47 protein-coding genes and 3 tRNA genes (2 of these 50 running past the window's edge) are annotated in these 57,387 nt (G+C 69.9%); 21 read left to right on the top strand and 29 right to left on the bottom strand.

The window, feature by feature from the left end:
* Positions 1–863, top strand: the final stretch of a protein-coding gene (locus ABD204_RS03175) for a DEAD/DEAH box helicase (protein WP_344098317.1). 1,087 nt of this gene lie to the left of the window's left edge; the window shows 863 of its 1,950 coding nt (coding positions 1,088–1,950); the start codon falls outside the window, past its left edge; it ends in the stop codon at positions 861–863.
* A 90-nt stretch (positions 864–953) separates the two neighbouring features.
* Here ABD204_RS03175 and ABD204_RS03170 read toward each other — a convergent pair whose 3' ends face one another.
* Positions 954–2,042 (bottom strand): Rv2578c family radical SAM protein, encoded by a 1,089-nt coding sequence (locus tag ABD204_RS03170; protein ID WP_194423235.1) that lies wholly within the window; start codon positions 2,040–2,042, stop codon positions 954–956.
* A 119-nt stretch (positions 2,043–2,161) separates the two neighbouring features.
* Here ABD204_RS03170 and ABD204_RS03165 point away from each other — a divergent pair, with 119 nt between their 5' ends.
* The 3 genes from ABD204_RS03165 (at position 2,162) to ABD204_RS03155 (ending at position 5,392) form a co-directional block, all read left to right on the top strand.
* The gene (locus tag ABD204_RS03165) at positions 2,162–3,337 is read left to right on the top strand and encodes a M15 family metallopeptidase (protein ID WP_322597492.1); all 1,176 of its coding nucleotides are present in this window, start codon (positions 2,162–2,164) and stop codon (positions 3,335–3,337) included.
* Positions 3,338–3,478: 141 nt separating this feature from the next.
* Positions 3,479–4,642 carry an acyl-CoA dehydrogenase family protein gene (locus ABD204_RS03160; RefSeq protein ID WP_194423234.1) on the top strand — a complete coding sequence of 388 codons (1,164 nt, stop codon included), beginning with the start codon at positions 3,479–3,481 and terminating at the stop codon, positions 4,640–4,642.
* 99 nt (positions 4,643–4,741) lie between these two features.
* A complete protein-coding gene (locus ABD204_RS03155; protein WP_194423233.1) occupies positions 4,742–5,392 on the top strand; it encodes a TetR/AcrR family transcriptional regulator in 651 nt (216 codons plus the stop codon).
* On the opposite strand, the gene ABD204_RS03150 is transcribed toward ABD204_RS03155, so the two are convergent.
* The 8 genes from ABD204_RS03150 to ABD204_RS03115 all read right to left on the bottom strand — a co-directional run bounded on the left by ABD204_RS03150 (position 5,376) and on the right by ABD204_RS03115 (position 13,830).
* Positions 5,376–6,500, bottom strand: a complete 1,125-nt coding sequence (locus tag ABD204_RS03150; protein WP_194423232.1) for a Gfo/Idh/MocA family protein — start codon at positions 6,498–6,500, stop codon at positions 5,376–5,378. The two genes, ABD204_RS03155 and ABD204_RS03150, sit on opposite strands and share 17 nt — an antisense overlap.
* Positions 6,497–7,321, bottom strand: coding sequence for a sugar phosphate isomerase/epimerase family protein (locus tag ABD204_RS03145; protein WP_194423231.1), 825 nt, complete (start codon positions 7,319–7,321; stop codon positions 6,497–6,499). Before ABD204_RS03145 ends, ABD204_RS03150 begins: the two co-directional genes overlap by 4 nt.
* Positions 7,322–7,556: 235 nt before the next feature.
* A complete protein-coding gene (locus ABD204_RS03140) occupies positions 7,557–8,129 on the bottom strand; it encodes an ECF transporter S component (protein WP_194423230.1) in 573 nt (190 codons plus the stop codon).
* The gene (locus ABD204_RS03135) at positions 8,126–9,010 is read right to left on the bottom strand and encodes a siderophore-interacting protein (protein WP_194423229.1); all 885 of its coding nucleotides are present in this window, start codon (positions 9,008–9,010) and stop codon (positions 8,126–8,128) included. Before ABD204_RS03135 ends, ABD204_RS03140 begins: the two co-directional genes overlap by 4 nt.
* 41 nt (positions 9,011–9,051) lie before the next feature.
* Entirely contained in the window at positions 9,052–9,900 is an 849-nt protein-coding gene (locus ABD204_RS03130) for an energy-coupling factor transporter transmembrane component T (protein ID WP_409263970.1), read from the bottom strand.
* Positions 9,897–11,657 carry an ABC transporter ATP-binding protein gene (locus tag ABD204_RS03125; protein ID WP_194423228.1) on the bottom strand — a complete coding sequence of 587 codons (1,761 nt, stop codon included), beginning with the start codon at positions 11,655–11,657 and terminating at the stop codon, positions 9,897–9,899. Before ABD204_RS03125 ends, ABD204_RS03130 begins: the two co-directional genes overlap by 4 nt.
* A 159-nt stretch (positions 11,658–11,816) precedes the next feature.
* Positions 11,817–13,109 (bottom strand): cation:proton antiporter, encoded by a 1,293-nt coding sequence (locus ABD204_RS03120; protein WP_194423227.1) that lies wholly within the window; start codon positions 13,107–13,109, stop codon positions 11,817–11,819.
* A gap of 166 nt (positions 13,110–13,275) precedes the next feature.
* The gene (locus tag ABD204_RS03115; RefSeq protein WP_194423226.1) at positions 13,276–13,830 is read right to left on the bottom strand and encodes an ECF transporter S component; all 555 of its coding nucleotides are present in this window, start codon (positions 13,828–13,830) and stop codon (positions 13,276–13,278) included.
* A 143-nt stretch (positions 13,831–13,973) separates the two neighbouring features.
* Here ABD204_RS03115 and ABD204_RS03110 point away from each other — a divergent pair, with 143 nt between their 5' ends.
* Positions 13,974–17,555, top strand: a complete 3,582-nt coding sequence (locus ABD204_RS03110) for a S8 family serine peptidase (RefSeq protein ID WP_194423225.1) — start codon at positions 13,974–13,976, stop codon at positions 17,553–17,555.
* Positions 17,556–17,639: 84 nt separating this feature from the next.
* Here the strand turns inward: ABD204_RS03110 and ABD204_RS03105 are convergent, their stop codons facing one another.
* The gene (locus tag ABD204_RS03105) at positions 17,640–17,960 is read right to left on the bottom strand and encodes a GNAT family N-acetyltransferase (RefSeq protein WP_194423224.1); all 321 of its coding nucleotides are present in this window, start codon (positions 17,958–17,960) and stop codon (positions 17,640–17,642) included.
* A gap of 111 nt (positions 17,961–18,071) precedes the next feature.
* Here ABD204_RS03105 and ABD204_RS03100 point away from each other — a divergent pair, with 111 nt between their 5' ends.
* Together ABD204_RS03100 and recQ are read left to right on the top strand one after the other, a co-directional pair.
* Positions 18,072–20,585, top strand: a complete 2,514-nt coding sequence (locus ABD204_RS03100; RefSeq protein WP_194423223.1) for a DEAD/DEAH box helicase — start codon at positions 18,072–18,074, stop codon at positions 20,583–20,585.
* A gap of 122 nt (positions 20,586–20,707) precedes the next feature.
* Positions 20,708–22,678, top strand: a complete 1,971-nt coding sequence (gene recQ, locus ABD204_RS03095) for a DNA helicase RecQ (protein ID WP_194423222.1) — start codon at positions 20,708–20,710, stop codon at positions 22,676–22,678.
* Here the strand turns inward: recQ and ABD204_RS03090 are convergent.
* Complete coding sequence (locus tag ABD204_RS03090; protein ID WP_322597491.1) at positions 22,636–23,952, bottom strand: TetR/AcrR family transcriptional regulator; 1,317 nt, start codon at positions 23,950–23,952, stop codon at positions 22,636–22,638. The two genes, recQ and ABD204_RS03090, sit on opposite strands and share 43 nt — an antisense overlap.
* Positions 23,953–24,084: 132 nt before the next feature.
* On the opposite strand from ABD204_RS03090, the gene ABD204_RS03085 reads away from it, so the two are divergent.
* The 5 genes from ABD204_RS03085 to ABD204_RS03065 all read left to right on the top strand — a co-directional run bounded on the left by ABD204_RS03085 (position 24,085) and on the right by ABD204_RS03065 (position 32,588).
* The gene (locus ABD204_RS03085) at positions 24,085–25,389 is read left to right on the top strand and encodes an MFS transporter (protein ID WP_194423220.1); all 1,305 of its coding nucleotides are present in this window, start codon (positions 24,085–24,087) and stop codon (positions 25,387–25,389) included.
* Positions 25,389–27,176 carry a glycoside hydrolase family 3 protein gene (locus tag ABD204_RS03080; protein WP_194423219.1) on the top strand — a complete coding sequence of 596 codons (1,788 nt, stop codon included), beginning with the start codon at positions 25,389–25,391 and terminating at the stop codon, positions 27,174–27,176. The genes ABD204_RS03085 and ABD204_RS03080 overlap by 1 nt, the downstream gene beginning before the upstream one ends.
* A gap of 180 nt (positions 27,177–27,356) precedes the next feature.
* A complete protein-coding gene (locus tag ABD204_RS03075; RefSeq protein ID WP_194423218.1) occupies positions 27,357–29,471 on the top strand; it encodes an acyl-CoA dehydrogenase family protein in 2,115 nt (704 codons plus the stop codon).
* 123 nt (positions 29,472–29,594) lie between these two features.
* Positions 29,595–30,167 carry a DNA-3-methyladenine glycosylase I gene (locus tag ABD204_RS03070; protein WP_194423217.1) on the top strand — a complete coding sequence of 191 codons (573 nt, stop codon included), beginning with the start codon at positions 29,595–29,597 and terminating at the stop codon, positions 30,165–30,167.
* A gap of 60 nt (positions 30,168–30,227) precedes the next feature.
* Positions 30,228–32,588, top strand: a complete 2,361-nt coding sequence (locus tag ABD204_RS03065) for an ATP-binding cassette domain-containing protein (RefSeq protein ID WP_194423216.1) — start codon at positions 30,228–30,230, stop codon at positions 32,586–32,588.
* A gap of 17 nt (positions 32,589–32,605) precedes the next feature.
* Here ABD204_RS03065 and ABD204_RS03060 read toward each other — a convergent pair whose 3' ends face one another.
* Complete coding sequence (locus ABD204_RS03060) at positions 32,606–33,100, bottom strand: recombinase family protein (protein ID WP_241747765.1); 495 nt, start codon at positions 33,098–33,100, stop codon at positions 32,606–32,608.
* A gap of 76 nt (positions 33,101–33,176) precedes the next feature.
* Positions 33,177–34,931, bottom strand: coding sequence for a cation:proton antiporter (locus ABD204_RS03055; protein ID WP_322597490.1), 1,755 nt, complete (start codon positions 34,929–34,931; stop codon positions 33,177–33,179).
* Positions 34,932–35,161: 230 nt separating this feature from the next.
* Between ABD204_RS03055 and pip the strand changes: the two genes are divergently transcribed.
* On the top strand, positions 35,162–36,091 hold the full coding sequence (gene pip, locus ABD204_RS03050) for a prolyl aminopeptidase (RefSeq protein ID WP_241747864.1): 930 nt from the start codon (positions 35,162–35,164) through the stop codon (positions 36,089–36,091).
* A gap of 6 nt (positions 36,092–36,097) precedes the next feature.
* Here the strand turns inward: pip and ABD204_RS03045 are convergent, their stop codons facing one another.
* Genes ABD204_RS03045 through ABD204_RS03035 form a run of 3 tightly spaced genes read right to left on the bottom strand, consistent with a single transcriptional unit; the run spans position 36,098 to position 40,072 of the window.
* Positions 36,098–37,837, bottom strand: a complete 1,740-nt coding sequence (locus ABD204_RS03045) for an aldehyde dehydrogenase family protein (protein ID WP_322597489.1) — start codon at positions 37,835–37,837, stop codon at positions 36,098–36,100.
* 17 nt (positions 37,838–37,854) lie between these two features.
* Positions 37,855–39,099, bottom strand: a complete 1,245-nt coding sequence (locus tag ABD204_RS03040; protein ID WP_194424205.1) for a kynureninase — start codon at positions 39,097–39,099, stop codon at positions 37,855–37,857.
* A complete protein-coding gene (locus ABD204_RS03035; protein ID WP_241747764.1) occupies positions 39,089–40,072 on the bottom strand; it encodes an amidohydrolase family protein in 984 nt (327 codons plus the stop codon). The genes ABD204_RS03040 and ABD204_RS03035 overlap by 11 nt, the downstream gene beginning before the upstream one ends.
* A 98-nt stretch (positions 40,073–40,170) precedes the next feature.
* Here ABD204_RS03035 and ABD204_RS03030 point away from each other — a divergent pair, with 98 nt between their 5' ends.
* The gene (locus ABD204_RS03030) at positions 40,171–40,404 is read left to right on the top strand and encodes a riboflavin kinase (RefSeq protein ID WP_194423214.1); all 234 of its coding nucleotides are present in this window, start codon (positions 40,171–40,173) and stop codon (positions 40,402–40,404) included.
* A gap of 98 nt (positions 40,405–40,502) precedes the next feature.
* On the opposite strand, the gene ABD204_RS03025 is transcribed toward ABD204_RS03030, so the two are convergent.
* Positions 40,503–40,769, bottom strand: a complete 267-nt coding sequence (locus ABD204_RS03025) for a glutaredoxin domain-containing protein (RefSeq protein WP_194423213.1) — start codon at positions 40,767–40,769, stop codon at positions 40,503–40,505.
* A 59-nt stretch (positions 40,770–40,828) separates the two neighbouring features.
* Between ABD204_RS03025 and ABD204_RS03020 the strand changes: the two genes are divergently transcribed.
* Positions 40,829–41,971, top strand: coding sequence for a glycosyltransferase (locus ABD204_RS03020; RefSeq protein ID WP_194424204.1), 1,143 nt, complete (start codon positions 40,829–40,831; stop codon positions 41,969–41,971).
* Between the two features lie 7 nt (positions 41,972–41,978).
* Here the strand turns inward: ABD204_RS03020 and ABD204_RS03015 are convergent, their stop codons facing one another.
* The 3 genes from ABD204_RS03015 to mgtE form a co-directional block, all read right to left on the bottom strand.
* Complete coding sequence (locus ABD204_RS03015; RefSeq protein ID WP_194423212.1) at positions 41,979–43,727, bottom strand: lipocalin family protein; 1,749 nt, start codon at positions 43,725–43,727, stop codon at positions 41,979–41,981.
* A gap of 118 nt (positions 43,728–43,845) precedes the next feature.
* Complete coding sequence (locus ABD204_RS03010) at positions 43,846–45,420, bottom strand: molybdopterin-dependent oxidoreductase (RefSeq protein WP_194423211.1); 1,575 nt, start codon at positions 45,418–45,420, stop codon at positions 43,846–43,848.
* A gap of 76 nt (positions 45,421–45,496) precedes the next feature.
* Positions 45,497–46,843: a magnesium transporter gene (gene mgtE, locus ABD204_RS03005; RefSeq protein WP_194423210.1), complete on the bottom strand. Its 1,347-nt coding sequence runs from the start codon at positions 46,841–46,843 to the stop codon at positions 45,497–45,499.
* A 115-nt stretch (positions 46,844–46,958) separates the two neighbouring features.
* Between mgtE and ABD204_RS03000 the strand changes: the two genes are divergently transcribed.
* On the top strand, positions 46,959–47,465 hold the full coding sequence (locus ABD204_RS03000; protein ID WP_194423209.1) for a glycine cleavage system transcriptional repressor: 507 nt from the start codon (positions 46,959–46,961) through the stop codon (positions 47,463–47,465).
* A 14-nt stretch (positions 47,466–47,479) separates the two neighbouring features.
* Here ABD204_RS03000 and ABD204_RS02995 read toward each other — a convergent pair whose 3' ends face one another.
* The 3 genes from ABD204_RS02995 to ABD204_RS02985 form a co-directional block, all read right to left on the bottom strand.
* Positions 47,480–48,799: an ABC transporter permease gene (locus tag ABD204_RS02995; protein WP_194423208.1), complete on the bottom strand. Its 1,320-nt coding sequence runs from the start codon at positions 48,797–48,799 to the stop codon at positions 47,480–47,482.
* Positions 48,796–49,500 (bottom strand): ABC transporter ATP-binding protein, encoded by a 705-nt coding sequence (locus tag ABD204_RS02990; RefSeq protein ID WP_194423207.1) that lies wholly within the window; start codon positions 49,498–49,500, stop codon positions 48,796–48,798. The genes ABD204_RS02995 and ABD204_RS02990 overlap by 4 nt, the downstream gene beginning before the upstream one ends.
* 121 nt (positions 49,501–49,621) lie before the next feature.
* Positions 49,622–49,804: a hypothetical protein gene (locus ABD204_RS02985; RefSeq protein ID WP_194423206.1), complete on the bottom strand. Its 183-nt coding sequence runs from the start codon at positions 49,802–49,804 to the stop codon at positions 49,622–49,624.
* A 103-nt stretch (positions 49,805–49,907) separates the two neighbouring features.
* Here ABD204_RS02985 and ABD204_RS02980 point away from each other — a divergent pair, with 103 nt between their 5' ends.
* Positions 49,908–51,611 (top strand): AMP-binding protein, encoded by a 1,704-nt coding sequence (locus ABD204_RS02980; RefSeq protein WP_194423205.1) that lies wholly within the window; start codon positions 49,908–49,910, stop codon positions 51,609–51,611.
* A 109-nt stretch (positions 51,612–51,720) separates the two neighbouring features.
* On the opposite strand, the gene ABD204_RS02975 is transcribed toward ABD204_RS02980, so the two are convergent.
* Complete coding sequence (locus tag ABD204_RS02975; protein WP_194423204.1) at positions 51,721–52,122, bottom strand: nuclear transport factor 2 family protein; 402 nt, start codon at positions 52,120–52,122, stop codon at positions 51,721–51,723.
* A gap of 22 nt (positions 52,123–52,144) precedes the next feature.
* On the opposite strand from ABD204_RS02975, the gene ABD204_RS02970 reads away from it, so the two are divergent.
* The gene (locus tag ABD204_RS02970) at positions 52,145–52,627 is read left to right on the top strand and encodes a MarR family winged helix-turn-helix transcriptional regulator (protein ID WP_194423203.1); all 483 of its coding nucleotides are present in this window, start codon (positions 52,145–52,147) and stop codon (positions 52,625–52,627) included.
* 82 nt (positions 52,628–52,709) lie between these two features.
* Here ABD204_RS02970 and ABD204_RS02965 read toward each other — a convergent pair whose 3' ends face one another.
* Positions 52,710–53,153 carry a MarR family winged helix-turn-helix transcriptional regulator gene (locus ABD204_RS02965; RefSeq protein WP_194423202.1) on the bottom strand — a complete coding sequence of 148 codons (444 nt, stop codon included), beginning with the start codon at positions 53,151–53,153 and terminating at the stop codon, positions 52,710–52,712.
* Between the two features lie 53 nt (positions 53,154–53,206).
* Here ABD204_RS02965 and ABD204_RS02960 point away from each other — a divergent pair, with 53 nt between their 5' ends.
* Positions 53,207–54,394, top strand: a complete 1,188-nt coding sequence (locus tag ABD204_RS02960) for a multidrug effflux MFS transporter (protein WP_194423201.1) — start codon at positions 53,207–53,209, stop codon at positions 54,392–54,394.
* A gap of 150 nt (positions 54,395–54,544) precedes the next feature.
* On the top strand, positions 54,545–55,057 hold the full coding sequence (locus ABD204_RS02955; protein WP_194423200.1) for a hypothetical protein: 513 nt from the start codon (positions 54,545–54,547) through the stop codon (positions 55,055–55,057).
* Between the two features lie 106 nt (positions 55,058–55,163).
* Here ABD204_RS02955 and ABD204_RS02950 read toward each other — a convergent pair.
* The 3 genes from ABD204_RS02950 to ABD204_RS02940 form a co-directional block, all read right to left on the bottom strand.
* A tRNA-Phe gene (locus ABD204_RS02950) sits at positions 55,164–55,236 on the bottom strand.
* Between the two features lie 63 nt (positions 55,237–55,299).
* A tRNA-Asp gene (locus ABD204_RS02945) sits at positions 55,300–55,373 on the bottom strand.
* Between the two features lie 25 nt (positions 55,374–55,398).
* Positions 55,399–55,471 (bottom strand) — tRNA-Glu (locus ABD204_RS02940).
* 230 nt (positions 55,472–55,701) lie between these two features.
* On the opposite strand from ABD204_RS02940, the gene ABD204_RS02935 reads away from it, so the two are divergent.
* On the top strand, positions 55,702–57,111 hold the full coding sequence (locus tag ABD204_RS02935; protein ID WP_194423199.1) for a peptidoglycan DD-metalloendopeptidase family protein: 1,410 nt from the start codon (positions 55,702–55,704) through the stop codon (positions 57,109–57,111).
* 39 nt (positions 57,112–57,150) lie between these two features.
* Here the strand turns inward: ABD204_RS02935 and ABD204_RS02930 are convergent, their stop codons facing one another.
* Positions 57,151–57,387 carry the final stretch of a DUF2254 domain-containing protein gene (locus tag ABD204_RS02930; RefSeq protein WP_194423198.1) on the bottom strand. It continues 1,107 nt past the right edge of the window, so only the last 237 of its 1,344 coding nucleotides appear in the window; its start codon lies off the right edge, out of view; the stop codon is at positions 57,151–57,153.

Below are 57,387 nucleotides of genomic sequence, written 5' to 3'. Positions count from 1 at the left end.
TCACCACGCAGATCTACGGCGGCGTCCCGCAGGCGCGCCAGGTCGGGGCGCTGAAGAAGGGCGTCGACATCGTCATCGGCACACCCGGTCGCATCGAGGATCTGGAACGCCAGGGAAAGCTGGACCTCTCGCAGGTGCAGATCGCGGTGCTCGACGAAGCCGACCACATGTGCGAACTCGGCTTCCTCGAGCCGGTGCAGCGCATTCTGCGCCTGACCGCCGACGGGAGTCAGAAGCTGCTCTTCTCGGCGACCCTCGACCGCGAGGTCGCGGCACTGGTCGACGAGTTCCTCGTCGAACCGGCCGTCTACGAGGTCGCCGGTGAAGACCAGGACTCGAGCACCATCGACCACCGCGTGCTGGTCGTCGACCACCGCGACAAGCCCGAGATCCTGCGTTCGCTCGTCGACCGCGAAGGCAAGACGCTCGTGTTCGCGCGCACCCGCGCCTACACCGAGATGCTCGCCGAGCAGTTCGGGGAGGCCGGGATCGCGGCGCTCGCGCTCCACGGTGATCTGAACCAGTCCAAGCGCACCCGGAATCTCGAGAAACTCACGTCGGGTCGGGTGAATGTGCTCGTCGCGACCGATGTCGCCGCGCGCGGCATCCACGTCGACGACATCGACCTGGTCATCCAGGCCGATGCGCCCGACGAGTACAAGACGTACCTGCACCGGTCGGGGCGCACCGGACGCGCCGGACGCGCCGGCACCGTCGTCACGCTGGTGGCCCGCCAGCGTCGCCGCCGGATGTCGGAGCTGCTCGATCGCGCCGAGATCGACGCGCCCTTCGACGACGTGCGACCCGGCGACGATCTGCTCGAGGAGATCTCCGGCCGCCAGCTGGCCGACGTCGCGTCCTGACGCGCCGCCCGACACCGGTAGAGGCCGCCCCGCCATGTCGCGGGGCGGCTTTCGTCGCACGGGCGGCGGCCGTCGGGCGCCCCGGAGTCGTCAGAAGAGCATCGCGGCCGCATCGGTCGCCCGACCTCGTGCGGCCATGCGTCCGCGGGAGGTGGTGACGATCGGGGGCGGTGACGCGGCCAGGCCCGGCACCGGAATCCGTCGATCGGATCGGTCGTCTTCCAGCGTGCCGCCGAGCCTGTGCGCCCGCAGTAACGGTTGGACCCGCTTCGCGAGCCACGCGCGATACCCCTTCGGGGCGTACGCTGAGACGCCCGGATAGAGCCCGAGGTACGACGAGACCAATTCCGGGTGCTCCCGCTCGAGCCACGCCATGAACCAGGCCTTCGCGCCGGGCCGCAGATGCAGTGCGCCGTACACCACGCGGGTCGCCCCGGCCTGCTTGATCCGCCACAGTGCGTCGTCGATGGCGTCGACGGAATCGGTGAGATGGGGTAGGAGCGGCATCAGGAAGACGGTGACGTCGAACCCGGCCTCCGTCGCGGCGCGCACGGTGTCCAATCGTGCCGAGGTGCTGGGGGTGCCCGGTTCGACGGCCTTCTGCAACCGGTCGTCGAACAGCGCGATGGACATCGCGAGGGTCACCTTCACCTCGCGTGAGGCCTCGGTGAGCATCGGCAGATCGCGCCGGAGCATGGTGCCCTTCGTGAGGATCGAGAAGGGCGTGCCGGCGTCGGTGAGCGCCGACACGATGCCGGGCATCAGCCGGTACCGTCCCTCCGCCCGCTGATACGGGTCGGTGTTGGTGCCGAGCATCACCGGATCCTGGCGCCACGTGCCGCGCGCGAGCTCTCGCCGGAGGACCTCGGCGACGTTGATCTTCACGATGACCTGGGTGTCGAAATCCCGGCCCGCATCGAGGTCGAGGTACTCGTGCGTCCCGCGGGCGAAGCAGTACGAGCACGCATGGCTGCAGCCCCGATAGGGGTTGACGGTCCAATCGAAGGGCATCGACGAGCCGCCGGGGACATGGTTGAGCGCAGACTTCGCCATGACCTCGTGGAAGGTCACCCCCGCGAAATCCGGCGTCGTGACCGACTGCACCAGCCCGTCGAGATGCTCGAGACCCGGGAGGGCCGCCGCGTCAACGACTCCGAGTTCCTGTCCCTGCCATCGCATGGATCCATACGAACAAAAATTCGACGGAGAGTCAAGGCTGAGCCAGGCGAGTGTCGAAGACGTGGTGTCCGCGAGGGCCGTGTGTCGAGATCGCCCGACCGATCGAGCACAATGAGGGGGTGGCGGACCCCGACCCGCCCGAATCTCCGGGCGTTCCCCTCACTCGTCGCGCACTGCGCGAGAGGGAGGCGCAGTCGCGCGCCTCGACGGAGGCGCGATCGCCCGATGTGCAGGCTCCGTTGCGACGACCTCGCGCACCCGCCGCCGCCCCGGGGGAGCATGCCCCCGCGCTCGGTGTCGTCACGGCGCCGAGCCCCGCGCATGCCCGCCGTCGACGCGCCGGACGGATCGGCGCCGCTTTCGCCGCCGTCGCTGTCGCCGTGCTCGTGGTCGGCACGGCGGCCGCGGTGATCGCCGCCGTCACCGCGCCTCCCCTGTCCGAGGCGGCATCCCTCGAGGCGGAGGGGGAGACCCTCGACGTCTCGGTGGAGGGCTCGTTCGACGAGCCCCTGCCGCCGGTCACCGACGCACTGCCCTCCCCGGTGGTCGCGCCGGAAGTCTCCGGCGATGACATCTGCGGGTCGGAGGAGTTGCTCGCCGCATTGGACGCGCGGGACACCGCCGCAGCCATCGCCGCCGCCGGAGGGGCTGAGCGGTTCCGTTCGGCGGTCGCGGCCGGGACGGCGCCCTGCGTGAGCCTGGACGACCCGAGCTTCGAGTGGGTCGTGGTCAACAAAGCGCGTCCGCTCGATCCGATCGACTATCGGCCGGAGGCACTCGTCGCGCCCGACGGGGTGCGCAACATCCCCGGCACGGCGATGCGTCCGGCCGTCTCTACGGCGCTGTCGGCGATGGTCACCGACGCGGCGGCTGCAGGCGTGGGCGAGATCGCGCTGCTGAGCGGCTTCCGCTCGTACGGCACCCAGGTCGACACGTACGCGTCGCATGTCGCCTCCCGCGGGGAGGACGGCGCCGACACGATCAGCGCCCGTCCCGGGCACAGCGAGCACCAGGCGGGCCTGGCCGCCGACGTGGTCGCCTGCGACGCCGGCGGATGCGGCGGGCTCGACGACCTCGCCGGAACGCCGCAGGGTGACTGGGTCGCCGCACACGCCTGGGAGTACGGGTTCGTCGTGCGCTACGAAGACGGGTTCACCGACGTGACCGGGTACTCACCCGAGCCGTGGCACCTCCGCTACGTCGGGGCCGACCTCGCCCGGCACTACACCGAGGGCGGATGGCACACTCTGGAGAGCTTCTTCGGCCTGCCGGCCGCCCCTGACTACGACGGTTGAGGGCATCCGACAAACAGTGGCATCGCGTGCCACCGATCGTAGGATCCGATCTCACACGCGCTCCTCTCGTCGGGGCCTCGAGAACTAGGATGACGCCGGGGGCGACCCCGCAGATTCACCACTCGAGGAGGAGAGACCCGCATGCAGCGCGACATCTACGACGAGGACCACGAGGCCTTCCGCGACGTCGTCAAGGAGTTCATCAAGCGGCACGTCACGAACGACGCGCGGGAGAAGTGGGACGCCGAGGGCGAAGTCGACCGAGCGACCATGCTCGCCGCGGGAGAAGCGGGTCTGATCGGCCTGTCGGTGCCGGAGGAGTTCGGCGGAGCGGGCATGCTGCAGGACTATCGGTTCCGGGCGGTCGTCAACGAAGAGGTCATCGCCGCCGGGTCCGGGTCGCTCGCAGGGGCCTTCGGTATCCAGGACGACCTCGCCGTGCCGTACCTCGTGCACATGGGCACGCAGGAGCAGAAGGAGAAGTACCTGCCGCGGATGGCCACAGGTGAGATCATCGGTGCCCTCGCCATGACCGAACCCGGCGCCGGCAGCGACCTGCGCGGTATCTCGACGACGGCGAAGAAGGTCGACGGTGGCTACATCGTCAACGGCGCGAAGACGTTCATCTCGTCGGGTGCGACCGCAGACCTGGTGGTCACCTTCGTCAAGACCGGTGAGGGGAACCGGCCCGACGCGTTCAGCCTGCTGTTGATCGAGACCGCCTCCGAGGGGTTCGATCATGGGAAGAAGCTGCACAAGATGGGCTTCCAGGGGCACGACACCGCGGAGCTGTCGTTCACCGACGTCTTCGTACCCGAGGAGAACCTCATCAGCGGACGCGAAGGTCAGGGCTTCGTGCAGTTGATGATGAACCTTCCCCTCGAACGACTCTCCATCGGGGTCGCCGCCGCCGCGGCCGCCGGTGCCGCGTTGGACTGGACCGTCGCGTACACGAAGGAGCGCGAGGCGTTCGGCCAGCGCGTCATCGACTTCCAGAACACCCGCTTCCAGCTCGCCGACGTCGCCGCGACCGTCGATGCACTGTGGGCGTACATCGACCGTGCCCTGCTGGCGTACAGCAAGGGCGAGTTGTCGGCCGAAGAGGCGGCGAAGGTGAAGTTCTGGGCGACCGAGCGCGAGTGGGACGTGCTCGACACGTGCGTCCAACTGCACGGCGGATACGGCTACATCACCGAGTACCCGATCGCCCGCGCCTTCCTCGACGCGCGCGTGCACCGCATCTACGGTGGCACGAACGAGATCATGCGGGAGATCGTCGGCCGCCAGCTCGCCGGCAAGAAGTAAGCCGTGCTCCGTAGCCGCCTTCTGCGGGTCCACCCGGCCGGGTACCCGCAGAAGGCGACTGCGGAACGGTGGGTGAGGTCCGCTCGGTAGGCTCGCAGGATGAGCGGACCCGGCACCGGTGAGGATCCCGCGGGTCGGCGCGGGAGCTACGCCAAAGGCATCGCGCGGCGGCAGGAGATCCTCGATCGCGCGATCGAGGTGTTCGCGGAGCGCGGTTCGAAGCGGACGAGCCTGCGGGCCATCGCGAGCGAGGTCGGCGTCACCCATGCCGCCTTGACGCACTACTTCGGCTCACTCGACGAGCTGCTGGTCGCCGTCTACCTCGAGTCCGAGCGCCGCGGGGACGAGCAGGAGGATGGCCTCGACGAGGCGACGCCCGCCGAGGCGATGCGCCGTGCGGCCCAGCAGAACCGCACGATCCCCGGACTCGTCCAGCTCTACTCGTCTCTGGTCGCGACCGCGCTGGAGGGCGCACATCCGGCGCCCCAGGAGTTCGTCACGGCGCGCTTCGTGCGCCTCCGGCACGAGCTGGCGCAGCGGGTCGTCCGGTTGCAGGAGACCGGCGAGATCCGGCGCGACGTCGACCCCGCCCTCGTGGCGGCCCTGGTCATCGCGGCGTCGGACGGCCTGCAGACGCAGTGGCTGCTCGACCCGTCCGTCGACCACGAGGGCGCGCTCGCGATGCTCGACACGCTCCTTTCCGGATCGGACGAGCATCCGAAGGGGAGCGGGCTCAGAGCGTCGCGGTGAAGGGATCGAAATCGATCGGGAGCATCGGAACCGGCGCCACGGAACTCGCCACGGTGACCGTCGCCCCCGACTCGGCAGACTCCTGAGCCGACAGCAGCACATCCAGCACGTGGAGGCCGAGCTCACCCGAAGCGACGTGCGGCGTGCCGGCGGAGATCGCCCGAGCCATCTCGAGCGCGCCGAGACCGCGCCCGACCGTCAGATCCGGATGCGGGATCTCGACCCACTCCTGTTCGCCCCTCCCGCCGTCGCGTAGCACGCCGAGCGGCGCCACCGAGGCGATCCGCCCGTCGAACCGGTTCGGGTCGGGGAGCACGATCGACCCCTCGGTGCCGTGGATCTCGACGACGCCGTGACGCTCGAGCGCCGAGTCGAAGCTGAGCAGGCTCTGCGCCTGCTGACCCGACTCGAACGCCGTCACGATCTGGATCGTCGAGGGCACCTCGACCGGGAAGCGCTCGCCGGCACGCGGGCCCGTGTGGATCCGACGTTCCTCGCGCGCCCGGGTGCCCACGGCGGAGACCCGGTCGACGGGACCGAACAGGCTCACGAGTGCGGAGAAGTAGTACGGCCCCATGTCCAGCAGGGGGCCCGCACCTTCGGCGAACAGGAAGGCGGGGTTCGGGTGCCACAGGTCCGGACCCTGCGTCTGGAAGGTCGTCTGCGCGAACAGGGGTCGCCCGATGCGGCCCTCCTCGATCGCGCGCCGCGCGGTCTGGAAGCCGGGGCCGAGCAGGGTGTCGGGCGCGGACCCGACGCGCACACCGGCCGCGTCCGCCTCCGTCAACAGCAGCGCGGCACCGTCCCGATCCAGGCCCAGTGGCTTCTCGGACCACACGTGCTTTCCGGCGGCCACCGCAGCGCGGGAGACCTCGACGTGTGCGGCCGGGATGGTGAGGTTGACGACCAGATCGACGCCGGGGTGGGCCAGCACATCGTCGGCGGTCCCCGACTCGGCGACGCCGTGCTTCTGCGCCTGTGCCTTCGCGCGTTCGGGGTCCAGGTCGCCGAGGATGACGACGTGGGTGTCGGGGAAGGCCGCGAAGTTCTCGAGGTAGGTGTCACTGATGACGCCGACGCCGATGATGCCGATGCCGACCGCGCTCATCGGACGAACCCACCCTCGGTGAGGAACGACAGGCTGGCCGCGATGTCGTCGAAGACGTCTCCGGGGGCGCTGTCGTACTCGATGATCGCGTACTCGAGACCGCGTGCGGCGTGCAGAGCGTCCGCGAGGGGGACCTCCGCGGTGCCGGCGTGACGCTGGTCGAGGCTCGCCGAGGTGAACTCCGGTGCACCCGGGGCCCAGGGGTTCGACGCGGGAACGATGCCGTCCTTCACATGCACCGCGACGAGTCGGTCGCCGAGGCGGTCGACGAGCGCGACCACATCCTGTCCGCCGGTGAGCGCCCAGAACAGGTCGAGCTCGAGGACGACGCGGGAGTCGGTCTGTGCGACGAAGTGCTCGTAGGCGCTCTGCCCGTCGATGTCGACCACGAACTCCTGCGCGTGATTGTGGTAGCCGACGGTGAGGCCGAAGCCGGCGGCCGTTTCGGCAAGCGCGTTGAGTCGGTCGGCGATGTCGGCGACGCCGTCCCGGGTACGCCAGCGTTCCGGGGCGACGAACGGGTCGATGACGGTGGTCATGCCGATCGTCGCGGCCGCGTCGAACACGACTTCCGGCGCGGGGGTGGGGATCGAGCCGTCCGGCGTCCACAGCTCATCCGACAGCAGAGGGGCGTGCCCGGTCGGGGCTGCCAGGCCGGAGGCATCCAGAGCCGCCCGGATCTCTGCGGGACGCCGCACGAAGTCGAATGCCTCGACGTTGTGCAGCCCCAGGGCGGCCAGGCGATCGAGGGAGCCTCCCATGTCGGCGGAGAACCGTTCGGCGAGCGTGTAGAGCTGGACCGAGGCGAGCGGCAGGGCCACAGTGACCTTCCTTTCCGTCACCGCGGGTGAGTCGACGGCGGCGACGGGGACAGGCTACCAGTCAAAACCTCCATGTGGAGGTTTAGTTGCATGCAGTCGTCCGCCCCGTAGCACGTCGACGACACAGGAGACCTGACGACGAAGCGGCCGCAAGAGCGCTCCCGCCACAGATCCGAGCGCGGATCTCCTGTGTTCTTCACGCGGCCGTCAGGCGGTCGCGGCGCAAGGCGAGGCCTCAGTGCTGGCCGGCGGGTCCGGCACCGCGGCCCATACCGCGCGAGGCCAAGCCGCGCCGGCGTGCGAGCTTGGCGACACCGGCCTTGCGGAGCCGGTCGCCGATCAGCACGCCGAGGCCCGCTCCGACCAGGCACGAGGCCATTGTGAGGGCGAAGAAGGTGACCTGCAGCCCGACCGGGACAGACCCCAGATCAAAGGATGCCCACGACAGGATCGGATACACGAGCCCGACCGCCGCCGCTCCGGCGAAGTACTGCCACGTCGTGTAGAAGCGGTACAGCACGACGAGGAACGGCAGCTCGATGAAGAACGCCCACCACAGACTCGCTCCGAGGAACGGGAAGGCGACCAGTCCCGAGAGCAGGCCGATGAGGAGGGCGGTTCCGGGCCGCTCGAGAAGGCGCATGCCGACGGCGGCCGGAAGCAGCCACAGGCCCGCGCCGGCGACGGAGAGGAACGGCGCCACCGCGAAGACGGCGCCCGCGATCCATCCGGCGCCCCACAGCAGGGCTCCGCCGGCGACACCGATCGCGGCGCAGGTGAGCAGATAGACGGTGGAGACGCGGCTCATGCGTGACCTTCCGGGCGGGGCGCGGTCTGCGCCTGAGGGGTGGGGGAGGAGGCGCCCGCGCGCCAGTACCCGCAGAAGCTCACGAGCTCCTTGTCGAGTCCGCGCTCGTTGACGAGGTGGCGTCGCGCCTGGGCCGGGAGGGCCTGTTCGCCGACGACATAGGCGTGGAAAGGGGCGGGCGGTTCGGTGTCGCGCAGGTGTCGGACGGCGGACAGGGCCAGGGTCCCCGGCGTCTCGTCGCGGTCGCGCACGATCCATCGCACGTCGATGCCGGGTGGGTGGGGGAACGGGAGCGCGTCGTGGTCGGATCCTACTTCGACCAGGGCGATGCCGACGGCGTCGTCGGGCAGCGACGCGCAGATGCCGGCGACGGCGGGCAGTCCGGTCTCGTCGGCGACCAGGAGCACCGTGTCGGTCCCGCGTTCGGGGTTGAAGGCGAGTCCCTCGTCGATGATCACGACACTTTCGCCGACGTCGCACGACGCGGCCCAGCGCGAAGCGGGGCCTGCGGTGCCGTGGGCGTCGGAACCGTGCAGTACGAAGTCCACGTCGATCTCCGCACCGGCCTCCGGCGTCGCGGGCCGGTAGGCACGGACGGTGTAGTTGCGCATCACCGGGCGTACACCGTCAGGAATGCGCAGGTATCGCAGATAGCCCAAGAGCTTGTTCGCCTTCGCCGGGATCCGCTCCAGGCCGTCGTCACCACCGAGCGGAAGGAAGATGCGGAACCATTGGTCGTATCCCATCGGAGTGAACCGGTCGATCTCGCCCCCACCGAGGGTCACGCGCATCCATCCCGGGGACAGGCGTTCACGGCGCAGCACGGTCAGCCGGATGAGCTCCTGCACGGCGGGTTTGACGAGTCGGCCGGCGCGGGCCATCGGTTCTCCGTTCGGTCGGGATACAGGGGTGATCCGGATGCTCAGGCGAGCACCCAGGGGAAGGTCGCGGCGAACACCACGGTCGAGACGGCGAGGAACACGACGATGAACACGACATCGCGTGTCCGGAAGGGCACGAGGTGGCGCTCGGTACGGTCCGGGTGGGCGCCGAAGGCGCGGGCGTCCATCGCGAGGGCGACCCGTTCGGCGTGCCGGATGGCACCGGCCAGGAGCGGCACGATGTACCCGACCCAGCGGCGCACCGCCGCGACCGGCCCGCGGCCGCCGTGGCTGCCGCGGACGCGGTGCGCCTGCCGGATCACGTCCAGTTCGTATCCGAAGCGGGGGACGAAGCGGAATGCGGCCAGGGCGGTGTAGCCGATGCGGTACGGCACGCGCAGCTGCTGCACGCTCGCGCGCACGAGATCCGGGCCGGTCGTCGACAGCCCCACGATGAGTGCGAGCGAGACGATCGCCGCGACACGGGCGCCGGTGGCGAGGCCGACGAGCATCGCGCCCCCGTACATCGTCCACCCACCGATCTGCCACAGGACGATGCTCTGGTTCACCCCGGACGAGTCGGTCCAGATCGCGAAGCCGAGTCCCATCACGACGGCGGCGACGGGCACCAGCAGGAGCAGTGCCGCGAGACGTCGCGTGAAGCTCACGCCCACCAGCAGCACGAGGTAGGTGAGGGCGACGAACACCAGGGGCGTGGTGATGTCGCGGACGAACACGAGCAGTGCCATGGCGGGGAGCGGGGCGAGGAGCTTGGCGAGGGGGTTGATGCCGTAGAGGAATCGGATCGGCGACGCCGGCCGCAACGCGGCATACGGGTCGACCGGCACAGGGGTGGTCTGTGCCTGGGGGATGGTGAGAGGCTCGGTCACGTCGCACCCCCGGGCAGGTCGGCGAGGCGGGCGACACCGTCGAGTTCGGGATGGCTGGACAGGCCGCGGAGCGCCCGCCGCAGGGGCGGCATCCTCAGGCCCGCGCGTTCGATCAGGGCGTCGTCGGAGAAGACCTCCGAAGTCGGCCCGTCGGCGGCGATGCGCCCGGCGTCGACCACGATCGTGCGGTCGGCGTGTTCGGCGACCAGTTGCATGTCGTGGGTGACGACGAGGATGGTGGTGCCGTCGTCGCGCAGGTCGGCGAGCAGCCGCAGCAGCTCGTCGGCACGGGCGCGATCCTGACCGAAGGTGGGTTCGTCGAGCGCGAGCACCGGGGCGCCGGCGACCAGGGCGGTGCCCACCGACAGGCGTCGCTTCTGCCCGCCCGACAGGAGGAAGGGGTGAGCATCGGCTTTGTCGGCGAGGCCGAACCGCTCGAGCAGCTCGTCCACGCGCCGACGCACCTGCGATTCGTCGAGGTTCGCGCGTCGCAGTCCGTGGGCGAGCTCGTCGAAGACGGTGTGCGAGATGAATTGGTGCTCGGGGTTCTGGAAGACGAACCCGATGCGGGAGGACAGCCGGCGCGGGTCGACGCGGGAGATGTCCTCGCCGCCGACGTGGACGGTGCCGCGCGGCGGGCGGATGACGCCGGCGATCGCCTGCACGAGGGTGGTCTTCCCGGCGCCGTTGGCCCCCACGACCGCGACGAATTCGCCGCGGAGGACGTCGAGGTCCACGTCGTGGAGCACGTCGGTGCGGCCGCGGCGCAGATCCAGCCCGCGCACGGTCACGACCGGGTCTTGCCCGCGTCGGTCGTCGACGGCGCGGGCGACGGGGCCGGGGATCGCGCGGGCGGGCGCGGTCTCGAGGGCATCCTGCAACTCGGCGGGGGTCAGTGGCAGCGGATCGAGCCGGTAGCCGGCGGCGCGCAGACGGAGAGCGGCGAGGGCGGAGTGGGGGAGCCACACGCCCAGTCGATGGAGTTCATCCGCGCGATGTCGGAGGATGTCGTCGACGGGGCCGTCTGCGATGAGGCGGCCCGCGGCGTCCAGCACGAGGACCCGATCGACGAAGCCGATGGCGGCGTCGAGGTTGTGCTCGACGAGCACGACGGCCCGGTCGCCGGCGGCGACGAGGTCGCCCAGGGCGGCGTAGACCTCGTCGATGCCGCGGGGGTCGAGGTTCGCGGTGGGCTCGTCGAGAACGAGGAGGGGGGACCCCATCGCGAGTGCGCAGGCGATCGCCAGACGCTGTCGGCCTCCACCGGACAGTCGATCGGGGTTCTCGGTCCGGCGCTCCCACAGGCCGACGCGGCGCAACGCCGTCTCGGCGCGGGCGAGCACGTCGGCGACGGGCAGTTTGAGGTTCTCCGGACCGAACGCGACCTCGTCGAGCAGGGTTCCGGTGACCAATTGCGCGTCCGGGTCTTGGAAGACCATCCCCACGTGCGTGCTGAGCGAGGCCACCGTCGCCTCGGTGGTGTCGACCCCGTCGATGCTCACCGTGCCGGCGATGGAGGCGGGGAAGGCGTGTGGGATGAGTCCGTTCAGCGCGAGCGCGAGCGTGGACTTCCCGGATCCGCTGGGGCCCAGCACCAGGACGACCTCGCCGGGTGAGACGTCGAACGTGACGGAGGCGGGGGTCGCCGCGTGTGCCTCATCGTGTGTGATGGCCACCTGCCGCAACCGGGCGAGGGGGGCGCCGGGGGCGGGTCCGGCCGCGGCGGCGGCGGACCGTTCGCTGTCGGCACGGACCACAGGTCATCCCCTTCGGGATTCGGGACGTCTTCTGTCGCCTGCGCGACGAAGTGAGGCATTCCTAACTTAGCTCACCCTCACCCCGCCTGCGGCCGTCCGGGACGCCCCCGTCCGCCCGTCGACGTCGGGTCCTTGTCGGCGCTCGGGTGAGGGGGACGGTCAGGGGGTGTGGTCGTGAGGGAGCGGCCAGGACGGGTGGGCGTGCCGGCGGCGGGGGAGGACGGTCGGGACCGCTTCGGCTGCGAGCGGGTCGCGGGATGCGCGTTGCTGCGCCCACCGGTGGTACCGGTCGATGAGGGGCACCGAGGACAGGGCATGGAGCGCGATGCTGAGGGCGATCGTGGTGACGACGGTCGGGATGACGACGTCGTCGTCGGGGATGCCCTCACCGATGGCGATGAGCAGGAACGCGAGGGAAGCCAGGCCGCGCGGTCCGAACCAGCCGATGAAGGTCATCGTCGGAAGCCCCACGTGTCGACCCGCCAGGGCGAGTGCGACCGGCAGCATCCGCACCACCGTCAGGCTCAGCAGCGCGTACAGCACCACCTGCCAAGTGAGCATCGGCAGGGCGAAGGTCACCGCGACCGCGCCGAAGACCACCCAGGTGGCGGCGGCGAGCAGATCCCCCGCGCTCTCGGTGAAGACGCCGATGTCGGTGCGCGCCCGTCCCACGGTACGGCCGAACGCGAGCCCGCCGACGAAGGCCGCGATGAACCCGCTCCCTCCCAGCGCCTCGGCGATCGCGAGGGCGAGGAGGGCAGCCAGGAGCGGGAGCGCCTGCCGCCAGCGGCCGTCGATCCATCCCCTCGCCGAGGCGAAGTGGAACAGTGCGCCGCCACCGACCCCGGCGACGAGTCCGGCCACGACACCCCATCCGATCTGCTCCGCGATGTTCACGGCGACCGCCGATGGGATGCTCGATTCGAGTTCGGCGTTCGCGACCGACAGGGCGACGAGGAACAGCGGCACGGCGATGCCGTCGTTCAGCCCGCTCTCCACGTCGAGTGCCTGCCGCACGCGTTGAGGTACCGATGTGTCGTCGACCACGCGCTGTCCGAGCGCGGCGTCCGTCGGAGCGAGCATCACCGCGATCAGGACGACCGAGATCACGGCGATACCGGGGAACAGCAGCAGCCCCGCCCCGACGCCGGCGAGCACGGTCAGCGGTAGTCCGATCAGCAGCAGTCGCCCGGGCCACTCGAGCTGCCGCCGCAACGCGTGCAGGTCGATGCGCATCGCGTCGCTGAACAGCAGCAGCACGAGGGCGACCTCGGCGACCCGCTCCGCGACGGCGGGATCGATGTCGACGTCGAACACGTCCGGCAGGGCCAGCCCGGCCACGACGCCGACCGTGGCCAGGAACAGCGCGGCCGTGACACCGCGCTTCTGAAGGGGACCCGACACGGCGCTCCAGACGGCGACGGCGAGGAGGACGGCGAGCACGGCGATCACCCCTGGGACGCTAGCGGACACGACGCCGGTCGCTCCGCCGCGCTCGCCGATGTCGGAGGATCACGCCGATGTCGGAGGATATCGGCCGAATCCTCCGACACCGATCCGATTCTCCGACATCCGTGGGGTGGGGATGCGGTGAGGTGGGGATGCCGTGGGGCCGGGGTCAGCGGCGGCGGGCGGTGCGACCGACACCGGTGCGACGGAGGGCCTCGCCGATCGCGACCGCGGCGGCGGTCCAGGCGACCGGGCCCACGATGAACATGGCGATGTAGACCACTTGCGCCCATGGCTCGAATCGTCCGAGATCGGCGACCAGGGCGATGGGTACGGCGAGGACCACGCCGACGATGACCGCCGACACGAAGTAGCGCCACGTCTCCCAGCGGCGGTAGCGGCCGGTCGCCGCGATGAGCTCCTGGAGGCCGCCGATGAGGATGGCCGTTCCGATGTACCGGCCGATCCACGGCGGCACGAAGGCGCTGGCGACCAACGCGGCCAGCAGGTGCGAGATGAGGGCGACCCACGGCATCCGCAGCAGTACCTGGGCGATCACGCCGGGGAGAACATGTACACCGAGTACGAGGCCGTAGAGCACCGGGACGGCGGCCGAGACCACGCCGCTGACGGCGCCGGCTCCGGCGGAGACGACCCCCGTCGCGACCCCGATCGCCGCGCAGGTGAGCAGAACGCTCGTCGAGAGGCGGGATCCGGTGGACACCTGCCCAGCGTATCGCTCTGCTCTCATGGATTTCTCACGTGGAGTCCGTTCCCTGGGAGGGGACTGTGAGTTACGTTTGGGCCCACTGCACGGCGACGGGGCCGCGCAGCCTTCCCATCCCTTCCCCGTTGGGAGCTCACCGTATGAGTCGAAACACCGTGAGAGCGGCCGCGGTCGTCACAATCGCCGCGTTGCTCACCGGAACCACCACCGCCACCGCTTTCGGTGCGACCGGGTCGGAGGAGGTGAACCCGCCCACCCCGATCGAATCGCCGAACGGCACCTACATCGTGCTGCTCGAGGAAGACCCCGTCGCCACCTATGACGGAGGCGAAGCGGGCCTGCGCGCCACGAAGCCCGCAGACGGCGAGAAGCTCGACACCCGGTCCTCGGAGGTGGAGGAATACGCCGGATACCTCGAGGAGAGGCAGCAGGCCGTCGCCGCCGAGACCGGCGTGAGCCCGGAGGCGACCTACCAGATCACCCTCAACGGCTTCAGCGCCAGGATGTCGCCCCAGGAAGCGGCGAAGGTCGCCGGAGCGAAGGGCGTGGTCGGGGTGTATCCGGATGAGATCCGTCATCCCGTCGCCGTGCCCTCCACCGAGTTCCTCGGCCTCGAGGGGTCCGGTGGCGTGTGGGAGTCTCTCGGCGGTGAGGATGCGGCGGGCGAGGGCGTGGTCGTCGGTGTCGTCGACACCGGCATCGCGCCGGAGCACCCGTCGTTCGCGGGCGAGCCGCTCGGGACCACCGCAGGCGACGCGCCGTACCTCGAGGGCGACGACGTCGTGTTCGCGAAGGCGGACGGCGACCAGTTCCGCGCGACGCGGGTCACCGGTCAGGACTGGGATCTCGACGACTACTCCACGAAGCTCATCGGTGCGAAGTACTTCTCCACCGGTGCGGCCAACGCCGGCTTCGACTTCAGCCACGACTATCTGTCGCCACGCGACGGCGACGGTCACGGATCCCACACGGCCGGCACCGCCGCGGGCGATACCGGTGTGGACGCCGCGATCGCAGGCATCGCTTTCGGTGCGGTCTCCGGTGTCGCCCCCGCCGCGAAGGTCGCGTCGTACAAGGCCTGCTACGTCGGCCCCGACCCGCTGGTGACCAGCGACGACATCTGCGCGCTCAGCGACCTCCTCGACGCGATCGACACCGCCGTGAACGACGGCGTCGACGTCATCAACTACTCGATCGGCGGCGGCGCAGCCACCACGACGTGGTCGCCCGACGACCAGGTCTTCTTCAACGCCGCGGTCGCGGGGGTGTTCGTGTCGGCCAGCGCCGGCAACTCCGGGCCCGACGCGTCGACGGCCGACCACGCCGCGCCCTGGTACACCACGGTGGCCGCATCCACCATCCCGACGTGGGAGGGGACGGTGTCGTTGCCGAACGGGTTCCTCGAAGCCGGTGCGTCCGTCACGGTTCCCTTCGGGGAGTCGCTGACCGCGCCCGTCGTCTACGCCGGGGACATCCCGGCCGACGGTGTCTCGGCTGCCGACGCGGCGCTGTGCTACCTCGACGCGATCGACCCGGCCGCCGCCGCTGGCAAGATCGTGGTGTGCGATCGCGGGGTCATCGCTCGTGTCGAAAAGTCCCAAGCCGTCTCTGAGGCCGGTGGTGCCGGATCGATCCTCGTGAACGTCACGCCGGGCTCGCTCGACAACGACTTCCACACCGTGCCGACCGTCCACCTCCCGGACACCACGCGCGAGGCGCTCCTTGACTACGTACGGAACACGTCCGGGGCCGAGGCCACGCTGATCGGTGAGAACACCACCGGCGAGCAGACCCCGGTGCCGCAGATCGCGGGTTTCTCCAGTCGCGGGCCGATGCTCGCCGACGGCGCCGACGTCATCAAGCCCGACATCGCCGCACCCGGTGTGGCGATCCTCGCCGCGACCGAGAACGGCGCGGGCGAGGATCCGACCTTCGGCATCCTCTCGGGCACATCGATGGCCGCGCCCCACGTTGCGGGCCTGGCCGCGCTGTACCTGACCGCCAACCCCGGCGCCACGCCCGACGAGGTCAAGTCGGCGATGATGACCACGGCATCCGACACGGTGAACGCCGACGGTTCGGCCAACACCGATCCGTTCGCGCAGGGCGCCGGGCAGGTGGAGCCGACGGACTTCCTCGACCCGGGTGTGCTTTACCTGAACGGTCCGGTCGACTGGGCCGGGTTCGTCGAGGGCACCGGGAACTGGGACTTCGACGGGATCGATCCGATCGATCCGAGCGACCTGAACCTCGCGTCGCTCGCGATCGGCACCCTGTCGAAGGAGCAGACGGTGACGCGTACGCTCACCGCGACCCGCCCCGGCACCTACACCGTCGAGGCGGCCATCCCGGGCGTCGATGTGGCGGTGTCGCCGGCGACACTCACCTTCGGGGCGGCCGGCGAGCAGCGGTCCTTCGAGGTGACGATCCGCAACGTCGACGCCCCGGTCGAGCAGTGGGCGACCGGGTCGTTGACGTGGACCGGGGAGGAGGGGACCACGGCGCGCTCGCCGCTGGCCGTGCGGCCGGTGACCGCCGATGCCCCCGCGGAGGTCTCGGGCACCGGGATCACCGGTTCGACCGAGGTCACCCTCGACTCGGGGGTCAGCGGCGAACTGTCGCTCGAGCTGTCCGGCCTGGCACCGGTCGAACTGCTCACCGACCCGGAGAACCCGGTCGAGGCACACACGGGAGACGAGAACTCCGGTGACGCCGACGGCAACGTGTTCTGGTTCGCCGACGTGGCCGAAGGGACCTCCCTGGCCCGGTGGACACTGGATTCCTCGGATGATGCGGGAAGCGACCTCGACCTGATCGTGTACCGCGTGGTGAGCCGCGAAGACACCCGTTATTACGAGCAGTTCGTGTCGGCGACCGCATCGGCCGACGAGCAGATCAGCCTGATCGCGCCGACGCCGGGGACGTACCTGATCGTCGCGAACATGTACGCGATCACGCAGCCGTTCACGTGGGATCTCACCCAGGCGCTGGTCACACCGGAGGGCGAAGGGTCGTTCACCGCGACGCCGAACCCGCTGTCGGTCGCGCGGGGTGAACAGGCGTCTTACTCGCTGTCGTGGAGCGGTCTGCTCGCCGAGACCTCCTACCTGGGGGTCGTGCGCTACGGCGACTCCGAGGTGCGCACGATCGTGTCGGTGGATGCCGGTGCGGCCGCGCCCGAGGCCGTCGTGTTGCCGGAGATCACCGGAACCACGAAGGTCGGGCGCACGCTCGAGGTGACACCGGGCGAGTGGGAGCCGGCCGAGGTCGACCTCGCGTACCAGTGGCAGCGTGACGGCGCACCGATCGATGGCGCGACCTCGACCACCTATACGGTGACGCGTGACGATGTGGGCACGACGTTGTCGGTGCGGGTGACGGCGACGGCCGCAGGCAACGCCAACGCCGGGTCGGCCCTCAGTAACGAGGTGTTCGTCAAGGTCGGATCCGACACGGACGTCTCGATGAACCGCTACGTCGGCACCTCGAAGACGGCCTTCGTGGCGACCGTCGAGGTCGAAGCCGACGACGGGACGATACCGGAGGGAACCGTCGAGCTGTGGGTCGGATCCACCAAGCTCACGGGCACCCTCGCCGACGGCGCGGTCAGTTTCGAGCTCCCGGCGCAGAAGAAGGGCGCCCGGATCGTGGTCGCCACATTCACCGGGAGTGACACGGTGGCACGGTCTGTCGGGGTCAGCGGCTTCCTCGTTTTCCGCTGACCATCACGACGGGGCGCCCGGGTTTCGTCCCGGGCGCCCCGTCGTCCCCGGCGCACTCCTCCCGCCGTTGCCGGCCGGCAGTGGTCAGTCGCTCGGCGTGCCCTGTGGCCAGTCGACCGAGAGCCCCGGGACCGTGTTCCCGGTGAGGAACTTCGCCACGAACGGACAGCGCGGCACGACCGTCTCGGCGCGCGCGGCGATGTCGGACAGGGCCTCGGCGACGAGGATCGACGCGAGCCCACGGCCCGTGAAGGCGGGGTCGATCTCGGTGTGCACCATCTGCAGGCGGCCTCGGTCGTCGGTCTCCCACCGGGCGAACCCGGCGAGCACGTCTCCCAGGTGGATCTCGTAACGGGACTCGTCGTCATTGCGGGAGATGCGCGTGGTCTCGGAGCTGTCGGTCACGGGGATTCCTTCCGTCGCTGCCTCCAACGTAGGGCCGCGACCGATGATTCCGCGAGGGGTCGCCTTGCGCCCGATCGTGCCGAGCGTGGGCCGAGATGACAGAGTGGAGGAATGTCGTCTCTGCTCGAGCTGGTCCCCGTCGGAGCCGACGAAGACACCGTCTACGACGGGTTCGTCACGTGGGTCGCTGGTCGCGGCATCGAGCTGTACCCCGCCCAGGAGGAAGCGGTCATCGAGCTGGCGGCGGGGTCGCACGTGATCCTGTCGACGCCGACGGGCACCGGCAAGTCGCTCGTCGCGGTGGCCGCGCACGCCGCCGCGCTCGCACGGGGCGGCGTCACCTTCTACACCGCGCCGATCAAAGCGTTGGTGAGCGAGAAGTTCTTCGCGCTCGTCGAGGTCTTCGGTGCGGAGAACGTCGGCATGGTCACCGGAGACTCGTCGGTGAACCCCGATGCGCCGATCATCTGCTGCACCGCCGAGATCCTCGCGAACCTCGCGCTGCGCGAGGGGGCGGACGCTGACATCGACCAGGTCGTGATGGACGAGTTCCATTACTACGGCGACCCCGACCGGGGATGGGCGTGGCAGATCCCGTTGTTGCTGCTGCCGAGGGCCCAGTTCCTCCTCATGTCGGCCACTCTGGGGGATGTCGCCGAGATCGCCGAGGACCTCGAGCGTCGCACCGGGCGCACGGTCGCGCGGGTGACGGGGGCGGTGCGTCCCGTACCGCTGCACTTCTCGTACGAGCGCGTACCGGCTCACGAACTCGTCACGAAGCTCCTCGACGACCGTGAAGCCCCCATCTACATCGTGCACTTCTCGCAGGCCGCGGCGGTCGAACGCGCCCAGGCGCTGTCCAGCGTGAAGGTGGTCACACGCGAGCAACGGGACGCGATCGCCGAGGCCATCGGCGGGTTCCGCTTCAGCACGGGGTTCGGCAAGACCCTGTCACGCCTGGTCCGTGCGGGCATCGGCGTGCACCACGCCGGGATGCTGCCGCGCTACCGGCGGCTGGTGGAGACCCTGGCCCAGCGCGGTCTGCTGCGCGTCATCTGTGGCACCGACACGCTGGGGGTGGGCATCAACGTTCCGATCCGCACCGTCGTGATCACCGCGCTGGCGAAGTTCGACGGCACGAAGATGCGGCAGCTGAGCGCCCGCGAGTTCCATCAGGTCGCCGGTCGTGCGGGGCGTGCCGGCTACGACCCGTACGGGAACGTCGTGGTGATGGCACCCGAGTGGGAGATCGAGAACGAGGCGGCCCTGCGAAAGGCCGGGGATGATCCCGCCAAACGCAAGAAGATCGTTCGCAAGAAGGCGCCGACCGGTGTCGTGAACTGGGGGATGGGGTCGTTCGAGCGTCTGGTCGAGGCGGAGCCCGAACCCCTCACGCCGCACCTGCAGCTGACCGCGGCGATGCTGATCAACGTCATCGGCCGCGGCGGCGACGTGTTCGGCAACGTCCGGTCGCTCGTGTTCGACAACCATGAGACGCCTGCGCGCCGCTACGCTCTGGCGCGACGCGCCATCGCCATCTTCCGCACCCTCGTGGCGGCCGGGATCGTCGAGGTGGATCGTGCGGGTGAGGCTGCGCCGCGCATCCGCCTCACCGTCGACCTGCAGCCGAACTTCGCCCTCAACCAGCCGCTGTCCCCCTTCGCGCTCGCCGCGATCGACCTCCTCGACCCCGACGACGGGCCCGGGGCGGCGGGGACCGGCCACTACGCCCTGGACGTCGTGAGTGTGATCGAGGCCACCCTCGACGACCCGCGGGCGATCCTGTCGCAGCAGGAGTACAAGGCCCGCGGTGAGGCGGTGGGTGCGATGAAGGCGGAGGGGATCGACTACGAGGAGCGCATGGAGCTTCTCGAGGAGGTCACCTACCCGAAGCCGCTGGCCGAGCTGCTGGGCGAGGCCTTCGAGACGTTCGCATCCAGCCAGCCGTGGGTGCGCGATTTCGAGTTGGCGCCGAAGTCGGTCGTGCGCGACATGTTCGAACGCGCGCTGTCGTTCGGCGAGTTCGTCTCGCTGTATCAACTCGGCCGAAGTGAGGGCCTGGTGCTGCGCTACCTCAGCGACGCCTATCGGGCGATCACGCAGACCGTGCCGGCCGACGCCCGCACCGAGGCCCTGCTCGATGTCGTCGAATGGCTGGGTGAGCTTGTTCGACAGGTCGACTCGAGCCTCGTCGACGAGTGGGAGGCGCTGGTCAACCCCACGACCGACCCGGACGTACCGGTGGTACCGCCGGCACCGCCGTCGGTGCTCGACAACCGCCGCGCCTTCGTCGTGCTGGTGCGCAACGAGCTGTTCCGTCGTGTGCAGCTCGCCGCGTTGCAGCGTGACGACGAGCTCGTCGGACTCGACCCAGACGTGGGCTGGCCGGACGTGCTCGACCGGTACTTCGAGGAGCACGACGAGCTGCTCACCGGTGGTTCCGCACGATCGCCGCACCTGGTCGCGATCGACGAGCGACCGTCCGAGGGTGTGTGGCGGGTGGAGCAGACGCTCGACGACCCGGCGGGCCATCACGACTGGCGCATCCGCGCGCACGTCGATCTCGCCGCGTCCGAGGAGGCCGGATCGGCCGTCGTGATCGTCGACGAGGTGGTGCGCCTGTAGCCGGCATATCGGTGTCGCGATAGATCGCACCGCGGCGGTCGGCGGAAGACCCGCCGCACTCTGGAACGGCTGACCTGTCCACAGGCGCGGTGCGCGTCGGGGGCCGCGACTACCCTGGTCGGGTGAGTGATCCGCAGGCCGACCCGTACGCCGAGTGGGATCCTGACGCCTTCGCGCCCCCCGACGACGAGTTCGCCCCGCCGCCGGAGGACGAGTGGATGCCACCGCCCGAGCCTGCGGCGACCGTCGCGACGTCCGCCCACCGCGACTTCACCGGCGCCGACCCGGCCGCCGTGCTCCACGAGGTCTATGGCTACGACGCGTTCCGCGGCGAGCAGGCCGACATCGTGCAGCACGTGATCGCCGGCGGCGACGCCGTCGTGCTGATGCCCACCGGCGGCGGCAAGAGCGTCTGCTACCAGCTGCCCGCGCTCGTGCGCCCCGGGACGGGCCTGGTGGTCTCGCCGCTGATCGCGCTCATGCACGACCAGGTCGACGCTCTGGTGGCCAACGGCGTTGCGGCCGCCTACCTGAACTCCACGCAGTCGCCGACCGAGCGTGCCGCGGTCGAGCAGGCGTATCTACGCGGGGAGCTCGACCTGCTGTACATCGCGCCCGAGCGCTTGTCGATGGCACAGACCACGACATTCCTGCAGCGGGGGCGTCTCAGCGTGATCGCCGTCGACGAAGCGCACTGCGTGAGTCAGTGGGGGCACGACTTCCGCCCCGACTACCTGGCGCTCGGCGACCTCGACGAGCGTTTCCCGGGCGTGCCCCGCATCGCCCTGACAGCGACCGCGACCCCCGCGACCCACCGCGAACTGACCGAGCGGCTCCGTCTGCCGCGGGCGCGCCACTTCGTGTCGAGCTTCGATCGGCCGAACATCCAGTACCGGATCGAGCCCAAGGTCGATCCGCGCCGTCAGCTGGTCTCCTTCATCCGTGCCCAGCCGGAGGGTGCCGCGGGGATCGTGTACGCGCTGAGCCGCAAGTCGGTCGAGCAGACGGCCGCATACCTCGCCGGTCAGGGGGTCGATGCCCTGCCGTACCATGCCGGGCTCGACGCGTCGGTGCGGGCGGCGAACCAGTCGCGGTTCCTTCGCGAGGACGGCGTCGTGATGGTCGCCACCATCGCCTTCGGGATGGGTATCGACAAGCCGGATGTGCGCTTCGTCGCCCATATCGACCTGCCGAAGTCGGTCGAGGGCTACTACCAGGAGACCGGCCGAGCCGGTCGCGACGGCGACCCCGCAGTGGCGTGGATGGCCTACGGCCTCGGCGACGTCGTGCAACAGCGACGCATGATCGACCAGTCCCCCGGGGACCGCACCTACAAGATGCGTCTCGGGCAGCACCTGGACGCGATGCTCGCGTTGTGCGAGACCGTCGGATGTCGACGCCAGAATCTGCTCGGCTACTTCGGGCAGGAGTCCGGGCCGTGTGGCAACTGCGACACATGTCTCACGCCACCGGACACGTGGGACGGACTCGTGGCGTCGCAGAAGTTCCTGTCGACCGTCGTCCGGCTGCAGCGGGAACGGGGGCAGTCGTTCGGGGCGGGCCATCTCATCGACATCCTGCGGGGGGCATCGACAGACCGCATCCGGCAGCAGGGCCATGACCGGCTCGCCACGTACGGGATCGGTGACGACCTCAGCGACCAGGACTGGAGAAGCGTCGTCCGTCAGCTCCTGGCTCGGGGAATCCTGGTGGCCCGCGGCGAGTACGGCACGTTGGCGCTGGGGGATCCGGCGGCCGGGGTGTTGCGCGGCGAGACTCCGGTGCCGCTGCGGCGCGACGTCCTCGGGCGAGGCGGTTCTGGCGGGGGATCGCGTCAGCGCAAGTCCGCCGCGGCGGAGTCTCTCGCCGCGGGCGACCGCGACCTGTTCGAGGCCCTCCGTGCGTGGCGCGCCGGTGTCGCCCGCGAGATCGGCAAGCCCGCGTACGTCGTGTTCACCGACGCGACGCTGCGCGCGCTCGCCGAGCATCGGCCGGGCAGCATGGCGGCCCTCGACGGCATCACCGGGATCGGGGCGACCAAGCGCGAGGCCTATGGAGAAGCCGTGCTGGAGGTCGTGGCCGCCTCGGGTTGAGCGAGGGGCGGCGTAGGGAGGACGTCGTCCAGGTGTGCCCGCAGGTGGGCCGCCACGTCGATGCCCTCACGGTCGTAGAGCCACTGGTACTGCAGGCCGTCCCAGAGCGCGACCCACCACATGGCCTCGAAGGCCGGGTCGCGATCGTACGAGAGGTCCCCATCGCGGCGGGCCGCATCGAACAGGGCGGTGAAATGAGCCACCGTCGCGCGGAAGCGGTGGGTGAAGGACGCGTGCGCCGGGTGGTCCGCCGGTGCCGCTTCGCAGGACAGCACGGCGTAGACCTGGATGAGGCCGGGCTCGTCGACCGCATCGCGCGCGGCGCCCTCCGGCATCGCGCGGAGAGCGTCGGCGGCGCGGGGGATCGCCGCTTGCTCCACCTTCCGTTCGATGCGACGGTCGCGTTCGGCGACGACGGCGCTCAGGAGTGCTTCTTTCGTCGGATAGTGATGCATCAGGGTCGACTTCGACACGCCGACCGCGTCGGCGACCTGGCGCAGGCTCGTGTCGCCGTAGCCGGAGCGGGCGAACAGTGCCAGCGCGTCCGTCAGGATGGCCGTGCGCCGCGACCGCCCCACGCGATAGCCGCTCGTGTCGTCGGCGGGGACGAGCGGGGGCGCCGGGGCGATCGGGCTCGGGTCCAAGGCGCGCGACGGGGTGGCGTGGTCGCGGTGGCCGACGGGGCGGCCGAGGCGTTCCTCGTGTCGTCGGAGGGCGTCGACGATGTCGACCTGTTGCGGCAGATACTGCGCGAGGAGCTGGAGGCCGTCCCACGCCGCGGCGATCCGCACGGCCTCCCCCGCGGGGTCACGGCTCGGGTCGACGCGTCCGTGCGTGCGTGCGTCCGCGAGAGTGCGGGCAGCGGCCTCCCGCACCTGGACGTATCGTGCGCGCATGTAGGTGTGCGCGGGGTGGTCGGGCACGGACGCCTCGCCGGTGAGGGCTGCGAACAGGGGGAGGTAGCCGGGCACGGTGGCGTTGTGCTCGGCGAGGCCGCTGAAAGGGAGGGATCCCGACGGTGGGAACGGGATGACGTCGAGCCCGGATGTCTCGACGGCATCGACCACCGCCACCAGGATGGCGTCCTTCGTCGCGAAGTGGCGCAACAGCCCGGGGTGGGACAGTCCCGCGTGGGCGGCGATGTCGCGTAGGGAGACCGCCCGGTATCCGCGGCCCACGAAGAGGTCGTGGGCCGATCGGACGATGCTCGCGCGCGTGCGCGCCGTCTTCTCGGCTCGCGAGAGCGAGTCGGTGGGGGACGTGCTGGTCGCCACGCGCGGACCTCCTCGGTTCATTCTAGGCGCTACCAATAGGACCGCATTTGGTTACCACGTGGTCGGGTTTGGGGATATGCTCGTGACGCGGTTCGTCGTGGACCGCGTTCACACCGCCGTGAAAGGACACCGATGACAGATCTCACCCCCTCGGCCTCGGCCGCAGCCGCCGGGACGACCGGCATCAAGGCTCCCGGCTCGACCCCCGCCCGCACCCCCCGCGGCTACACCCCGGGCCTGGCCGCCGTGAACTTCGGGGTGTACCTCGCACTGCTCACCCCCGTGATGGTGTCGATGGCCTTCAAGATCCAGCACATCTCGGCGAGCACCGAGGAGGCGACCGCCCAGCTCGGGATGGTCCTCGGTGTCGGGGCGCTCTTCGCCCTCGTGGCCAACCCGCTCGCCGGCCGGCTCAGCGATCGCACGACCTCTCGGTTCGGGATGCGTCGTCCGTGGATCCTCGGGGGATCGCTCGTGGGGCTCGGAGGCTTCGCGCTGATCGGTTCGGCCACCTCCATCTGGGTCGTCCTGGTCGCCTGGTGTCTTGTGCAGGCATCGATGAACGCGGTACTCGCGGCGGCGAACGCCACGCTCCCCGATCAGGTTCCCATCGGGAGCCGCGGGAAGGTTTCGGGTGTGGTCGGGATCACCACGCCCCTGGGTATCCTCGGTGGGAACTTCCTCATCAACTTCATCTCCGACGACTTCGCGCGCTTCGTCGTCCCGGGGATCATCGCCACCGCCCTGTCGGTGATCTTCGTGCTGGTGCTGAAGGACCGCCGCCTCGAGCACAAGCCGACGCAACGTTTCACCGTGGGCCAGTTCTTCGGCTCGTTCGTCTTCAACCCCGTCAAGCACCCTGATTTCGGATGGACGTGGCTGACGAAGTTCCTCGTGATGTTCGGCTACGCCGGCATCGCGACCTTCCTGCCCTTCTACTTGACCGAGAAGTTCGGTCTCGACGAGCAGTCGGCCATCACCACGATCCTGATCGCCAACCTCGCGTCGATGGCCGCGATGATGGTCTCCGCGCCGCTCGGTGGCATCCTCTCGGACCGGTTCGGCAAGCGACGCCCGTTCGTGACCATCGCCGGACTCATCATGGTCGTCGGGCTCGTCTTGCTGGCCTTCGCGCCCGACATCACGACGCTGATCGTCGCGCAGGCCATCATCGGCCTCGGCGCCGGGTCGTTCATGTCGGTCGACCTCGCTTTGGCCACCCAGGTGCTCCCGAACCCCGAGGACACCGCGAAGGACCTCGGCGTGCTCAATATCGCCAACGCACTGCCGCAGTCGATCGCCCCCACCATCGCCCCGGCGATCATCGCGTTCGGAGCGACCACCGTCCTCGGCGGCTATACCACGTTCTACCTCTTCGGCGCCGTCATCGCCCTCGCCGGCGCCGTGCTCGTCTACCGCATCAAAGGAGTGAAGTGATGACCGAGACCACCACCCGCCACGGGGCGGACGCCGCCACGGGTCGACCCTGGCTCGATGCCTCCCTGCCGGTGGAGGAGCGGGTCGAGTTGCTCCTGTCGGCGATGACCGTCGAGGAGAAGGCGGGGCTGTTCTTCCACACGATGATGGCGATCGGCGATCTGGAGGAGGCGAACCCCGCCTTCTCGCTGCCTTCCGCACGCGAGCTGGTGGACGGCCGCCACATGACCCACTTCAACCTGCTCGGCGCCGCACCCACCGGGCGTGACATCGCGCGGTGGCACAACGCGCTTCAGGAGATGGCCGCGTCGACCCGCCTCGGTATCCCCGTGACCTTGTCGACCGACCCGCGCCACTCGTTCAGCGACAACCCCGGTGCGGCGATCATGGCGGGCCCGTTCTCGCAGTGGCCCGAGACGATGGGGCTGGCGGCGATCGGCGACGAGGCGCTCGTCGAGCGCTTCGCCGACATCGCCCGCCAGGAGTACACCGCCGTCGGGCTCCGTGTCGCGTTGCACCCACAGGTGGACCTCGCGACCGAGCCACGGTGGGCGCGACAGACCGCGACCTTCGGGGAGGACGCCGACCTGGCCGGGCGGATGGGCGCCGCCTACATCCGTGGTTTCCAGGGTGAAGCCTTCGGTGTCGGTTCGGTTTCCACCATGACCAAGCACTTCCCCGGGGGTGGACCGCAGAAGGACGGGGAGGACCCCCACTTCTCCTATGGCCGCGAACAGGTCTACCCCGGAGGGATGTTCGAGCATCACCTGAAGCCGTTCGAGGCCGCCTTCGAGGCGGGCACCCGCCAGATCATGCCGTATTACGGCATGCCGTTGGGCACCGAGTACGAAGAGGTCGGCTTCGGCTTCAACAAGTCGGTCATCACGGGGCTATTGCGCGAGCGCTACGGCTTCGACGGACTCGTCTGCACCGACTGGGGTCTCATCTCCGACGCCGAGCTGTTCGGCACCCCGTTCCCGGCACGTGCCTGGGGCGTCGAGCACCTCACGCCGTCGGAGCGGATCGTGAAGATCCTCGACGCCGGCGCCGACCAGTTCGGCGGCGAGACGTGCGTCGACCTGCTGGTCGACCTGGTCGCCGCCGGCGACGTCGCCGAGGAGCGGCTCGACGTGTCCGCGCGGCGCATCCTGCGGGAGAAGTTCGCGCTCGGCCTGTTCGAGAACCCTTTCGTCGACGAGGACGCCGCCGACGAGATCGTCGGGCGTGCCGACTTCCGCGCGGCCGGTGAGGCGGCGCAGCGTGCGGCCATCGCGGTGCTCGAGAACGACGGCATCCTGCCGGTCCCGGGCGGGCGCCGCCTGTACGTCGAGGGGATCGACGCGGGGATCGCCGCGCGGTACGGCACCGTGGTGGACACGCCGTCCGAGGCAGACCTCGCGGTCCTCCGACTGCACGCGCCCTTCGAGCAGCGGGAGACGATGTTCGAGAACTTCTTCCACGCCGGATCGCTCGCCTTCGCCGAGGACGTGGTCGCCCACGTGCGTGAGGTCGCCCGGGCCGTGCCCACCGTGGTCGATGTGCTGCTGGACCGTCCCGCGATCCTCACCCCCCTGGCCGGGGAGGTCGCCGCGATCACCGCCAACTGGGGCGCCAACGGTGCGGCGCTCCTGGATGTCCTCACCGGGGCGGCGGAGGCGCGGGGGCGCCTGCCCTTCGACCTGCCGCGCTCGATGTCCGCCGTCGAGCAGTCGCGGCCCGACGTGCCCTTCGACACCGCGGATCCGCTCTTCCGGTTCGGCCACGGGCTGTCGCTCCCCGAGGCCTGAGCGGACGGGGGTGCGCGCCCCGCGCGGCGATGTGGGGCGCGCACAATCACGACGCGCGACCCGACGCCCTGTCTTTGTCCAAATGGTGCAAGGGGTTTGTCCTGACGTTGTGGAACACCTACTGTCAGTGTTGTCCGCATGCGGTGCGGACCCATCCCTCCGACGCCGAAAGGTGATGACATGGCAGACGTTGCCGTCCGTTCGTCCACGCCCTCCGCTGACAAGCGCACACCCGAGGGTGGCGCCCCCACCGCGCCTCGCACGGCCGCCGAAGCACACGAGGCGCGCATCGATCAGGATGCCGTGACCGCCGCGCTCCTGGGGACCTGGCGCGAGACGCGGCTCGAAGCCCGCGAGCTGATCAAGGACCCGATCTTCTGGCAGAAGCCGGGCCAGCCGATGGCCGAGCACCGCGCCCGTGTGCTGGAGCAGCTTCGCCTCCTCGTCGACAACAACGGGTCGCGTCGAGCGTTCCCCACCGAGTACGGCGGCCTCGAGGACAACGGCGCCAACCTCGCCGGGTTCGAAGAGCTCGTCCTCGCCGACCCGAGCCTGCAGATCAAGTCGGGTGTGCAGTGGGGGCTCTTCGGCTCCGCCGTGTACCAGCTGGGCACCAAGAAGCACCACGACAAGTGGTTGCGCGACATCATCAGCCTCGACCTGCCCGGCGCGTTCGCCATGACCGAGACGGGGCACGGATCCGATGTCGCCGCGATCGGGACGACCGCGACGTATGACCCCGAGACCGAGGAGTTCGTCATCCACACCCCGTTCCGCGGGGCCTGGAAGGACTACCTCGGCAACGCGGCTCTGCACGGCAAGGCGGCCACCGTGTTCGCCCAGCTCATCACCGGCGGGGTCAACTACGGGGTGCACTGCTTCTTCGTGCCCCTGCGGGACGACACGGGCGAGTTCCTCCCCGGTATCGGCGGCGAGGACGACGGCGTCAAGGGCGGGCTGAACGGGATCGACAACGGTCGGCTGCACTTCGACCACGTGCGCGTTCCCCGTGAGAACCTCCTCAACCGCTACGGAGATGTGGCCGCGGACGGCACGTACACCTCCGACATCGACAGCCCCGGACGCCGGTTCTTCACGATGCTCGGAGCCCTCGTGCAGGGGCGCGTATCGCTCGACGGCGCCGCCACCACCGCGACGGCTCTGGCTCTGGACATCGCGATCACGTACGCCAACCAGCGTCGACAGTTCGACTCGGGCGCCGGGACCGACGAGGTGGTGCTGTTGGACTACGCCAAGCACCAGCGTCGACTGTTGCCGCGCCTGGCGCAGGTATACGCGCAGTTCTTCTCGCACGACGAACTCCTGAGGAAGTTCGACGGCGTCTTCTCGGGACGGACCGACACCCCCGACGAGCGGGAGGACCTCGAAACCCTCGCCGCGGCGCTCAAGCCCCTCTCGACATGGAACGCGCTGGAGACCATCCAGGAGTGCCGGGAGGCGTGCGGCGGCCAGGGATTCCTCGCCGAGAACCGCATGGTGAACCTGCACCAGGATCTCGACGTCTACGTCACCTTCGAAGGCGACAACAACGTGCTGCTGCAGCTGGTCGGCAAGCGTCTGCTCGGGGACTTCGCCAAGCAGTTCAAGGGGGCGGATGCCGCAGACCTCGCCCGCTTCGCGATCGGCCAGACCGCCGGCAAGGTGTTCCACGGGGCGGGACTGCGTCAGCTCGGACAGGCCGTCACCGACCTCGGCTCGACGGCCCGCTCGGTCGAGCTGGGCCTGCGGGGTGACCACCAGCACGAGCTGCTGGCGGACCGCGTCCAGCAGATGGTCTCCGACATCGCCGGACGTCTCCGCCCCGCATCCAAGCTTCCCGCCGACGAAGCGGCCGCGCTGTTCAACGAGAACCAGGCGCAGCTGATCGAGGCCGCGCGCGCCCACGGGGAGCTTCTGCAGTGGGAGGCCTTCACCGACGCGGTCAACAAGACCACCGACGAGGGCACCAAGCAGGTGCTCACCTGGCTGCGCGATCTGTTCGGTCTTTCGCTGCTCGAGCGTCATCTCGCGTGGTACCTCATCAACGGGCGCCTGTCGACGCAGCGTGCGGGTGCGGTCTCCCGCTACATCGACCGGTTGAGCGCACGGTTGCGCCCGCACGCCCAGGACCTCGTCGAGGCGTTCGGGTTCGCGCCCGAGCACGTGCGCGCACCGATCGCCTCGGGTGCCGAGCAGGAGCGCCAGGACGAAGCGGCCGCCTTCTTCGCCGCGCAGCGCGCGTCCGGCCAAGCCCCGGTCTCGGAGAAGTCCCTGCAGAAGAAGAGCAAGAAGTAACATCCTCCGCCGAGACCACCTCGTCGCGCCGCTCCCACCCGTTCCCGACGCCGCGAGGGCACGGTCTCGGCGGAGAGGGGTGGTTTCGGCGGGGATGTCGTGACTCGGGGGGATACTGGGGGCGTGGGGGAGAGTCTGCGTACCGGCGAAGATGGCCTCGCGCGGTGCGGATGGGTCGGAGACGACGCCGAATACCGGCGGTATCACGACCAGGAGTGGGGACGACCGCTCCACGGGGACCGGGCGCTGTTCGAGAAGATGAGCCTCGAGGGTTTCCAAGCCGGATTGTCGTGGATCACGATCCTGCGCAAGCGTCCCCGCTTCCGCGAGGTCTTCGCCGGCTTCGACGCGTCGGTCGTCGCCTCTTTCGGGGAGGACGACGTCGAGCGACTGATGGGCGACCCCGGCATCATCCGCAACCGAGCCAAGATCCTCGCCACGATCTCCAACGCCGCGATCGTCCGGGACATGTCGGAGGGCGAACTGGACGCGCTGATGTGGTCATTCGCACCCGTTGCGGCACCGCGCCCGCGTTCGTTCGCGGACGTGCCGGCGACCACCCCCGCCTCCGACGCGCTGAGCCGCGAACTCCGCAGACGGGGGTTCCGATTCGTGGGTCCGACGACCATGTACGCACTCATGCAGTCGGGGGGCATGGTCGACGACCACATCGAAGGATGCTTCCTCGCCGCGTGAGCCACACCGGACGATGTCGCCGTCATGCCCCACACTGAGGAGTGACCGGGAGGAGCCCGCATGTCCGAGGCCGAGGCCACCGTCCACATCGCCGACTCGCACGACGTCATCCGCGTCGTCGGGGCGCGGGAGAACAACCTGAAGGACGTCTCCGTCGAGATCCCCAAGCGGCGCCTGAGCGTGTTCACGGGGGTCAGCGGCTCGGGCAAATCCTCGCTGGTGTTCGCCACGATCGCCAACGAGTCGCAGCGGCTCATCAACGAGACCTATCCGACGTTCGTGCAGCAGTTCATGGGGCAGCTCAGCCGACCCGACGTGGACGCCTTGGAGAACGTCAGCCCCGCGATCATCGTCGACCAGGAACGCATGGGGGCCAACTCCCGCTCGACGGTCGGGACGGCCACCGACGTCCACGCCATGCTGCGCATGCTCTTCAGCCGGATCGGCGTCCCGCACGTCGGGTCGCCGCAGGCCTTCTCGTTCAACGTCCCCTCCGTCTCCGGGGCGGGCGCGGTGACCATCCAGGTCGGAAAGGACAAGGGGAAGAGTGAGCGCCGGTCCTTCGAGATCACGGGGGGCATGTGCCCCGACTGCGAGGGACTCGGCGAGGTCAGCGACATCGCCCTCGATGCACTGTTCGACGCGGACAAGTCTCTGCAGGACGGCGCCATCACCGTCCCGGGCTACACCCCCGACGGGTGGATGGTGAAGGCGTTCATCGAGTCCGGTTTCGTCGACCCCGCCAAACCCATCCGCGAGTACACCGCCGCCGAACGGCACGACTTCCTCTACAAGGAACCGACGAAGGTGAAGGTCGGGGGCATCAACCTCACGTACGAGGGTCTCGTTCCCAAGATCACCAAATCGATGCTCCAAAAGGACCGCGATGCGTTGCAGCCGCACGTGCGGGCATTCGTCGATCGGGCCGTCGCGTTCACGCCGTGCCCCGCGTGCGAGGGCACACGTCTGAACGAGGGCGCGCGATCGTCGCGGATCGACAGAGTGAACATCGCCGAGGCCGCCGCGATGCAGATCACCGACCTCGCCGCGTGGGTGCGGTCGATCGACGACCCCTCGGTGGCGCCCCTGCTGGCCGGCCTCCGGCAGGCGGTGGATTCGTTCGTCGACATCGGTCTCGGGTATCTCTCCCTCGACCGGTCGTCGGGCACCCTTTCGGGCGGCGAGGCCCAGCGCACGAAGATGATCCGCCACCTCGGTTCGTCCCTCACCGACATCACCTACGTGTTCGACGAGCCCACCGCGGGTCTGCATCCGCACGACATCGAGCGGACGAATCGACTGCTGCGCCGGCTGCGCGACAAGGGCAACACGGTGCTCGTCGTCGAGCACAAACCCGAGGTGATCGAGATCGCCGACCACATCGTCGACCTGGGGCCCGGCGCCGGTCGTGCCGGTGGGGAGGTACGGTACACCGGAGACGTCGCCGGCCTCCGCGCATCCGACACCCTCACCGGGCGACACCTCGATCACCGGGCGGCACTCAAAACGGCTTCGCGGATCTCGACCGGTGCGCTCGAGATCCGCGGCGCGTCACAGCACAACCTGCGCAACGTCGACGTGGACATCCCGCTCGGTGTGCTCACCGTCGTCACCGGTGTGGCCGGCTCCGGCAAGTCCTCGCTCATCCACGGGAATCTGCCCGGGTTCGACGAGGTGGTCGTCGTCGACCAGTCGCCGATCAAGGGGTCGCGTCGAAGCAGCCCGGCGACGTACACCGGGATCCTCGACGCCATCCGTTCGGCCTTCGCGAAGGCGAACGGCGTCAAGCCGTCGCTGTTCAGCGCCAATTCCGCCGGAGGGTGCATCGCCTGCAAGGGGCTCGGTGTGATCATCACGAACCTGGGGTTCACCCAGAGCGTCGAGACACGGTGCGAATTGTGCGACGGTAGCGGCTTCAGTGATGAGGTCCTCGAGTACACGCTGGAGGGTCGGACCATCCACGATGTCCTGTCGATGTCGGCGTCCGACGCGGCGGCGTTCTTCACCCGGGGCGCCGCGCACCAGACGCTTGCCCGCATGATCGACGTGGGACTCGGATACCTCACGCTCGGGCAGGCGCTCAACACCCTCTCGGGCGGTGAGCGCCAGCGGCTGAAACTGGCCATCGCGATGGCGAAGAAGGGTGCCGTGTACGTCCTCGACGAGCCGACGACGGGTCTTCATCTCGCCGACGTCGACACCATGCTGGCGCTCCTGGACCGCCTCGTCGACGGCGGCGACACCGTCGTGGTGATCGAACACCACCAGGCGGTCATGGCGCACGCCGATTGGATCATCGATCTCGGCCCCGGCGCGGGCCGGGACGGAGGACGCGTCGTCTTCGAGGGCACCCCCGCCGACCTCGTGGCATCCGCCGACACCCTCACCGCGCAGCACCTCCGCGCGTACGTCGGGGTGTAGCCCGGGTCGACCGCCCCTCAGCGACCGGGGGCGAACAGGTGACGGCCGCCGTGGCTGAGCACTTTCACGACCACTCCGCGACGGTGCAGCTCGGCGACCGTCCGGGTCTCCTCGTCGATGTCGCGCCCGAGCGCGTGCACGTTGGCGACGACGAGGACGTCGCCCCGCGTCAGCGTCCCGAACAGACGCACCAGACGCTGTTCCCACGTCTCGAGGGTCTCCGGCGCGGGATGGCGGAAGCCCTCGATCGGCACGCCGAATCGCGCGAGTTCCTCACGCTGCTCCACCACGGAGGGCATGTCTTCGCGGGAGATCACGAGACCGACGAGCTTGGATCCGATCGGTCGCGCCTGCCACCAGTCGCTGTCGCGCTGCAGTTCGGTGAAGCACTTGGGGCACTGCGCGGCGGTGTGGGGCAGATGCAGGGGAGCGGTCTCGGTCGCCACGTCGTCGCCGTCCCCGTGCGGGGCGTGCGACAGGCCGGTCGTCGAAGCGTCGGCGATCTCGCTCATGGGTTGCTCCCTCACACCTTCGCGGGTTTGCGCGGCGTCATCGTCCATTCTCCCCGAAACGGCACCGGAATGCGCGTCACGACCCCGCTTCGTCCTCCAAGCGGAGCTCGAGGCTCAACTGGTCGGCGTCGAGCTCGGCGAGGGCGTGGCGCAGGGCGGCGGTGCTGAACCGCCCGGAGCGGGAGACCTGCTCGAGCCGGCTGCGCATCACGCGGATGAGGGCGAGACGGAGCTCGAGCCGGTCCACGAGGTGCAGTCCGGCGTCTTCGGGCGGATCGACCAGCCGCGGGCCGATCTCGGCGAGGAAGGCGTCGTCGAAGAGGGAGCCGTCACGACGCCGCACATGGGCATCGGACACCGCCCCCGATGCGGCGTCGCGTAGCTCGTCGTCGAGGGCGTCCTGCTCGGACCGGGTGACCTGCTCGTCGGCGCGCGGCATCCGCAGCAGCTTCACGACGCCCGGCAGGGTCAGCCCCTGGAGCATCAGGCTGCCGACCGCGACCAGGAACGCGACGAAGACCACCAGCGACCGCTCGTCGGTGTCGCGGGGGAGCGTCTGAGCGGCGGCGAGGGTGACCACACCGCGCATCCCGGCCCAGACGATGACGGCACCGTGCTTCCACCCGAGGGGCGAGGCGGCGTAGTAGTCCAGGTCGGCGTAGGCGCGGCCGATCTTGGCGCGGACACCGGAGACCGTGGCGCGGTGGCGCGGCGACAGGTGCGGTGGCGCGGGGGTGTCGGGGGGATGGATGAGATCGATCCGCGCGGTGATCGCGTCGAGGCGTTCGCGTTGGAGCCGGCGGGCGCGCGTGCTCTGCAGCCCGACGAGCACCCCGACGTAGACGGTGCGGACGCCGAGCACGATCAGCAGGGCGCCGGCGGCGAGTGTCACCGCGCGACCGAGACCGTCGCCGGCGTTGTCCAGCAGGAGGTCCTTCAGCTCCAGGCCCATGAGCAGGAACACCGCCCCCTCGAGCATCAGCTCGACGGTGCGCCAGTTCAGCTCGTCCGAGAGTCGCTGCTCGGGGGTGAACCGTCGCGCGGCGCCTTGTCCGGTCACGATCCCCGCGACGACGGCGGCGACCAGGCCCGACCCGCCCAGTTGCTCGGTGGGCAGGTAGGCGAGGAACGGGACGGTGAAGCCCACCGCGGTGTTGGCGGCGGAGTTCGAGATGAACGCCCGCATCCGCAGGTTCGCCCAACCGATCAGCGCACCGATGATCACCGCGACGATCACCCCCCACACGAACGAAAGGGCGAACTCGCCGAAGTGGACCGATCCCACCCCCGCCGCGGCGATCGCGGTGCGCAGAAGCACCAGCGAGGTGGCGTCGTTGAGCATGCTCTCGCCCTCGAGGAGCGTCACCACCCGCCGGGAGATGCCCAAGCGTTTGGCGATGGTCGTGGCGACGGCGTCGGTGGGACTGAGGATGGCGCCGAGGGCGAGCGCGAGCGGGAACCCGAGGCCCGGGATCGCCCACAGGAAGAACAGGGCCAGCACGACGGAGCTGATGAGCACCAGCAGGACCGACAGTCCCGCGATCGGGCGCAGGTCGCGCCGGAACTCGATCGCCGGCAGTGACACGGCGGCGGAGTACAGCAGCGGGGGGAGCACCCCCACGAGGATGATGTCCGGGTCGACCTCGACGACCGGGACGAAAGGGAGCAGGCTGACGCCGAGACCGATCGCGACCAGGATCAACGGCCCGGCGATCCGGACTTTCGGTGCGACCGTCGTCGCCGCGGCGATCACCACGATCGCGGCGACGGCGACGACGAGCATCTCGACGCCACTCACCGGCGTCGCCTCGGCCCGGATGCCTTCGCCCACGTCACGTGCATGCTGGGAGCCTATTGGTCCGGGTGTGACCTCGGCGCACCGCGGGAATGCGCGGTTCTCGGCCCGCCAGGCGCTACCGTGTGCGCATGGCGTTCGACAAAAGCCCCGGTCCACGGGGCGAAGAGGGACATGCGGGGGGCGGTGTCGCCCTCGCCGAGGGCAGGGGGTCGATCGTGAACGAACACCTCGACGACATCCTGTACCCCGAGATCGAGCCGTACATGACCGGCGAGCTGATCGCCGGGGAGGGCAACCGCCTCTACTACGAGCAGTGCGGCAACCCGGAGGGCAAACCCGTCGTCTTCCTGCACGGTGGCCCCGGCGCGGGGACCTCGGCGTGGCATCGTCGGTTCTTCGACCCCGAGCAGTACCGGATCATCCTCCTCGACCAGCGCGGCTGCGGGCGCTCGGTCCCCCATGCGGCCGATGCCGACGGCGACCTGCGGCACAACACGACGTGGCACCTGGTGGCCGATCTGGAGTTGTTGCGCCGCAATCTCGCGATCGAGAAGTGGATGGTCTTCGGCGGGTCCTGGGGCAGCGCGCTCGCGCTCGCCTACGCCGAAGCGCACCCCTCGTCGGTGTCGGAGATCGTGCTGCGCGGCGTCTTCACGCTGCGCGCCCATGAGCTGGAGTGGTTCTACGAAGGAGGAGCGTCGGCGATCTTCCCGGACCTCTGGGAGCAGTTCCTCGGCCCGATCGCGGTGCTCGAGCGTGGACGCATGATCGAGGCGTACCACCGTCGGTTGTCCGACCCCGACCCCGCCGTGCACGTTCCGGCGGCCATCGCATGGACCCGGTGGGAAGCGTCCACCCTCACGCTGCGCCCGGATGACGATCTCGTGCAGGCGATGACCGACCCCCGGGCCGCGACGGCGTTCGCCCGCATCGAGAACCACTACTTCATGCACCGGGGATTCTTCGACGAGGGGCAACTCATCGCCGACGTCGGGGCCATCCGGGACATCCCCGCGGTGATCGTGCAGGGGCGATACGACGTGTGCACGCCGGCGATGACCGCATGGGACCTGCACCGGGCGTGGCCCGAGGCGGAACTGGTCATGGTTCCGGATGCCGGTCACGCCGCGTCGGAGCCGGGGATCGCCCGCGCGTTGCGTGAGGCGACGGACCGCTTCGCCGCCGGCGGCTGAGCCGGTTCAGGCGCGGAACGCGTTCAGCATCGTCGGGATCAGCCGGAGGAGGCCTCCCCCGGCGCGATATCGGGTGAGGCCCGCGCTGACCGACGCCCCCGTGCGCGCGGTGGTGAACCACGGCGGCTTGGGCAGCAGGGAGAACGCACCGCGCGATGCGGGACGCAGAGCGGTCAGTGAGCGCGGGAACGGGCGGAACGGCCCCCGCACGACGGCCCGGTCGATGCGGTCGAGCAGCAGGGCGTTGTGGACCACTCCGATCCCGCTCGGGGCGTCGTCGAGCGTCCCGCCGGGGTAGGCGCCCCACGGTAGGGCCGGGGTGAGGAATCCGACGGCCGTCCAGGCGTTCACGGCGATCGTCCCGTATCGGAGCCGCTCGAGGGCGCGCTCGAATCCGTCGCCCAGACGGGTCTGCGCCACGGGGTCGATGAGGATGTTCGCGCCCAGGGTGCCGGTGAGTCGCTCGTCGGCGTACGCGATCGCGGTGTCGAGGAAGTCCTGGCCCAGGCCCGGAAGTGCGGTGACGCCGAGCACCGGGGCGAACTGCTCGACGACCTCGAGGTTGTCGGCGGCACCGCCGTCGAACGGGATGACGGCGCGGCGACCGTCGTCGCTCCAGGACGCTTCGGGGTGTGCGTCGCGCAGCGCGTCCAGTCGCTTCGCCGCCCGTGGGTACCAGACCTCGCGGGAGGGGGTGGCGGCGACGGCGCGCCGCACGTGGTCCATGAACGCCTCACGCTGCGGCCAGTCCTCGCTGAGGATCAGGATTTGACCGGCCACGCAGTTGTGGCCGGAGTTCTGCAGCCGCATCGTCGCGACGTGTTCGGCCTGGAACGCGAGGTCGGCCTCGGACCAGTCTCCGGGAACCACGATGATCGGCGACACACCACCGAGCTCCGCCGTGATGGGGGTGGTCAGCAGCGGTCGGCCCGACGCCTTGCGCGCAGCGCCGTCTTCTCCGACGCCCCACACGATCGCGTCGAAGGTCTGTGCCGAACCGGTGATGTGGACGTGATCGATTTCGTCGTGCCGGGTCAGGTAGGCGCCGACGTCGCCCCCACCGGTCACGATCCGGAGCAGTCCCATCTCGATCAGCGGCGCGAGCGCGCGTTCGAAGACCGGCACCAGCGTGTCCTGTGTGGGGTTGACCTTGAGCAGGCTGACACGGTTGGACGCGAACAGCTCGTAGAGCACATCGGCCACCGGGATCGAGGTGATGTTCCCCGCGCCGAGCACCAGCCCGATCCCGCCCGATCGGTCGGGCGTGCGCTGGCCGAGCCCGGCGGCGGCGCGGGCCCGCGCCATGGTGACATCGCGGTCGAACCACACCTCGCCGGTGAAGCCCGACACGATCAGACGGTCGGACAGGTCTCCCGGGAAGACGTGTGCGCGGAGCCGCCCGGCGGCGGTCTCGTCCATGCGGACCCCGTCGAGGGGGTTGCCGCCGCCGGCCAGGGTCCGCAGGGTCCTGGCGAGCCACTCGGTCGACACCAGCGTCATGTAGGGGCCGGTGAGCCACTCCTCACCGCGGAGGGGATGGCCCGGCGGCAGGCCCTTGGACGTCGCGGCCACATCCGCCCACTCCGCCATGACCGCGGAGGTGCTCGCGTGGATGCTCTCCAGCAGTGTCGCGCGTTGGTCGAGGCTCAGGCGGGTCCACAGGGTCGCGCCACGACGGAGGGCCGCGACGTCGGCGTCGAGGGCGTCGCGGGTTTCGGCGGCCAGGTCGGGGGCAGCGGTGGTCACGGTGGTCCTTCCGGGGGTCAGGCGGTCGGGGTGAGGCGCACGAGCGTATCGCGCACGGTCAGCAGCCCCGTGAGGGTCTCGGTGAACGAGGTCGACAGCGGGGCGAGCCCGATGCGCAGCCCCTCGGGGTCGCGGTAGTCGGGGATCACGTCGTGCCGCCAGAGCGCGGCCGTCGCCTGCCGCATCAAGGGGTGCCCGAGCGTCACGTGGCCGCCACGGGCGGCGGCGTCCGCCGGGGAGGCGACGTGGACCCCGAGGGGTGCGAGTTCCTCGTCGACGACCTCGAGGGCGAAGGTGGTCAGTTCGACGGATTTCTCGCGGATCGCATCGATGCCGACGTCGCCGATGAGGGCGAGGGTGTCTTCCATCGCGAGCATCCCGAGGATGGGCGGCGTGCCCGAGAGGAACCGGCGCATGCCGGCCGCCGGAGCGTGGTGTGGCCCCATCGAGAAGACGTCGGCGGTGCCCATCCACCCCGGGATCGGCTGGACGAGCGTTTCGTGGTGCCGGTGGGCGACGTACGCGAAGGCGGGCGAGCCGGGGCCGCCGCCCAGGTACTTGTACGTGCATCCCACCGCGATGTCGAACCCCCACCGGTCGGCGTGGATCGGCACCGCGCCGGCGGAATGGCACAGATCCCACACCGTGAGGGCCCCCGCGGCGCGCGCCACCTCGGTGATGCCGCGTGCGTCCGCGAGATGGGCGGAGCGGTAGGCGACGTGGCTGACGACGACCACGGCGGTCTTCTCGCCGACGGCGCCCGCGATCTGCTCCGTGGTGACCCCTTCGGCGCGATCGACCTCGATCCAGTGGACGCGCCCGCCGCGTTCGGCGGCGATGCCCTCGACGATGTAGCGGTCGGTGGGGAAGTCGTCGGTGCCGATGACGATTTCCACCCGGCCCGGGTCGCGCGCCGCCTGCGCGTCGAACGCCGCGCGGATGAGTTTGTACAGCATGACGGTCGTGGAGTCGCCGATGACGGTCTGGCCCGGGGCGGCGCCCAGCGCGACACGGCCGATCTCGTCGCCGATCGCGAACGGCAGGTCCATCCAGCTCTCATCCCAGCCGCGGATCAGTCGCCCGCCCCACTCGTCGCGGACGAAACGCTCGAGGCGTCCGACGGTCGCCGCCAGTGGCCGTCCGAGGGAGTTGCCGTCGAAGTACACCAGGGGCGTGCGCGCGCCCACGAACAGGTCGCGGTGGGGGCGTAGCGGGTCGGCGGCGTCGAGGGCCTCCGCCGTGGCGTGCAGGTCAGGGTTCATCGCCACTGATCTCTTCGATCGGCACCGTCGATGCGGTCGCAAGCCACGCACCGAGGTCGCGGTCCTCCTCCGGAGGTCGACCGGGTACGAAGGTGGTCACTCCGGGGACCGCATCCGGGAACGGCCACGGATCGGCGAGCGCGGCGATGACCGCCCGCGCGTCGAGCCCGGCGGCCACGAGGGCCGACACCTCCGCGGGGTCGATCCCCGCGGGGCGGTCGCCGTTGCCCAGGTCGGTGCCGTAGAGGACCCGGCCGCCGGCGGCGTGGAAGGCGGCGAGGTTCGCCGTCGCCGTGCGGGACCCGTCGGGGTCGCCGTGGTGGATGCCGAGGGTCGAGATCCAGAGTTGCCCGGCGGAGGCCGCGCGCGTGATGTCCGCGCCGTCGAGGAGCTCGGTGAACGGGGCGTGGGCCAGGGCGTCGACACCGGCGTCGAGGGCGCGCGCGACCATCCCGGCGCCCTGCGCGTGGGCGACCACGGGGACGCCGCGGTGGTGGGCGTGTGTCACGATCGCCGACACGAGGGGCGGGTCGAGGGTGGGGCCGGCATCGGCGTTGAGTGAGATCTTGATGACGCGGGCGCCACAGTCGACCTGTTCGTCGACCGCGGTCGCCGTGCCGCCGGGCACCCCGGGGTGTCGGGACGGGTCGGTCACCTCGCGCACGATCGCCGCCGGCGCCCACGGGCGTGCGGCAGGGTACCCGCCCGGCGCGGTGAGGAACGCGCCGGCGTGCGCGGGTCGGGGTACGGCGTGCGTCGGTCGGCGCGCGAGCGCGAACGGATCGCCGCCGAGGTCGACGACGCCGGCGACGCCGCGCGCGGCGAGGGCGTGCTCGTCGAACAGATGGAGGTGCACGTGGTGGTCGGTGAACGCCGGGAGCACGACGCCGTGCTCACCGGTGAGCGCGAGGTGGCCCACGTCGGCGTGGGCGCCGAAGCGGCGGACGATCAGCGCCGGGTCGAGGTTGGTCATCACCGTCTCCCTTCGGCTTCAGGCTACGCCCCACATCCTCGCTGCCGGGCGGGGCGCGGAACTCCGGAAAGTAGTCAAAGGCGAACTCGTGTTTGAGCGTGCTCGGCAACGGGCGCGAGGAGGTCTCCCGTCGCCTCGCAGAGCGGGACGGGGACCGCTTCGAAGGCGGCAACTGGCGCACCGGCGACCTCTACGGGTGCACACTCGACGCGCGGTTGGTCGCCTACCTGCGAGCGATGGAGGCCTTCGAGCATCCCGATGACCTGGCGCGCCAGGCCGCCGACGATGTCGCGGCCTCGCGGCGATTGCTGGCCGGTCGCACCGGACGATAAACCCCGAACGCCCCGAGAAACCACGCGTTGCGCGATGTTTCGGGGCGTTCGGCGTTTATCGAACGGCACCGCGGTGAACGGCCGCGGTCAACCGGGCCTCAGATGAGGGAAAGCTCGCGGAGCTTCGCCTCGACGTCGGCGTTGGAGGGCTCGACGTGGTGCGAGGAGTCGGGGTAGACCACCACCGGGATGTTCGTGCGACCCGAGATGTCGCGCGCGACGTCGGCGGCATCGGGCGTCTCGATGAGGTTCACGTAGGTGTACTCGACACCCAGGCCGTCCAGCTGCGCCTTGGTGCGACGGCAGTCGCCGCACCAGTCGGCACCGAACATCGTGATCGTGGAGGAATCGATGGGGGAAGTCATAGCAACCAGCGTAATCCCGCGGCACGGTGGTGGCGCCGGACATGGGACGATGGGTCGGGATGCAGCTCTCGATCATCGTGCCGACGTTCAACGAGGCGCCCAACATGGCCGAACTCGTTGGGCGGATCCAGCATGCCGTCGAGGGAATCGACGCCGAGGTCATCGTCGTCGACGACAGCACCGATGACACCCCGGACGTGGTCCGGGCCCTCGCGGAGACCACCACCATCCCGCTGCGGGTGATCCATCGCGACGAGCGCACCGGCGGCCTCGGCGGGGCCGTGGTCGAAGGCTTCGCCGCCGCGCAGTCGGATGTCTGTCTCGTCATGGACGGCGACCTGCAGCATCCGCCCGAGGACATCCCGACCCTGTGGCATCGGTTCGGCGAGGGGGATGCGGATGTCGTGGTGGCCTCGCGCTACCAGTCCGGCGGGGCCGAAGCGGGTTTCGCGGACAAGACGCGGGTGTTCGTCTCGAAGGTCTCGACCGCGGTCACCAAGTCGATGTTCCCCGTGCGGCTGCGGGACGTCTCGGACCCGATGACCGGGTTCTTCGTGCTCGACCGACGCGCGATCGACGCGGAGACGTTGCGTCCGCGTGGATTCAAGATCCTGCTGGAGATCCTCGCGCGCAAGCCGCTGCGTGTCGCGGAGGTGCCCTTCACCTTCGCCGACCGCCACGCCGGGGACTCCAAGGCGTCCGTGCGTCAGGGCGTCCACTTCCTCTCACAGCTGACGGCTCTGCGATTCGGCAAGATGTCGCTGTTCGCGATCATCGGCGGGGTGGGCGCGATCGCGAACCTCGTCATCGTGTGGGCGCTGACCGCGATGGGCGTCGACTACCTCGTCGCGGCGATCATCGCGGCCGAGGTGACGATCATCGGCAACTTCCTGCTGATCGAACGCTTCGTCTTCCACGACATGAGAGGTGCCGCATCCGGTGGCTGGATGCGCTTCGCGAAGTCGTTCGGCTTCAACAACGCCGAAGCCCTCGTGCGCATCCCCTTGGTCGCGTTGCTCGTGGAGTCTTGGCACGTCTCGGCGGTGCTGGCCACCGGAATCACCCTCGTGCTCGCGTTCTTCGTGCGGTTCGTCTTCCACTCTCTGGTGGTCTACGCACCGCGCAAGGCGGGCGCGCCGTCGGTGGGCCGGCGGATCGTCGAGGAGATCGACGACCTCGCGTCCGCTCCCGGCGAGCTGTAGCCGCCCCTCAGCCGCAGTGCGGCGGGGTGGGGTCGCCCGCGGGGGGCTCGCCCTGGATCTCGCCCCACGCGTAGCCGCTGACCTCTTCGCCGCCCAGCGTGCCCTCGTACGTGAACAGCCCCTCGTACACCGCGCGCTTCAGGGCGACCAGCTCCTGGTTCTGCGCCGCGGCGCGGAAGGTGAGGTCGGCGGCGGGGCGGGTCTCGGACCCGGCGAGGGTGACGTCGTACGTCAGGTGGTAGACGTAGCAGCTTCCCGGCGAGGTCCATGTGTCGGCGGTCGGGGTGATGCTGATCGCCCCCTGTGGCCAGTTGGCCGTCGGCTCGAGCGTGCCGTTGGCCGATGCGGTGGAGCCGGCGCCGCCGATCATCGCGTAGTGCAGATCGCCGACCTCGGCCTGCCCGGTGGTCGCGATGAGCATCCCCTGCCGGCTGTCCGGCAGTTGCACCGAGAACTCGGTCCATTCGTACCCGTTCTTCACGATGTACTGCGCGGAGTCGTTGTACGTCTCGGTGAGGTTGTCGAAGAAGAGCAGACCGTCCGTGCCACGGGCGACGTAGGACGAGCCGATGGTCACCGACCACTCGCGGACCTCGACCAGCGGCATCGAGTAGTACTGGGAGCCTTGGCCGGTCATCGGGTCGCCGGTGGCCTCCAGGTAGGCGCCGATGTCCCCGCCGTAGACGTCCATGATCGGGGTCCGCTGGTCGATGGTCGGGATGGCTCCGTCCGCGGCCGGGAGCGGGTCGCCGTCGAACATCCACAGCGGGAAGAAGCCGTTGGGTCCGTATCCCCACTGGATGATCCCGGTGCGGTCCTCCGCCGTGATCGTCAGCTCCGCCGGCTCGGTGGTGGACGATCCGGGAACCGCGGCCTCGACCGCGACCGTCAACTCGTACACGGCGCCGACCGCGCCCACCGCCCCGGACACCACGCGCATGTCGATGGTCTGCGTCGGGTGCCCGGTCTCGGTCTGCTCGACGTGGATGTTCCACGGGTCGTAGGTGATGGTGGTGGGCACGGTGATGCCGGCCAGTCCATCGATCCCGCCGAACGACGGGCCCTGATCCAGCGACAGACGGTTGTAGATCAGACCCGCCTCCTCCATCGTCAGCCACGGCACCTGCAGCCCGGGGACGACGGTGTTGCCCTGGGACATCAGCGCGATCGACGCGATCTCCCCATCGTCTTCGACGAGATGGCCGAAGAACTCGAACGACTGCGAGTCGTACTGGGGCAGTCCCGTCGACAGGTACGCCCGGAACCCGGTGCAGTCCTCGCCCTGCGCACGTGCGACGGTCGAGTATTCGGCGATCGACCCGAAGTCCATCACCGGGATGCCGGGGTCGGTGGCGGCCGTCGCGCACGCGGGCGGCACGACCGGGGTCGGAGTCGGGGTCGGTTCGGGAGAGGGGGTCGGTCGCGAGGTGGGTGCCGGCGTCGGGGTGCCGCCACCGGACCCACCGCCGGACCCGCCGCCGGACCCGCCGGACCCGCCGGACCCGCCACCGGACCCGCCCGGGGCGCCCCCTCCTGAACCTCCGCCGCCGGGCGTGGCGGGGGAGGTCGTCGGCGTCGGAGATGCCGTCGGGCGTGGCGTCTCCGACGCCGAGGGCGACGGGGAGGGATCGGGAGCGGCGGGTGCCGCGGCCGTCTGGGTGGGGGCGGGATCGGGGTCGCCGAAGGTGCAGGCGCTCAGCCCGAGGACGATCAGTGTGGCGACGGAAAGAGCGGCGGGGATGCGCGAGGACCTCACCGGGGCAGTCTTGCACAATGCGCGCGGGCGCATTCCCTTCGCGGAATGCGCCCGCGGGTCCGCCGAGGCCCCACCCAGAGCCGCCGCAGGCTGCGCGGCATGGGCATGGGGGCCGGGGCTACTCGACTGTCACGAGGACCCGCTGCCAGCCGGATGACCCGTCCGGGGCGATGGGAGCGCGCTCCTGCGTCTGCACGTCGCCGTCGCGGTCGACCGCGCGTACCGCGATGTAGTGGGTGCCCGGCTCGGCGTCCCACTCGAGGTACCACTGCACCCACGTGTCGTCGTTGATCGGGGTCGACACGGTCGCCTGCTGCCAGGGGCCGTCGTCGACGCTGACCTCCACCCGCGAGATGCCGACCGTCTGCGCCCAGGCCATGCCCGCGATCGGCACCGTGCCGGCCCCCACGGGCGACCCGGTGCGCGGCGTGTCGATGCGCGAGGAGAACTTGATCGGGGCCCGCGCGCTGTACCCCCGCGGCGTCCAGTACGCCTCGTCCTCGGCGAAGGTGGTGACCGTGAGCTCGGTGACCCACTTCGTCGCCGAGACGTAGCCGTAGAGGCCGGGAACGACCATCCTGACGGGGAAGCCGTGCTCGACCGGGAGCGGCTCGCCGTTCATCCCGACCGCGAGGATCGCATCGATCCCCTCGTCGACCAAGGACGTGAGCGGGGTGGAGGCGGTGTAGCCGTCGACGCTGCGCGAGAGCACCATGTCGGCTTCGCCCTGCACGCCCGCGCGCGCGAGCACGTCTCGGATCGGGACGCCCAGCCACACGGCATTGCCGACGAGACCGCCGCCGACCTCGTTCGAGACGCAGGTGAGGGTCACGGCGTACTCGTCGAGGCCCATGCCGAGCAGATCGTCGAAGCTCAGCTCGACGCGCTCGTCGACCATGCCGTCGACGACCAGGCGCCACGTGGACGGATCGACCGTGGGCACCGTGAGGGCCGTGTCGACGCGATAGAAGTCGGCGTTGGGGGTGATGAGAGGGGAGAGCCCGTCGATGTCGAAGCTCGCCCCCTCCGGGATCGTCACGGTCGCGCGGGGCTCGGGCAGGGCGAGCTCCTCCCGGATGGCGCCGAGCGAGGAGGACGCCGCACTCACGGCGCGCGCACCCACGCCCACGATGACGGCCGCCGTGGCGGCGACGGCGCCGAAGCGGAAGAAGCCGCGGCGGTCCATGCCGCGGGAGTCGACCGCCGCGCTCACGGAGACGTCGCCCGCGGGTGCGGACACCATCCAGCGGCGGAGCCGGTTGACCAAGAGCATCAGCACGATCGATCCCGCCACGGTGCCGATCACCGGTGGCAGGGCGCTGAGCGCCGACGCCCCGGCGCGGGTCACCGTGGCGGCGGTGGCGAGGATGCCGGCGAGCACGAAGGCGGCGACACCGAGCGGCGCCCGCAGGTACTGCAGGATGCCGGCGATGGCCGCCGCGATCGCGACGGCCAGGCCGATCCCGATCAGAAGCACGATCTTGTCGTGCTCGCCGAAGGCGGCGATGGCGAACTCCTTCAGCGGTTGCGGTACCACGTCGACGATGAACGACCCGACCGCCAGCACGGGACTGGCCCCACGGGCGACCAGGAGAGCGACGAGCTCCGCCGCAGCCAGGAACGATGCTCCCCCGACCAGTCCGGACACCGCGCTCCAGAGCCATGCGCGTACAGGCATGCGTGTCGATGGCATCTCATCCCCTCATCCGTCGGGGACCTCCCCCGCTGCGGGTTGTTCGGAGCCGAGGCGGAGGCGGATGCCGGGGTGCTCAGGAGATCCCGAGTACCCAGGTGGCCACGACGAAGTAGATGATGAGGCTCGTGGCGTCGCAGAAGGTCGAGATGAACGGCGTGCTGAACACGGCCGGGTCGGCGCGGACCAGGCGGGCGAGCATCGGCATGCACCCGCCGACGGTGGCCGCGAGGGTGCAGATCAGCAGGAGCGTCGAGCCGATGACGATGCCGAACGGGAGGCCGAACACCAAGCCGGCCAGCGCGAAGCCGAGCGTGCCGAGCAGGGCCCCGAGGATCGCACCGACGCGCACCTCACGCCAGGCGACGGCCAGCACGTCGCGTTTGGATACTTCGCCCATCGCCAGAGCGCGGGTGACCGTCGTCGCCGCTTGGGAACCGGTGTTGCCGGCTGTCCCGGTCAACAGCGGGATGAACAGCGCGAGCGTCACCACCTTGTCGAGGGTTGCTTCGAACACGTCGAGTACCTGCACGGTCAGCAGCGCCGACACGGCCAGGACCAGCAGCCACACCACCCGGGACTTGACGATCCCGAACACGGGGGTCGCCAGGTAGGGGCGTCCGAGGGGCTCGGACGCGCCCTGCCGGGCGGCGTCCTCGTCTTCGGCCTCTTCGAGGATGCGCGCGGCATCATCGACGGTCACCACCCCGACGATGCGGTCCTGGCTGTCGGTGACCGGTGCCGCCAGAAGCCCGGCGTCGACGACCTGCCGGGCGGCGGCCTCGGCGTCGTCGGTGGCACGGACCACCCGCGCGTCGACCATGATGTCTTCGACCCGTTGATCGGATCGGCCGGTGATCAACTCGCGCAGACCGACGACCCCCAGCACGCGACGGTGCTCGCTGGTGACCGGCAGCATGTACACCGTCTCGGCCTCGCCGCCGCGGTGGCGGACATGGGTCAGCGCGTCTCCGAGGGTGAAGTGGGGCAGCAGGCGGACGAACTCGGTGCTCATGTACCGGCCGATGGCGTTCTTCGGGTATCCGAGGATCGGCGCGGTCAGCTCTCGCTCGTGCGGAGACAGGCCCCGCATGAGCTTGCCCGCCACCCCGGCGGGGAGCTCGTCGACCAGCTGCGCGCGGTCATCGGGGTCGAGCTCTTCGAACACCTGGGCGACGTCCTCATCGCGCAGCCCCTGGAACAGTTCGGCCCGCATCCCCGCATCGAGCAGCTCGAACACCTCGAGCGCCTTGTCCCGGTCGAGGAGGCGGTACATCACCGCACGGTCGGCGGCGTCCTCTCGCTCGAGCAGACTCGCCACCTCTGCCGCGTCACGCTCGTCGAGCAACGCGCGCACACACGGCAGGTCTCGCTCCCGCAGTGCCGTCTCGACGGCGATGTCCCACTGGTCGACCTGATCCATGGTGCGCATGATGGCATACGCAGGGTCCGGAGAAGTGAATGGACCGCTCCCCGGGGGTGCGGTCGCGCATGCGACCCGGTGTCGCGCGGGGGGAGCGACGAGTAGCATCGGGCGCGTGACCGTGCTCGTGCTCACCCTCGTCGGCGACGACCGTGCCGGTCTCGTCGCCTCCGTCTCGCGCGCCATCGCCGAACACGGCGGCAACTGGGAGCGCAGCGAACTGGCCGAACTGGCCGGGACGTTCGCGGGCGTCGTCGAGGTGGTCGTGCCCGACTTCGCCGCCGAGGAGTTACGTGCCGCGCTCTCGGCGCTCGACGGGACCCTCACCGTCGCCGTGCACGAGAACCCGCACGCGGCCGAACGCTCCGGAGTCGACCTGTCGTTCACCGTGCTCGGCAACGACAGTCCCGGCATCGTGCGCGAGCTCGCCGCCGCCCTCGAGTCGCACGGACTGAGCATCGACCACCTCTCGACCGAGACCCGGGATGCCGCGATGGCCGGGGGCCGGCTCTTCGAGGCCACGTTCACCGCGCGGATGCCGGTGGGCGGAGATGCCGCAGCGGTGCGTGCGGCGCTGGAGGCCGTCGCCACCGAGTTGCAGGTCGACGTCTCCCTCGTCTGACTTGCAGGGCCGCGTCATTCGTAGCGCAGGCTCGCCACCGGGTCGGCTGCGGCCGCCTTGGCCGCCGGCAGCGTCCCGGCCAGGAACGCGATGAACATCACGACCGCCGTGGTGATCACGATCGACACGGGGTCGAACGCGAACAGTTCCAGGCCGGGGAGGTCGGCGAGCAGCCCCGCCGCGAGCTGGGTGCTCACCGTGGTGCCGAGCGCGATGGCGACGGCGGCGCCCAGTGCGCTGCCGAGGAATCCGATGAACATCGCCTCGAAGCTGAACAGGGCGAAAACGCGCACGGACCCCATCCCCATCGCCTTCATGAGCCCGATCTCGCGCGTGCGTTCCTGCACCGACATCAGCAACGTGTTGACGATTCCCAGGGTGGCGGCCATCAGCGCGATGATGGCGAAGGCGTTGAGGATCAGCACGATCCCGTCGATGACCGCGACGAACGCGCCCAGCTGATCGGCGACCGACTGCCCCGTGTATCCGGCGTCTTCGAGTCGTTGTTTCAGCGCCTCGATCTCCTCCTCGGTCGCCTCCGGATCGAAGAACACGCTCGCCGTGGCGTACCGGTCGAAGTCCTCCTCCGGCACCCCGGTGTTCTGCAGCGCGAACAGCTCGTCGGTCGCGACGGCGTTCGGGATGGTCGTCGTCCCCGCGCTGAAGGTCTCTTCGACCACGCCGGTGACCGTGGCATCGAGGAGGTATTGCGTGCGTGAGCCGTCGGTCACGGCGATCGTGACCGTCTCGCCGACCGCGCTGTCGGCATCGTCGAAACCGAGAGGTTCGACGAGGGAGACGGGGATGGCGACTTCGGGCTCGGTGGAGTCGCGCGAGGGCTCGGTGCCGGCGGCCATCTGGAGTTCCTGGCCGGGGACGGTGTTCTCGACGGCCGTGACATACGGGGTGCCCGCCTCGCCGTAGCGGATGAAGTCCGCCGAGACGCCCTTGGTCGGCTCGACGCGGTCCACCCCTTCGACCGCTTCGAGCTCGGCGATGTCGTCGGGGGTCATGGCCACCACCCCGGTGGTCGCGCCGGGGGCTCCATCGGGCGCGCCGGGCACGGTCGTGTTCACGACATCCGGGTCGTATTCGATCGGTTCGTCGCTGAAGCCGGCCGCGGGGTTCTCGCTCGTTTTCGTCGCCGTGAGCACACCGTCGGCGCCGATGGCGGCGACGGTGTCGTCGATGAAGCGTCCGACCCCCGTGCCCAGGCCGTTGGTGACGGTGAGGGTGAAGGCGCCGATGAAGACGGCGAGCACCGTGAGGAGGGTGCGCGTCTTCGATCGGAACGAGTTCTGGACCGCCGTGGCGACCAAGGTGGGCGCTCTCATGCCGGCGCCTCCGTATCGACGAAGACGCCGTCTTTGATGTGCAACCGTCGGTCGCACCGCGCGGCGAGGTCATCGTCGTGGGTGACGAGGATCAGGGTGATGCCGTGTCGGTGATTGAGGTCGAAGAGGATGTCCTCGACGACTCCGCCGGTGGTCGAGTCGAGGTTGCCGGTGGGTTCGTCGGCGAAGATGATCCGAGGGTCGTTGACCAGGGCGCGAGCGATGACCGCGCGTTGCTTCTGCCCTCCCGAGAGGTCGGTGGCGCGGTTCCGTGCCTTGTCGGCCAGTTCCAGCTGGGCCAGGGCCGCAGCTCCGCGGCGTCGTCGTTCGCGTGCCCCGACCCCGGCGATCTTCAACGGCAGGGTGACGTTGTCGAGCACCGTGGTGTTCGGCGTCAGGAAGAACTGCTGGAAGACGAATCCGAAGGTCGTGTTCCGGGTGCGGTTCAGGGTGCGTCCGCGCAGGGTCGCGGTGTCCACCCCGTCGAGGTCCACCCGGCCGGAGGTCGGTGCATCCATGAGGGCGAGCACGTGCATGAGGGTGGATTTTCCCGAGCCGCTCTTGCCCACCACAGCCACGCTCTCGCCGGTGTGTATGTCCAGGCTCACCCCGCGCAACGCATCGAACCGGGCGCTGCCGCGGCCGTAGGACTTGTGGACGTCGCGGGCCGAGATGACGGGCCTGCGCTCCGGGGCTGTCATGGGTCCACTTTGGCGGAGCATCTGCGGTCGCGGGTCGCTCTTGCGCGAATTCTCAGCGCAGCGGGACGTTCCCGCGCGCGTGCGCGCCGAGGTTCCGCTCCGTTCTCCGCGTCGTCGGGGGTCACCCGGGGGACTCGTCCTCGTCGTAGACGTACACGCGGACGAGGTCACCGTCGTGGACGAACTGCACCGTGCGCCCCTCGTACGCGGCCGCGAACGGGCCTGCTCGGCCTCGCCGGCGGCGAAGGGGGGGCGCGGGAGGGGCGGCCGCCAGCGCCGCGGTCGATGCGACAGCCTCACACACTCCGCGGCAGGCGGCTCGGATCCCGCAGGATGCCCTCGGGCGCGCTTCTAGACTGGGGCGACCCGTGCTCGGTGATCCGAGCGACGCCGTCACAGGAGATCCGATGCCCCCCCAAACCGCAGCCGGTCGCGCCTTCCGCGAAGCGCGCGACCTCCTCCTCGCCAACGCCCACGACCCCGAAGCGGCCCACGCCGCGTTCACGTGGCCCGATGTCGGCGGGCACTTCAACTGGGCGGTGGATTGGTTCGATGTCATCGCCGACGGCAACGGCACCGTCGCGTTGCGCGTGATCGAACAGGACGGCGCCGAACAGTCACGGACCTTCGACGAGCTGCGACGCGCATCCGACCGTGTGGCGAACTGGCTCCGAGCTCGGGGTGTCGACAAGGGCGACGCGGTGATGCTGATGCTCGACAACCGTGTCGAGCTGTGGGAGGCGATGCTGGCGATCATGAAGATCGGCGCCGTGATCCTGCCGACCTCGATCGTGCTGTCGGCCGAGGATCTGGCCGAGCGGCTCGACCGGGCCGACGTGCGCGCGGTCATCGCCGACGATGCGGATGCGGCGAAGTTCGACGCGTTCGACCGAGACCTCGTGCGCGTCGTTGTCGGGGCGGACCGCGCCGGCTGGCACAGCTTCTCCGACGCCGATGCGGCGTCGGAGGCCGCCCCGGGCGTCGTGGTCGAGGCGCACGACCCCGCCATCGTCTACTTCACCTCGGGGACGACCTCACGCCCGAAGATGGTCGAGCACTCGCATGTGTCGTATCCGGTCGGACACCTGTCGACCATGTACTGGATCGGGGTGCGCCCCGGCGACGTGCACATGACCATCAGCGCGCCCGGTTGGGGCAAGCACGCGTGGAGCCTGTTCTTCGCCCCGTGGATCGCCGAGGCGACGGTGGTCGTGTACAACTCCGCCCGATTCGATCCCGTCGCGTTGGTCGACCAGCTCGACCGCGCCGGCGTGTCCACGTTCTGCGCGCCGCCGACGGTGTGGCGCATGCTCATCCAGGCCGACCTGGAGACCAAGCCGAAGGCGTTGCGGGAGCTGCTGTCCGCGGGCGAACCGCTCAATCCCGAGGTGATCGACACGATCCGACGGTGGTGGGGACTGGACATCCGCGACGGCTACGGGCAGACCGAGCTGACCGCGGTGGTCGGCAACACCCCGGGTGTGCCGATCACGCCCGGATCCATGGGTCGGGCGCTGCCGGGCGTGGACGTCGCGCTGCGTGACCCGGTCAGCGGCTCGGTCGGCGACGAGGGGGAGATCTGCTTGCCGCTCACTCCCCGACGACCGGTGAATCTCATGACCGGATACGCCGGTGACCGCGAGCGCACCGCGGCGGTGGAAGAGGGCGGTTGGTTCCACACCGGGGATGTCGCCGTCCGCGGTGCCGACGGGGCGCTCACCTTCATCGGCCGCACCGACGACGTGTTCAAAGCCAGCGACTTCAAGGTCTCGCCGTTCGAGGTCGAGTCGATCCTGCTGCAGCATCCGGCCGTCGCGGAGGCCGGCGTCATCGGCGCCCCGGATGCGGTGCGCCTGAACGTGGTCAAGGCGTACGTGCATCTCGCGAGCGGCACCGAGCCGGACGCCGCGACCGCGCGCAGCATCCTCGCCCACGCGCGCGAGCACATGCCGCCGTACATGCGCGTGCGTCGCGTGGAGTTCGGCGAACTGCCGAAGACCATCTCGGGCAAGATCCGCCGTGTCGAGCTGCGGGAGCGCGAGGAATTGCGCGCCGGGGTCCGCGGTGCCTTGGAGTTCCACGAGGGCGATTTCCCCGATCTGAAGGCGTAGCGCCGGCTCCCTGCGTGCGGCCGCCGATCGGGGCGAACCGGTGCGACGGGTCGTCGCGCACGAGCTCTCGCGGTGCTCCCGGCTCGCCTCGTGCGTCAAGCGGCGACGGTCAGCCGGCGAGTGTGAAGGGTTCGTAGCAGTCGTAGGTGTCGTGCTCGACGATCAGTCCGTCACGCACCGTCAGGAAACCTGCCATGTGGGCGACGATCTCCGTGTCGCCGATCGTTCCTCGCCAGGTCGAACGCACTGCGAAGCGCTCGCCCCCTCCGACGATCTCGTGGATGTCGATCCGTTGCGCCGTCAACCTGGCTTTTCCGGCGAGGAACCCCTCTACGGTCTCGTCGACCGTCCGCTCGTGGCCATGCGGAGAGATCGGATTCGGGAGCTCCCGGAAGACCGCGTCGGGGTGGAGTATCGCTCGCAGATCGGCCTCGGTGGATGCGAGGTCTCCCACGACATCGAAGTACCGGGCGATCACGGCAGAGGGTTCGTCGGTGGACGGAGCAACCATACCCACAAGTATGCTTGTGAGTATGGTTCACGTCAACGTCTCCGCACTCGTCTCCGTGGTCGGCGCAGCGGTGGACGGGCATGTCCGCGAGCACTTGGTCGATCGCGGCTTCGAGGGTCTCCATCTCCGTCACGGGTACGTCTTCCAGCGGCTCCTGACGGGCCCGCAGTCGATCTCGGATCTGGGGCGGTCGCTCGAAGTCACCCAACAGGCGATGTCCCAGACCGTCGGTGAGCTTCAACGGCGCGGCTACGTGGAGTCGGCGCCCGACCCGAGCGATGCCCGTCGCAAGCTCGTCCGTCTGAGCTCCCGCGGTCGGGCGGCCGTCGCCGCCGCTCGGGAGGCGCGAGCGGAGGTGGAGTCGCGGCTCGTGGCCCGTGTCGAGGCCGTCGACTTGCAGGCTGCGCGTCGGGTGATCGAGGAGCTCGCCGACGTGCTGCACATCGGGGACGCACTCGCAACGCGAGAGGTACCGGTACCCGACGGGCTCGTGGGCGGCCACTGAGAGAGGGCCGGCTCGATCGAGGTGGTCATCCGGGGTAGCAGGGTGCCACGGGTTTCGTTCTGCGCCGGCGGGGCCTGGTCGGTCAGAGGTCGGAGGATGCTCCGCCGCGCTCCGCGAGGGAGGCCTCGATCCGCTCGAGGGCGGCTATCGTCCGGGTGATCTCGGCGTCGTCGAGGATGCCGCCGAGGAGGCTGCTCCATGTCGCGTCGAGGCGTTCGAGGTTCGCCGCCGCTTTCGCGGTCGGGTGGAGGCGCACGGTGCGCGCATCCGCCGGGTCGGGCTCTCGGCGGACGTAGCCCTTCGCCTCCAGGCTGCGGACGGCGCGGCTGAAATTGCTCGGCGGAAGCAGTGTCGCGCGCGCGGCGACGCCCGCGCTCACCCCCGGATGGCGGTCCACGTGTCGCAGCACGGTGGTCTCGAGTGGAGTGATGTCGCCCGAGCGGTCGTCGAACTGTGTCAGCTGCCGTGAGACGGCGAGGACGAGGTCGGCGACGGAGAAGAGGGGTGAGGGTCGGTCGGGCTCCATGTACTCAGGGTATATCGTTATCCGTTGATAGTTATCGATTGATAGGAACAGGCATGACGGAGACCGCTCATCGAACCGGCATCAGGCCCCCGCTTCTTCTCGTGCTCGCTCTGCTCGCCAGCGTGGCCCCGTTCTCGACCGACCTCTATCTCTCTGCGTTCCCGCAGATGGCCGATGACCTCGGCGTATCGGCCACGAGCATCCAACTCACCCTCACGAGCTTCCTCGTGGGCCTCGCCGGCGGCCAGCTCGTCTTCGGCCCGGTCTCGGACCGTCTCGGCCGTCGAGGACCGCTGCTGGCCGGCGCGGTGCTGTTCGTGGTGGCCAGTGTCGGCGCCGTTCTGGCCCCGACGATCGAACTGCTGATCGCAGCGCGGTTCATCCAGGGTCTCGCGGGGGCCGCCGGTATGGTGCTCGGTCGCGCGGTGATCGCAGACCTGGAACGCGGGAAGGCTGCCGCGCGCGCGTTCAGCTTGATGATGATCGTGGGCGGAATCGCCCCCGTGGTCGCGCCGCTCGCCGGGAGCCTCATTGTGGACCTGGTCGGATGGCGCGCGGTGCTCGCGGTGCTGGTCGTCCTCGCCGTGGTGATGCTGCTCGGCTCCTGGTTCGTCGTGCCCGAATCCCTCCCGCCCCATCGACGCGGAGCGCAGCGCAGCGGGGCCGGGGCGGCCGCGCTGCGCTCGCGGGCGTTCCTGTCGCCGGCGGCGACATTCGTGTTCGCCTTCTCCGCGATGATGGCCTACATCTCGGCCTCTCCGTTCCTCTACCAGGAGGTCATGGGCCTCGACGCGGTGGCCTACGGTGTTCTGTTCGGGGTGAACGCCCTGGGGTTGGCGGCGGCGAGTGTCGCGGCGACCCGGTTGCTGCGTGTGCTGTCGACGGAGAAGGTGCTCGGTCTCGGTGTGGCGGGGGTCGTCGTCGGTGCGGTGGCGACTCTGGTGGTGTCGGTTGCGGGGGCGCCGGTCGGATGGCTCGCCGTGACGATCTTCGTCGCCGTGGCCTCCCTCGGCGGCGTCATGGGTCCGGGGACGGCCCTCGCCCTCGGCGCCGTGCCCGGTGCGGCCGGTGCGGCCTCGGCGGCGCTCGGCGCGGCCCAGTTCGGCTTCGCCGCGGTCGTCTCCCCGTTGGTCGGCCTCGCGGGGGAGCAGTCGACTGTTCCGTTGGGTGTGGTGATGGCATCGTGCGCTGTGCTGGCAGCGGGGGCGTTCCTGGCGGGTGCTCGAGGTCCGCGGACGTGACGGTTCGGCCGCGTGGGGTCGGGGCGATTCGCCAGGAGGCCCCGAACGGTAGAGAGGGTCGTGTCGGCACGAGCGGGGTGCAGTAGCGTATGTCCCGTTCGGGCAGAGGCGCCTTGCCGTGTCGCCCCATTCCGCCGGAAGGATGCCATCATGAGACTCATCAAGCTTGCTGTCGCGGGTGTGACCGCCGGAGCGCTGGGTACCCTCGCGATGGACATCCTGTGGTTCCGGCGCTATCGCCGCGGAGGGGGCGCCGAGACGTTCGCGCAGTGGGAGTTCGCGGAGGACACCACATCGTGGGAGACGGTATCCGCGCCGGGTGAGGTGGGAGAGAAGGTCCTCACGACTGTTCTGCGCAAGACCCCGCCTGATTGCTGGGCGCGAACGGCAACGAACGTCGTGCACTGGGGGACCGGAACAAGTTGGGGGGTTGCGTACGCGATGGCCCGTGCTTTCCTCCCGCGTCCGATCGTCGTCGCCGTGGCGCTCGGGCCTGTCGCCTGGATCGCATCGTATGTCGTCCTTCCGATGATGGGGGTCTACCGTCCGATCTGGACATACGATGCGGCAACGCTGATGAAGGACTTCTCGGCGCACCTTGTCTTCGGTGCGACGACCGCGACGGCCTTTGCTGCGGTGACGCGGCGCGCTACCCGCGCATGAGCGGCCGGGGTGGGCTTGCGTGTCGTCCCTCACCCGGGAAAAGCAAAACCCCCGCCATGTAGAAGCTAGGCGAGGGTTTCTGGAACCGTTGTAACGACGGTTCTTGTGGCTCCGACCGGCATCGATCCGGTGACCTTTCGATTTTCAGTCGAACGCTCTACCAACTGAGCTACAGAGCCGCGCGACATGTCTGCCGCGTCCTAGACGAAAGGCCTCCTCGAAAGAAGGCCCGTCGCTTGGAGCGACCCTGACGGGACTTGAACCCGCGACCTCCGCCGTGACAGGGCGGCACGCTAACCAGCTGCGCTACAGGGCCATGCTTATTCAATTGTGCCGGAAAGTGACCCCAACGGGATTCGAACCCGTGCTACCGCCGTGAAAGGGCGGCGTCCTAGGCCGCTAAACGATGGGGCCGAGTGAACCCCTGATCTTGCGACCCGGCGCTCAGGCTTACCGACGCTCAAGCATAAGAGAGATTCCGCGGAAACGCCAATCGGGCCCTCAAAGCCCGATTCGCGGCGCGTCGGACCGGCGTTCCGTCCGCGGCGGGGGAGGGTCGACGGGCGGGAATCGGTTCACCTCTGTTGCGGTTGTGACTCGTGTTGCTACTGTGATCAACGTTGACCGCCCCGTGAGGAGGATCCGTGGACGCCCAGCAGAGCGACGTCGATTGCGGCTGCGCGCCCACCGAGGCTGAGAAGAAGCGGCTGTGGCCGTCGGTCAACCGTCGCGCCGCGATCGGGATCGGCGCACTCGGAGCCCTGGGGTTCCTCGCCTTCTCGTCGATGGCGTACTCGCCGGGCGCCATCGCGATCGAGGGCTACCCTTCGTGGGACGAAGTCGAGGCGGCGAAGGCGAACGAGGCGGCGAAGGCCGCCGAGGTCACCAAGATCCGCAACCTGATCTCCAGCCTCGAAGCGGAGGTCGCCCGCACGCAGGCCGAGGCGGAGGCCGCCTCCAACGAGTTCTACGAGGCCCAGCAGGCCTTCTTCGAGGCGTCTTTCAAGGCCGATGAGCTGCAGGCGCAAGCCGATGAGCAGGCCGCGGCGGCCGACGAAGCCGCGAACAAGGCCGGCCGGGTCGCCGCTCAGCTGTATCGCAACGGCGGAGACGACACGTCGCTGGAGTTGTTCTTCTCCGACTCGGCCGCGTCCGCCGACGACCTCCTCGCGCGCCTGGGCACGATGGACAAGCTCCTCGAGCGAAACCAGACGGTCTACAGCGAAGCGGTCACCGCACGCGACGCCGCCCAGAGCCTCTCCGACCAGGCCGAGGTGGCGCGCGAAGAGCGAGACCGACTGCAGAAGATCGCCGAAGAGAAGATGGTGGAGGCCCAAGAGAAGGCGGATGCCGCCGAGGCGGCCCTCGCCGCCCAGGAGTCGAACCTGTCGACCCTGCAGGCACAGCTTGCCGCCCTCGAGGATGAGACGGCACAGACCATCGCCGACTACAAAGCGGGCGTCGAAGAGGAGAAACGGCGAAAGGCCGAGGCCGAGGCGCGGGCCCGTGCCGAAGCCGAGCGGCTCGCGAGGGAAGCTGAGGCGGCGGCCAACAACAACTCGGGCGGGAGCAGCTCGGGCGGATCCAGTGGCGGCTCCAGCTCCGGCAGCTCCGGGAGCGGCGGATCGGTCGTCGGGTCCGGGTGGGCCCGGCCCTCGTCGGGGTGGCGGACTTCCGGATACGGCTATCGCACGTCGCAGTGCGGCTCCAGCTACTGTTCATCGAGCTTCCATGCGGGTGTCGACCTGGCGTCCGGTTGCGGGTCGGCGATCTACGCGGCCTCGGCAGGCACGGTCGTCTACGCCGGATACAACGGCGGCTACGGCAACTACATCAAGATCGACCACGGCGGCGGCATCGGCACCGGCTACGCGCACATCCAATCCGGCGGAATCTGGGTCGGCTACGGGCAGCGTGTCAGCGCCGGTCAGGCCATCGCCGCCGAGGGCAACACGGGGAACTCGTTCGGATGCCACCTGCACTTCGAGACGTACATCAACGGATCACCGGTGAACCCGATCAGCTTCATGTCGGCGCGGGGCATCGGCGTCTGACGATCTGCGCCGCCGTGCCCGCCGTCGAGGGGGCCATCGTCATCGACGATCGATCGCCCACCGGGCCTGCCCGGCGAGCGCCGCGAGTCGCGACGCGTCCAAGCCGTCGAGATCGGACGCGTCGACCGAGGCCTCGATGCGCTCCAGCTCGGCGGTGAGCGCGGCGCGCTGATCGTCGCGTTCGACATGCCACGCGATGTCCTCGATCACGCCGATCAGCCGAGCCTGCACGTCCGGCGAACCGACGGCGTCGCGCCGGATCGGGGCGAGCGCGAC

It is taken from the genome of Microbacterium aquimaris, from assembly GCF_039531285.1.
Classification (GTDB): Bacteria; Actinomycetota; Actinomycetes; order Actinomycetales; family Microbacteriaceae; genus Microbacterium; species Microbacterium aquimaris.
The sequence above is the reverse complement of the archived record's forward strand: the minus strand, read 5'-3'. Positions and strand labels throughout refer to the sequence as shown.

What these genes read in the sequence shown, in the direction of transcription:
- ABD204_RS03170 (WP_194423235.1), bottom strand. Translation starts at nt 2,042, where the DNA reads ATGCGATGGCAGGGACAGGAACTCGGAGTCGTTGACGCGGCGGCCCTC.
- ABD204_RS03160 (WP_194423234.1), top strand. Translation starts at nt 3,479, where the DNA reads ATGCAGCGCGACATCTACGACGAGGACCACGAGGCCTTCCGCGACGTC.
- ABD204_RS03155 (WP_194423233.1), top strand. Translation starts at nt 4,742, where the DNA reads ATGAGCGGACCCGGCACCGGTGAGGATCCCGCGGGTCGGCGCGGGAGC.
- ABD204_RS03150 (WP_194423232.1), bottom strand. Translation starts at nt 6,500, where the DNA reads ATGAGCGCGGTCGGCATCGGCATCATCGGCGTCGGCGTCATCAGTGAC.
- ABD204_RS03140 (WP_194423230.1), bottom strand. Translation starts at nt 8,129, where the DNA reads ATGAGCCGCGTCTCCACCGTCTATCTGCTCACCTGCGCCGCGATCGGT.
- ABD204_RS03135 (WP_194423229.1), bottom strand. Translation starts at nt 9,010, where the DNA reads ATGGCCCGCGCCGGCCGACTCGTCAAACCCGCCGTGCAGGAGCTCATC.
- ABD204_RS03110 (WP_194423225.1), top strand. Translation starts at nt 13,974, where the DNA reads ATGAGTCGAAACACCGTGAGAGCGGCCGCGGTCGTCACAATCGCCGCG.
- ABD204_RS03100 (WP_194423223.1), top strand. Translation starts at nt 18,072, where the DNA reads ATGTCGTCTCTGCTCGAGCTGGTCCCCGTCGGAGCCGACGAAGACACC.
- ABD204_RS03085 (WP_194423220.1), top strand. Translation starts at nt 24,085, where the DNA reads ATGACAGATCTCACCCCCTCGGCCTCGGCCGCAGCCGCCGGGACGACC.
- ABD204_RS03080 (WP_194423219.1), top strand. Translation starts at nt 25,389, where the DNA reads ATGACCGAGACCACCACCCGCCACGGGGCGGACGCCGCCACGGGTCGA.
- ABD204_RS03075 (WP_194423218.1), top strand. Translation starts at nt 27,357, where the DNA reads ATGGCAGACGTTGCCGTCCGTTCGTCCACGCCCTCCGCTGACAAGCGC.
- ABD204_RS03065 (WP_194423216.1), top strand. Translation starts at nt 30,228, where the DNA reads ATGTCCGAGGCCGAGGCCACCGTCCACATCGCCGACTCGCACGACGTC.
- ABD204_RS03060 (WP_241747765.1), bottom strand. Translation starts at nt 33,100, where the DNA reads ATGAGCGAGATCGCCGACGCTTCGACGACCGGCCTGTCGCACGCCCCG.
- pip (WP_241747864.1), top strand. Translation starts at nt 35,162, where the DNA reads ATGACCGGCGAGCTGATCGCCGGGGAGGGCAACCGCCTCTACTACGAG.
- ABD204_RS03040 (WP_194424205.1), bottom strand. Translation starts at nt 39,099, where the DNA reads ATGAACCCTGACCTGCACGCCACGGCGGAGGCCCTCGACGCCGCCGAC.
- ABD204_RS03035 (WP_241747764.1), bottom strand. Translation starts at nt 40,072, where the DNA reads ATGACCAACCTCGACCCGGCGCTGATCGTCCGCCGCTTCGGCGCCCAC.
- ABD204_RS03025 (WP_194423213.1), bottom strand. Translation starts at nt 40,769, where the DNA reads ATGACTTCCCCCATCGATTCCTCCACGATCACGATGTTCGGTGCCGAC.
- ABD204_RS03020 (WP_194424204.1), top strand. Translation starts at nt 40,829, where the DNA reads ATGCAGCTCTCGATCATCGTGCCGACGTTCAACGAGGCGCCCAACATG.
- ABD204_RS03010 (WP_194423211.1), bottom strand. Translation starts at nt 45,420, where the DNA reads ATGCCATCGACACGCATGCCTGTACGCGCATGGCTCTGGAGCGCGGTG.
- mgtE (WP_194423210.1), bottom strand. Translation starts at nt 46,843, where the DNA reads ATGGATCAGGTCGACCAGTGGGACATCGCCGTCGAGACGGCACTGCGG.
- ABD204_RS02995 (WP_194423208.1), bottom strand. Translation starts at nt 48,799, where the DNA reads ATGAGAGCGCCCACCTTGGTCGCCACGGCGGTCCAGAACTCGTTCCGA.
- ABD204_RS02990 (WP_194423207.1), bottom strand. Translation starts at nt 49,500, where the DNA reads ATGACAGCCCCGGAGCGCAGGCCCGTCATCTCGGCCCGCGACGTCCAC.
- ABD204_RS02980 (WP_194423205.1), top strand. Translation starts at nt 49,908, where the DNA reads ATGCCCCCCCAAACCGCAGCCGGTCGCGCCTTCCGCGAAGCGCGCGAC.
- ABD204_RS02975 (WP_194423204.1), bottom strand. Translation starts at nt 52,122, where the DNA reads ATGGTTGCTCCGTCCACCGACGAACCCTCTGCCGTGATCGCCCGGTAC.
- ABD204_RS02970 (WP_194423203.1), top strand. Translation starts at nt 52,145, where the DNA reads ATGGTTCACGTCAACGTCTCCGCACTCGTCTCCGTGGTCGGCGCAGCG.
- ABD204_RS02965 (WP_194423202.1), bottom strand. Translation starts at nt 53,153, where the DNA reads ATGGAGCCCGACCGACCCTCACCCCTCTTCTCCGTCGCCGACCTCGTC.
- ABD204_RS02960 (WP_194423201.1), top strand. Translation starts at nt 53,207, where the DNA reads ATGACGGAGACCGCTCATCGAACCGGCATCAGGCCCCCGCTTCTTCTC.
- ABD204_RS02955 (WP_194423200.1), top strand. Translation starts at nt 54,545, where the DNA reads ATGAGACTCATCAAGCTTGCTGTCGCGGGTGTGACCGCCGGAGCGCTG.